At 55.9% G+C, this 57,671-nt stretch carries 44 protein-coding genes, 1 tRNA gene and 2 pseudogenes (2 of these 47 cut by a window edge); 20 read left to right on the top strand and 27 right to left on the bottom strand.

Annotation, left to right across the window (positions count from 1 at the left end; all coding sequences use genetic code 11):
- The 8 genes in view from brxL to ACMGGQ_RS00770 are tightly spaced (at most 48 nt apart) and all read right to left on the bottom strand, a layout consistent with a single transcriptional unit that may run on beyond the window.
- Positions 1-1,550, bottom strand: the 5' portion of a protein-coding gene (gene brxL, locus ACMGGQ_RS00805) for a protease Lon-related BREX system protein BrxL (RefSeq protein ID WP_058675371.1). The gene continues 526 nt to the left of window position 1, outside the view; only the first 1,550 of its 2,076 coding nucleotides appear in the window; the start codon lies at positions 1,548-1,550; its stop codon lies off the left edge, out of view.
- Positions 1,551-1,560: 10 nt separating this feature from the next.
- Positions 1,561-4,158, bottom strand: a complete 2,598-nt coding sequence (gene pglZ / locus ACMGGQ_RS00800; RefSeq protein WP_420289467.1) for a BREX-1 system phosphatase PglZ type A — start codon at positions 4,156-4,158, stop codon at positions 1,561-1,563.
- Between the two features lie 2 nt (positions 4,159-4,160).
- Positions 4,161-4,994 (bottom strand): hypothetical protein, encoded by an 834-nt coding sequence (locus ACMGGQ_RS00795; RefSeq protein WP_420289466.1) that lies wholly within the window; start codon positions 4,992-4,994, stop codon positions 4,161-4,163.
- A complete protein-coding gene (locus ACMGGQ_RS00790) occupies positions 4,991-6,034 on the bottom strand; it encodes an AAA family ATPase (RefSeq protein ID WP_420289465.1) in 1,044 nt (347 codons plus the stop codon). Before ACMGGQ_RS00790 ends, ACMGGQ_RS00795 begins: the two co-directional genes overlap by 4 nt.
- A complete protein-coding gene (gene pglX, locus ACMGGQ_RS00785) occupies positions 6,034-9,663 on the bottom strand; it encodes a BREX-1 system adenine-specific DNA-methyltransferase PglX (protein WP_420289464.1) in 3,630 nt (1,209 codons plus the stop codon). Before pglX ends, ACMGGQ_RS00790 begins: the two co-directional genes overlap by 1 nt.
- Positions 9,664-9,711: 48 nt before the next feature.
- Positions 9,712-13,326, bottom strand: coding sequence for a BREX system P-loop protein BrxC (gene brxC, locus ACMGGQ_RS00780; protein ID WP_420289463.1), 3,615 nt, complete (start codon positions 13,324-13,326; stop codon positions 9,712-9,714).
- 12 nt (positions 13,327-13,338) lie between these two features.
- Positions 13,339-13,941, bottom strand: coding sequence for a DUF1788 domain-containing protein (locus tag ACMGGQ_RS00775; RefSeq protein ID WP_058675377.1), 603 nt, complete (start codon positions 13,939-13,941; stop codon positions 13,339-13,341).
- Entirely contained in the window at positions 13,938-14,555 is a 618-nt protein-coding gene (locus ACMGGQ_RS00770) for a DUF1819 family protein (RefSeq protein ID WP_420290550.1), read from the bottom strand. Before ACMGGQ_RS00770 ends, ACMGGQ_RS00775 begins: the two co-directional genes overlap by 4 nt.
- A 216-nt stretch (positions 14,556-14,771) precedes the next feature.
- On the opposite strand from ACMGGQ_RS00770, the gene ACMGGQ_RS00765 reads away from it, so the two are divergent.
- Positions 14,772-15,173: a hypothetical protein gene (locus ACMGGQ_RS00765; protein WP_420289462.1), complete on the top strand. Its 402-nt coding sequence runs from the start codon at positions 14,772-14,774 to the stop codon at positions 15,171-15,173.
- Positions 15,174-15,386: 213 nt separating this feature from the next.
- Here ACMGGQ_RS00765 and ACMGGQ_RS00760 read toward each other — a convergent pair.
- The 4 genes from ACMGGQ_RS00760 to rraB all read right to left on the bottom strand — a co-directional run bounded on the left by ACMGGQ_RS00760 (position 15,387) and on the right by rraB (position 17,560).
- Positions 15,387-15,471: transfer RNA gene (locus tag ACMGGQ_RS00760), tRNA-Leu, on the bottom strand.
- A 105-nt stretch (positions 15,472-15,576) separates the two neighbouring features.
- On the bottom strand, positions 15,577-16,299 hold the full coding sequence (locus ACMGGQ_RS00755) for a topoisomerase II (RefSeq protein WP_420289461.1): 723 nt from the start codon (positions 16,297-16,299) through the stop codon (positions 15,577-15,579).
- A gap of 30 nt (positions 16,300-16,329) precedes the next feature.
- Complete coding sequence (miaE, locus tag ACMGGQ_RS00750) at positions 16,330-17,088, bottom strand: tRNA isopentenyl-2-thiomethyl-A-37 hydroxylase MiaE (protein WP_003862942.1); 759 nt, start codon at positions 17,086-17,088, stop codon at positions 16,330-16,332.
- Between the two features lie 46 nt (positions 17,089-17,134).
- Positions 17,135-17,560, bottom strand: coding sequence for a ribonuclease E inhibitor RraB (rraB, locus tag ACMGGQ_RS00745; protein WP_023324077.1), 426 nt, complete (start codon positions 17,558-17,560; stop codon positions 17,135-17,137).
- Between the two features lie 99 nt (positions 17,561-17,659).
- On the opposite strand from rraB, the gene argL reads away from it, so the two are divergent.
- The 4 genes from argL to xynR all read left to right on the top strand — a co-directional run bounded on the left by argL (position 17,660) and on the right by xynR (position 20,815).
- Complete coding sequence (gene argL / locus ACMGGQ_RS00740) at positions 17,660-17,755, top strand: putative translational regulatory protein ArgL (RefSeq protein ID WP_213014347.1); 96 nt, start codon at positions 17,660-17,662, stop codon at positions 17,753-17,755.
- Positions 17,725-18,729 (top strand): ornithine carbamoyltransferase, encoded by a 1,005-nt coding sequence (gene argF, locus ACMGGQ_RS00735; protein ID WP_407859393.1) that lies wholly within the window; start codon positions 17,725-17,727, stop codon positions 18,727-18,729. The genes argL and argF (ACMGGQ_RS00735) overlap by 31 nt, the downstream gene beginning before the upstream one ends.
- Before the next feature lie 396 nt (positions 18,730-19,125).
- On the top strand, positions 19,126-19,824 hold the full coding sequence (locus ACMGGQ_RS00730) for a hypothetical protein (protein ID WP_420289460.1): 699 nt from the start codon (positions 19,126-19,128) through the stop codon (positions 19,822-19,824).
- A 232-nt stretch (positions 19,825-20,056) separates the two neighbouring features.
- Positions 20,057-20,815: a DNA-binding transcriptional repressor XynR gene (gene xynR / locus ACMGGQ_RS00725; RefSeq protein WP_420289459.1), complete on the top strand. Its 759-nt coding sequence runs from the start codon at positions 20,057-20,059 to the stop codon at positions 20,813-20,815.
- A gap of 4 nt (positions 20,816-20,819) precedes the next feature.
- Here the strand turns inward: xynR and ACMGGQ_RS00720 are convergent, their stop codons facing one another.
- The 5 genes and pseudogenes from ACMGGQ_RS00720 to ACMGGQ_RS00700 all read right to left on the bottom strand — a co-directional run bounded on the left by ACMGGQ_RS00720 (position 20,820) and on the right by ACMGGQ_RS00700 (position 27,638).
- Entirely contained in the window at positions 20,820-22,430 is a 1,611-nt protein-coding gene (locus tag ACMGGQ_RS00720; RefSeq protein ID WP_420289458.1) for a glycoside hydrolase family 43 protein, read from the bottom strand.
- Between the two features lie 11 nt (positions 22,431-22,441).
- Positions 22,442-23,823 (bottom strand): annotated as a pseudogene (locus ACMGGQ_RS00715) (MFS transporter).
- Between the two features lie 226 nt (positions 23,824-24,049).
- Complete coding sequence (yagF, locus tag ACMGGQ_RS00710; protein WP_420289457.1) at positions 24,050-26,017, bottom strand: xylonate dehydratase YagF; 1,968 nt, start codon at positions 26,015-26,017, stop codon at positions 24,050-24,052.
- Between the two features lie 14 nt (positions 26,018-26,031).
- Positions 26,032-26,940, bottom strand: coding sequence for a 2-keto-3-deoxygluconate aldolase (yagE, locus tag ACMGGQ_RS00705; RefSeq protein WP_048027964.1), 909 nt, complete (start codon positions 26,938-26,940; stop codon positions 26,032-26,034).
- A 245-nt stretch (positions 26,941-27,185) separates the two neighbouring features.
- Positions 27,186-27,638: a YhcH/YjgK/YiaL family protein gene (locus ACMGGQ_RS00700; RefSeq protein WP_420289456.1), complete on the bottom strand. Its 453-nt coding sequence runs from the start codon at positions 27,636-27,638 to the stop codon at positions 27,186-27,188.
- Between the two features lie 675 nt (positions 27,639-28,313).
- On the opposite strand from ACMGGQ_RS00700, the gene arcA reads away from it, so the two are divergent.
- From arcA to ACMGGQ_RS00675, 5 genes are all read left to right on the top strand, one after another.
- Positions 28,314-29,534, top strand: coding sequence for an arginine deiminase (gene arcA, locus ACMGGQ_RS00695; protein ID WP_420289455.1), 1,221 nt, complete (start codon positions 28,314-28,316; stop codon positions 29,532-29,534).
- Between the two features lie 10 nt (positions 29,535-29,544).
- Complete coding sequence (gene arcC, locus ACMGGQ_RS00690) at positions 29,545-30,456, top strand: carbamate kinase (RefSeq protein WP_229226647.1); 912 nt, start codon at positions 29,545-29,547, stop codon at positions 30,454-30,456.
- Positions 30,457-30,482: 26 nt separating this feature from the next.
- On the top strand, positions 30,483-31,487 hold the full coding sequence (gene argF / locus ACMGGQ_RS00685; protein ID WP_008501386.1) for an ornithine carbamoyltransferase: 1,005 nt from the start codon (positions 30,483-30,485) through the stop codon (positions 31,485-31,487).
- A 46-nt stretch (positions 31,488-31,533) separates the two neighbouring features.
- Positions 31,534-32,937, top strand: a complete 1,404-nt coding sequence (locus ACMGGQ_RS00680) for a YfcC family protein (RefSeq protein ID WP_045908063.1) — start codon at positions 31,534-31,536, stop codon at positions 32,935-32,937.
- A gap of 80 nt (positions 32,938-33,017) precedes the next feature.
- Complete coding sequence (locus tag ACMGGQ_RS00675) at positions 33,018-33,497, top strand: arginine repressor (protein WP_039024059.1); 480 nt, start codon at positions 33,018-33,020, stop codon at positions 33,495-33,497.
- A gap of 3 nt (positions 33,498-33,500) precedes the next feature.
- Here the strand turns inward: ACMGGQ_RS00675 and ACMGGQ_RS00670 are convergent.
- Positions 33,501-33,618: pseudogene (locus ACMGGQ_RS00670) on the bottom strand (hypothetical protein).
- Here ACMGGQ_RS00670 and ACMGGQ_RS00665 point away from each other — a divergent pair.
- The 5 genes from ACMGGQ_RS00665 (at position 33,598) to gbpA (ending at position 37,192) form a co-directional block, all read left to right on the top strand.
- Positions 33,598-33,702, top strand: a complete 105-nt coding sequence (locus ACMGGQ_RS00665; protein WP_022646880.1) for a pyrBI operon leader peptide — start codon at positions 33,598-33,600, stop codon at positions 33,700-33,702. The pseudogene ACMGGQ_RS00670 and the gene ACMGGQ_RS00665 sit on opposite strands and share 21 nt — an antisense overlap.
- A gap of 34 nt (positions 33,703-33,736) precedes the next feature.
- Entirely contained in the window at positions 33,737-34,669 is a 933-nt protein-coding gene (gene pyrB / locus ACMGGQ_RS00660) for an aspartate carbamoyltransferase (RefSeq protein WP_262805822.1), read from the top strand.
- A 12-nt stretch (positions 34,670-34,681) separates the two neighbouring features.
- Positions 34,682-35,143, top strand: a complete 462-nt coding sequence (gene pyrI / locus ACMGGQ_RS00655) for an aspartate carbamoyltransferase regulatory subunit (protein WP_045908062.1) — start codon at positions 34,682-34,684, stop codon at positions 35,141-35,143.
- Between the two features lie 73 nt (positions 35,144-35,216).
- Positions 35,217-35,603, top strand: a complete 387-nt coding sequence (ridA, locus tag ACMGGQ_RS00650; RefSeq protein WP_008501391.1) for a 2-iminobutanoate/2-iminopropanoate deaminase — start codon at positions 35,217-35,219, stop codon at positions 35,601-35,603.
- 137 nt (positions 35,604-35,740) lie between these two features.
- Entirely contained in the window at positions 35,741-37,192 is a 1,452-nt protein-coding gene (gene gbpA / locus ACMGGQ_RS00645; RefSeq protein WP_248222601.1) for an N-acetylglucosamine-binding protein GbpA, read from the top strand.
- A gap of 85 nt (positions 37,193-37,277) precedes the next feature.
- Here the strand turns inward: gbpA and ACMGGQ_RS00640 are convergent, their stop codons facing one another.
- Complete coding sequence (locus ACMGGQ_RS00640) at positions 37,278-39,662, bottom strand: beta-N-acetylhexosaminidase (protein ID WP_420289454.1); 2,385 nt, start codon at positions 39,660-39,662, stop codon at positions 37,278-37,280.
- Positions 39,663-39,861: 199 nt separating this feature from the next.
- Positions 39,862-42,570: a magnesium-translocating P-type ATPase gene (gene mgtA / locus ACMGGQ_RS00635; protein ID WP_063622673.1), complete on the bottom strand. Its 2,709-nt coding sequence runs from the start codon at positions 42,568-42,570 to the stop codon at positions 39,862-39,864.
- 391 nt (positions 42,571-42,961) lie between these two features.
- Here mgtA and treR point away from each other — a divergent pair, with 391 nt between their 5' ends.
- The 5 genes from treR to nrdG all read left to right on the top strand — a co-directional run bounded on the left by treR (position 42,962) and on the right by nrdG (position 50,234).
- Positions 42,962-43,909 (top strand): trehalose operon repressor TreR, encoded by a 948-nt coding sequence (gene treR / locus ACMGGQ_RS00630; protein WP_032651468.1) that lies wholly within the window; start codon positions 42,962-42,964, stop codon positions 43,907-43,909.
- Positions 43,910-44,037: 128 nt separating this feature from the next.
- Positions 44,038-45,456: a PTS trehalose transporter subunit IIBC gene (gene treB, locus ACMGGQ_RS00625; RefSeq protein ID WP_023310193.1), complete on the top strand. Its 1,419-nt coding sequence runs from the start codon at positions 44,038-44,040 to the stop codon at positions 45,454-45,456.
- 51 nt (positions 45,457-45,507) lie between these two features.
- Complete coding sequence (gene treC / locus ACMGGQ_RS00620) at positions 45,508-47,151, top strand: alpha,alpha-phosphotrehalase (protein WP_262765628.1); 1,644 nt, start codon at positions 45,508-45,510, stop codon at positions 47,149-47,151.
- A gap of 374 nt (positions 47,152-47,525) precedes the next feature.
- Positions 47,526-49,664: an anaerobic ribonucleoside-triphosphate reductase gene (gene nrdD, locus ACMGGQ_RS00615; RefSeq protein ID WP_420289453.1), complete on the top strand. Its 2,139-nt coding sequence runs from the start codon at positions 47,526-47,528 to the stop codon at positions 49,662-49,664.
- Between the two features lie 105 nt (positions 49,665-49,769).
- Positions 49,770-50,234, top strand: a complete 465-nt coding sequence (gene nrdG, locus ACMGGQ_RS00610; protein WP_420289452.1) for an anaerobic ribonucleoside-triphosphate reductase-activating protein — start codon at positions 49,770-49,772, stop codon at positions 50,232-50,234.
- Positions 50,235-50,266: 32 nt separating this feature from the next.
- On the opposite strand, the gene ACMGGQ_RS00605 is transcribed toward nrdG, so the two are convergent.
- The 7 genes in view from ACMGGQ_RS00605 to ACMGGQ_RS00575 are tightly spaced (at most 42 nt apart) and all read right to left on the bottom strand, a layout consistent with a single transcriptional unit that may run on beyond the window.
- Positions 50,267-52,177 (bottom strand): BglG family transcription antiterminator, encoded by a 1,911-nt coding sequence (locus ACMGGQ_RS00605; RefSeq protein WP_420289451.1) that lies wholly within the window; start codon positions 52,175-52,177, stop codon positions 50,267-50,269.
- 19 nt (positions 52,178-52,196) lie between these two features.
- A complete protein-coding gene (locus ACMGGQ_RS00600; RefSeq protein WP_420289450.1) occupies positions 52,197-53,333 on the bottom strand; it encodes a lactonase family protein in 1,137 nt (378 codons plus the stop codon).
- Positions 53,334-53,358: 25 nt separating this feature from the next.
- The gene (gene dagF / locus ACMGGQ_RS00595) at positions 53,359-54,099 is read right to left on the bottom strand and encodes a 2-dehydro-3-deoxy-phosphogluconate aldolase (protein ID WP_420289449.1); all 741 of its coding nucleotides are present in this window, start codon (positions 54,097-54,099) and stop codon (positions 53,359-53,361) included.
- A complete protein-coding gene (locus ACMGGQ_RS00590; RefSeq protein ID WP_420289448.1) occupies positions 54,096-55,214 on the bottom strand; it encodes a DgaE family pyridoxal phosphate-dependent ammonia lyase in 1,119 nt (372 codons plus the stop codon). Before ACMGGQ_RS00590 ends, dagF begins: the two co-directional genes overlap by 4 nt.
- Positions 55,198-56,331, bottom strand: a complete 1,134-nt coding sequence (locus ACMGGQ_RS00585; RefSeq protein WP_420289447.1) for an amidohydrolase/deacetylase family metallohydrolase — start codon at positions 56,329-56,331, stop codon at positions 55,198-55,200. Before ACMGGQ_RS00585 ends, ACMGGQ_RS00590 begins: the two co-directional genes overlap by 17 nt.
- A 42-nt stretch (positions 56,332-56,373) precedes the next feature.
- Positions 56,374-57,015, bottom strand: coding sequence for a DUF4310 family protein (locus ACMGGQ_RS00580; protein WP_003856081.1), 642 nt, complete (start codon positions 57,013-57,015; stop codon positions 56,374-56,376).
- A 13-nt stretch (positions 57,016-57,028) separates the two neighbouring features.
- Positions 57,029-57,671 carry the 3' portion of a DUF4311 domain-containing protein gene (locus tag ACMGGQ_RS00575; RefSeq protein WP_008501408.1) on the bottom strand. Its footprint extends 134 nt past the window's final position, so 643 of the gene's 777 nt are visible here — the last part of the coding sequence; the start codon falls outside the window, past its right edge; it ends in the stop codon at positions 57,029-57,031.

Genomic DNA, 57,671 nt, shown 5'->3' with positions numbered 1-57,671 from the left:
ACCAAATGCACTACGCCAGGTTTCGGCATACCGGCGGGAATCAATTCACTGCCACCCTGCTCCGGTACGCTTACAAAGAACTCCTCCAGACTTTCATTATCGATGTAGCTGAAGTTCACATCAAAGAACTCCAAGCCACCGAGTTTCTTAAGCTGCTCTTTAACGCGACGACGGACCTCCAGTGCATAAGTCAGGCAAACCCGGACATCTTCTTTGTCGTAAGCGCCATCCGGGTGCATTAGCTTCAACAGACCGGATACCGTGCGGCGTACGGCAATCACGTCACGCTGATTGAGGTTATTTCCCAGCTTGAAGAATTTATCAATTGCATCGGAGAAGCTACGTTTACGCATTTCTCGCATGTATTCAGCGAGGTAATCCGTAATCAAACCATAGCGATTAGTGAAAAACTCCGGACGCATCTTTGGAATTTCCCAACCAGGAATATAAGCATGGAAGCGGTCAAAAAATGCAGTATCAATCATCGCATCCGGGAACGGTGCAAGCAGATGACTGGTTTTGACCAGCGTGTCCACGCTCTGATTAATGTTGCCGACAAACACCATGGAGGCTTTACCTTCAATGGAGTCGCGACCACGAGAGAACGAACCTGATGCCATGTAGTCCTTCATGATCTGCACGCCATCTTTGTCTTTGAAAGTTATCCCTGCCACTTCGTCGAACGCAACGACGTCCCACATTCCCACGAGGCCAATCTGGCGGCTGGCCATGTTGTAAAAAAGATTCGCAACTGTGGTTTGCCCCCCAGAAACTAACAATGAGTTAGGAGAGCACTCTTTATAAACATGGCTCTTACCGGTACCGCGTGGCCCAAGCTCACAGACGTTATAGTTATTTTCCACAAAGGGAATCATGCGAGTAATCAGATGCCACTTGGTACGCTGTTCAATATTCGCAGGCTCCATCCCGACAGAACGTAACAGCACGTCAATCCACTGGTCACGATCAAACTGCTTGCGGGCCTCAAATACCTCGTCCATATCCATATTTGGCATCTGGATCGGCTTCAGTGTGAACAGCGAGAAAGGAGACGTTTTTTGCCCTTCTTCATAAAAGTAGTTCACGGTGATCATGCACCAGATGCCACCCGTCAACAGTTTCTCGTTGTCTTTCACCATCTGAGACGGCACCAAGGCATCTTTAATGCCGAGGTTAGAGAGCTGGGCTTCGTAAACGTCTTTCTTCTGATTTAGCTTTACCGTGACCTTATCGATAATCTTGTAAGAACCACGCTCGCGAATCAGTGATTTCACTTTTTCTGCTTCATCCGGACGGACGTAGTTATCAGAAAGAATACGCTTAACCGACTGTAGCCCCTGCTCAACAACCTCATCGTCATCAGAGGCACAGTACATGCCAAGTAAATATTCCAGAACATAGACCGGAACATTCGCCCCTTCTTTAAGTTGCTTAGTCAGATCCTTACGCACCACGCGACCACGAAAATGCTGATTCAACAATGAATCCAGGTCCTGAGCCAACGCAGAGGCCGCTTCCATGTTACTAGCTGAGTTATCCTGCTGTTGCATAACGCCTCACTTAAAAGAAGTCATCCTGGAATGCCAGGTCGATCGTGATCGGATAGCGACCATACTCTGTTGCACTGTCCGCATTCTCCAGGATCAGAACATACTTGTTTTTGCGATTGAATGCCGTCCCCATGAGTTTCATGGTTACATCGCGGGTGCGTTTACCCATATCTTCGTTATCACTGTCGAAGCATACTGTTTCCGTGCCGGAGACGACCTGGTTGTTTTCATCGACGATAAAGATATTCAGCGTGCGCGGCTCATTTAAATCATTCACTGCCGAAGTCTGAATAAAACCAACTTTATCAATGCTGTTAACCAGTTTGATCACCTGATCCCGCGCAACAACGGACACGGGCTGCCGCTGGGGTTGCTTCTCAGCCGCTTTCTTTTCAAGCGCGCGAATCTTCAACACAGGAACACACACCTCCTGCAGCATGGCTCCGCCATGAACGAAACGAGCACCACCTACGAAGTGGAAACGCTGTACCCCTTTGGGCAACAGGAATTCACTCTCATCGCTTGCGCCTGCCGTATCTGCCAGTTTACCGTGCCAGCAAAATTCACTTTCAGGCAGTTGATGACCTACAATAAAACGCTTATTCGCTTCAATCGTGTCTTTAGCTTTACTTTCCAGCTTCGTTTTATCCTGCTCCACCAGCGCTTGTTGTTGGAACAGGAACCCGTGATCGGCGGTAACAAAAATTCGGCTGGCATTAAATCGGCTACGTAAGCGTGAGACCAGATCTTTTAGCTCGGTAATAGCGCTTCGGCAAGCCTCGAATGTTTTATCTTCGGTTGCCGCCTTATCACCCATCGCATCTATAGTGTCGTGCCAGATGTAAACCACGGAAGCGTTGCGGATTTGTTCGTTCACTTCCTGATTATTGGCGTTCTGCAAGTCCTTTGCTTTCAGCGCTACACCATTCACCTTCGCAAGAATAGCGGCTCGTTTTTCAAACCCGGAAGTGGACATCCCATCGGCGTAGACTACACCAGAATTATCAGGAAGATAGCTCAACGACTCATGAGGTAACAGTGCAGCCATGCCCAGTTGGGTATAGCTTGGGAGCACTCCGGTCTGGGAGCGCAGCTCTGCGCTGAAGTGCTTCTCATGGTTAATATGCCTGCCCAGCTCTTCCGCCACTTCATAGCGCAGTGCATCCGAGATCACGACAAAAACGCGTTTCACCTGAGAGGTGTCAAACTGACGTTTAACATTCTCTTTATAGAAATTGCGCTGCAGGGGTATTCCGCTAAACTGCCAGGTCTGCATACGTTTTTCTGCTTCCAGCAGTTTGTTCCAGCCACGACTTAGTTCAGCCAGGTACCAATTGCTGTATAACTCTTCGATGAATTTATCCAGTTCATGCAGGATCATCGCCCCTTTGCTGTGCACCGGCGCGGCATATTCATTAAACAACCGATAGGTCTGATCGAAGCGATAAATTTCGTCGCAGTAGGCCTTCCAGAACGCGCCTGTATCGGGGAAATTAAACCCGTCAGTGTAGCGGTTACGCAAATTCAGCAAACGTTCCGCCTGACGAATAGCATTCCAGATAGAAAGATACTCTGGACGTGTCTGGCTCCAGTATTTCGCACTGCGCTCTGAAACCAACGCTTTAAACACATCTCTATCAAGAGTGGTGCTCTCTTCCTGCAACTGGGTCACCAGACCACGGATAATAAGTTGTTCAATGGCCTCGAAGGTTTCACATTTTGCCAGGGCGTACGGTGAGCTGTAGTTGTAGTGCTCTTTTGGCTGGAGCGTCTGCTGCAAATCCTCTGCACAATAATCATATTCTGCTTTATAGCGACGATCGTTGCGCCACGCCCCCATAAAGGCCAGTGAAGACGCCCGTCCAGCAGCGGTAACCAGCACATTTTTACTCAACCAGTCACGATGCGCTTCATCACCTTGAGCCCAGAGATCGGTACAGAACAGTTTCAGAAGCAGGTTTTCCAGTGATGGAGTTTCAGACTGATACCCCAACTCAAGGCGAAGAATTTCCCAGAGCACTCCATCAAGGCCAAGTTTCTTCAGTACGGCGAAGGTGTTTTCCAGCGCGCTATCATCTTGCTGCCGTGCCGCGACAAATTGCTGAACCAAAGCAAAAAGAATCTCTTTGGTTTCAAAGGTACTGGCCCCGACCACCACCGCCAGCATTTTTTTATCAAGAGAGTTTTCCGTTTCGCGCTCGGTGACCCATCCCTTCAGGGTCTGAGTTCGCTTGACGGTAAAGAAGGCTTTGCGCAGCTGAATATGTTCGCGTAAACCGAGTTGCGGGATACCCAGAGAATTCAGGGTGATCGCCGCATAATCAGCGTGGAATTCGGTGCTATAGAGGCGAATATCCAGCAACCAGTCCTGCTCGAGAGCGGGAACCTCACTGGTGAAATAGAGTAAAAATTTCTGCTCAGGCTCGTCGATTTCGAGTCGTTTTTTTGTTGCTAGCACAGAAATGCCGCGCATATTCAGCAGCACAACGTTGTCGAGATCCAACTCATTGAGCGAATCAGTGAAACGTTGTTCTGGGTCGTGCCAGAAGACGATACGGTTGTCGGTAAACTTCTGACGAAGCCCGGATTCCAGTTCTTTAAATTGCATAATTAATTATCTTCTGGGGTTAAATCCATGCGTTGCCAGACAAATGCCAGGTCTGCCGGGACTGGCATTTCTCGGAATAAATCTTCAACTGAAATTGCACTCTGAAAGGCAAATAGCCTTCTGAAAGCAGGAGTCACGACTGCTTTAAAAAATTTTTTTCCATGAACAATGGTGCGCAGATTTTCATCATTAGTCTGAGCTTGAATTGCAGTCAGTTTCTCTTGATATCTCTGCCATAATCTCTGAGGATCGAGATGGCTATGCCAGCTAGCGCACTGTGCTCGAAAACGTTGTTCATCAACAACCAGTTCAGGATCTAGAAGGTCTCGGTTAAAACCAAGTAATCGCAGTTCGTCCCAAAGCGGGTTTATTATTGCCCATAAAGCACCAAATTGAACCCACTGCCCAAGGTTTTCAGTAATAGGTACAGTAATAGATTGAATAGCCGCTTCTCGCCCTTCAGGGAGTTTTGCTTTTTGCTTCTGTGGCAAGCAATCCCAGAGCTCATCCGGGACAGTAAGATAGTTTTCAATACAGAACCTAGGCAAAACTAGCAGGTTTGGTAGTTGTAGTTGTCGTTGGCTCAGTTGAGCATTATCCCACTCATCGCGATCAACAATGCCCAACCAAGTCGGTTGTTTTGACAAAATTTCTACCACATTACGTTTCCCGCCAACTTCGGCAAGAACCCATTTGGTCTCCCATTGGGGAGCGACTTTTTTTAAGAGCTGGGTAAAAACGAGTTCATCCGTTTTACCTTCAACAATCAGCGCTCGTTTACCTTGGGTGATTTTTGTCTCAAGGATAGTCTTGATATGCCACTCAAACTCCTTCATTGCTTATTATCCTTTTCAACAGAAAGGGGATAACGCAGCCCTAACGTTTCGTAACGCTGCCAGACGTCAGTCGCATGGGAAGTCAAAATAAGCTGCCCCTGCTTTTTCTGGATAATGTTTTCCAGAGTCGCAAGCAGAGGGGAAACCAGAGAAGGATGAAGGTGTAGATCTGGCTCGTCGATTAATACAACGCCACCCGGCTGAAGCCAGCGTTGAACCATAAAGAGCATGATCAAGACCTGATGCTCACCGGAACTAAGTTCATCCAGTGTATGAGTATCGCCGTTAGCAAGTTTGACCTGCTGACGCTGCCCTGGCTGAATATCTTCTTCAATGACTTTGCCTGAGAAGAACTGATTCAGCGTTTTCATCATCTCTGGATACAGTTCAGGGAGCGTCGCTTTCATATTGAACAGCGAGGCTTCAAGCTGCCCTTTCCAGTCAGATGTTGGAGTATAGGTTGCCAGCCAGCGCTGACTAAGATCATCCTGTGCAAGTGAGGATATATTCTTTTTAGGCGCGAGCCATCTGCGCGCCTCAGCATCCAGATAAATGACATTGGGGGATGAAACTTTCTCAGTGGTGATAACCATTTTCTGGTAGTAGTGACCCCATTTCTGGAACCAGGCATCTTCAAAAATCCTTAGCGTCAATTTACGCCCAGCACGGCTTTCACCAATCCATTCAACATCTTTATAGGATTCAATTAATTCCTCAGACCATTCCTCGGAGCCAAAAAATAGCCCCAAGCGAGATGGCGTTGTTGATGTGAAGTCATCTATAACAATCGCGACACCGTTCCATCGTTCTAACCATTTCCGGGATTCGTGAGATGATGGAAGCGGCTTGGATTGCTCTAGCCAGAACCCAAAAGCCCCCCAAAGCATCGCAATAGTGCGAAGCAGCGTCGATTTACCGCAGCCATTCGGGCCGGTAAGGAGAACGTTTTCCTCCACCTCTCCCGTCCAGTCGTTTTTAAAGCTAATTTCCGCATTGCCCAATGGGCCAACACTCTGCGTATAAATCGCCGCTATTTTCATCAAATCTCCTCAGGTTCGCTACCGGTAATGGCTTTTACATCCGCCAGCAGATCGCCAAATTTGCCGTAGTTAACCTTAACGCCGTCATCCAGATCAATAGTGATACGTCTATCAGCATAGTGACGCAAGCGATCGTCAAAATTGCGTAGCTCGTTGAATTTTTTGGTCAACCCATCCAGTTCTTTTTTCAGACGCGTAGTGGCCGCACCGGACTCAGAATTCTTAAGCTGATCGTTAACCAGATCGATATTGCCCTGGTAGCGTGCCAGCAGCGGAACCACGTATTCGGTACGCATGCGCGACAGCGTGCCTTCATTATAACGGTGCAGATACACCAGGCACTCAAACGCTTTCTCTTTACCGGAGCTGAACAGCCAGTAAATCGGGCGTTTCTTGTACATTTTCATATGTTCTTTCCAGAACTGAGTGGAAAGATAGCGACGGATGGTATCCAGCGAAGACTCGCCTTTTTTCGGTTTGATTGCATACAAACAGAGACTTTCGGCGATGAAATCGAGGTTCTCCTGCAGATGTTCTTCACCCCAGACCGTGCACACGAACTCTTTCACGCGGGCTGTGACATCGTCATCGAACCAGTTGGAATCCATTAATGGCAGAATGCCATCTTCATCGGCGGGGAAGGTTTTGTATGCACCTTCGGCGACTAATTCGGCAAAACCTTTGTTGCCTTCATGGGCGTAAACCAAGCCTTCGCGATCGAGAGAATAGCGACCCATTTGGCAACCGATAGTAAAGCTTACCAATGAGCTTAAGGTATCAGAACAGAATCGTTGTTGGTTGTCGAAGTCGGAGTAACTCCCGCCATACAAGTAACTTGGGTTGCAATTTAAAGTAATATCTTTTTCTGCAATTGTTATATATTTACTTTTATCGAGTTGAAATTCCCTAGCAACCTTAGTGTTAAGTTCAATTTCTAGATTACTCATCAAATCAATATTTTTCTTCGATTCTTTTAAATATTCACCATATGCTTCAGAGACCAATTTCAAATTAGCCTTAAGCAACGGGTGATAAGTAAAATCAAAAGATAGCTCTGACGCATCCCAATCCCCACGTGATATATGAATAAGAGATTGAATTTCCTCCGTATAGTCGCATAATGGAATCGGTAGTTTTTTTATTACTTGTGGTGATGCATTTAGTGTAGGGTTGATAAATTCAAGCATTTCAGATGCCACATTAGAATTTAGAAATGCTAAGATCTGATTACTAACAGACATATCTTCGGAAAAAATTGCCAATCCAGCCGTGTTAAAAGAACATCCTTCAGGGTAATATCTAAAGCTATTTTTATAGGATGTTATCTTGCTCCAGCCGACAGAAGGAATATAAAAACAATCAATACCATCAGGGCGAAACCCAACACATTGTTTCATTTTAGAAAAATGTAAACTTCCATCCTTGAGAACATACTCAAGATTACCATACCATTTTCTAAACTCACCACCTTTATTATGAAGTGAATAACGAACAGGTTCATCACTAAAACTATAGCGGATAAGATTTGAATTTACCTCGCTCCATAACAATAAATACTTATCGTTATCTCCTGTTGTAATTCCAGATTTTACTGACGCACACTCTCCTATTGTTTGATTCAAACTAAATGAGCGAGTTAATTCTTTTGTTATCCAATAGGCAATTGGAGTCCCCGGGATTTTTTTGAAATCATCGGCAGCAGCAGTCTTCAAGCGTTCATTTTTAAAAGGGAATGTCTTTGGGTATCCATCATCATTAATATCGTCATTTTCAGCATAAGAAAATGTTCCCTGATAAGAAGGGATATGAACATTTCTAAACACGGTCGCATTGGTGCCAAAGGCAATTTTCATTACCCCATTCCCCATATGTACCATCGTTTCAATCGTGAATTTATCCAGTATATTTTTACGCATATTTTCATAGCTGGAAAGGAACATCCAGGATTGCATTGTCACCATCGAATTGAATGCACCATCTTTGAGCCAGCCAAAGCCTCGTTCAATAAACATTGCAAACAGATCCGACTTGCTGTCCGGGAATAGTTTTTTAGCAAACTCTTTCAGCTCGCCGTTCATTCCTTTCCCACCCATGTATGGCGGATTTGCCACCACAGCATCATAGCGTTGCGCCAGTATCCACGCCTGCAGGATATATGGGATCAGCTCTGCCGCCGCCTCTTTCTGCTGAATATCACCTTCAACAGCCAGACGATACAATCCATCCAGAAACGCTTTCAGCGCCGCTTCATCTTCATGTGAAACCTGAATCAGCGATCCCAACGTTTTTGCGCTGGTAAACAATGCCAGCGTTCGCATCAGCAGCTTATATTCCGCGCTGTCGGTATTGGTCAGTGCCGCCCCTTCTGCAAACATATCTCCCATGCTGCCGCGTTGCACCTGCTGATGGAAGTTCAGCTTGCTCCAAAGCTCAGCGATATCCAGCTTACTTTCCTGCAGGGAAACAATATTCAGACGTACACCACGGCCCAGAATACGACGATCGTCCTGGCGGGCGAGCATCAACATCGCAAAACCAGATAGCTGTGCGGCGCGGTCATCAATGTCCAGGCCGAAAATATTGTTTTCCAGAATCAGCTGCGGGATATCACGGGTGCGGTAGCCTCGCTCTTCGTAAATGGCCTTCAGCACGTTATAGGCTTCAGTCAGGATATGCCCGGAGCCGCAGGCCGGGTCCAGAACCTTGATGTTTTCTGGTTCAATGCTGGATGGGGTGATTGCAGCCAACTGTGCCTGAACTTCTGGAGTCTGTTCTGCAGGCTCAATGTAGTACGGCATTTTGTCTTTCAAGCTGGAATTCGGGTAGGTTTGCAGCCACTGGCGACCCACCGAGTTCTGCACCAGATACTGCACAATCCAGTTCGGAGTAAACAGCTGAGTGGCGGCGGGAATATCTTCGCTCTTCACCACCTTGCCGATCACATCATCTTTTTTCTCGGAGATGTAGAACTGATACAGCCAGCCAATCACTTCGATCTGGTCCCAGTCCTCTTTTGGTATCGCTTTCTCGTCCACCAGCCCACGCAGAATAGAGTCAGTGCGGGTCAGATTATCCGGCAGCACTAGCTCAATTTCATCATTAACTGCTTCGAACAGGAAAGGCATCGCGCCATGAAGAGCATGGCACTGTGCAAGCAATAGTTCACGGTATAGCTCTTCGTCACGATCGCCCGCCAGCTTCATCTCCACCAGGCGCGCTTTGTCCAGCCCCAGAGCGTCAGCCACTTCCGGCACATGATCCAGAACCTCAAAACCACCTTCCAGCGTCGGGTGAGACAGCATACGGAAACCGTGATCAAGATAGCCATGCAGCTCCATATAGCGAATAGCGCAAAAGCGGTTAAACCAGGTGTAAGCAATGTGCTCTACCAGCACGTCGTAGCCCTGCTTTTCTGCTCGCTTGACCAGACGCTCACGGCGTGACGCCAGTACTTTATCCAGCGAGAACTGACCATAACGCACGCTGTCGCCAAGATCGGTTGCTTGCGCAATTTGCAGGTTTCCCTTTTTATCGGCCTCAATACCCAGCGTGGTCAGTTTTTGCATGACCGCATCGCGGAACTGTTTACGTGCCACCGGGGCGTATTTTTTGATGTTTGACGTATTCATGTGGAGTCCTGAAATGGGCAGATAACGTCTGCCCTGAAAATAGGGAAATTACTGAAGCTGTACGCGTTCGCCTGCGTTAATGGCATCCATTAGCGTTTTACGGAGTTGCTCCAAGGCTTTGTCTACCTGTTCAGCGTTATCCAGCGTTGTCACACCCGCAGCTCGTTCCATCGTTTTACGCGTGTTCACGTAGATGGTCTTTTTCAGCTTGGGTTCAGGCTTAACTACGGGGTCGATAATCCCAGGCTGAGGGGCAGGTTTTGGATCAGGGACTTTCATGCGCTGTTCTTCAACCCAGCCGTTCAGTCGTTCGTTTGCTTTGAATTGTAGCGCCCGAACCTCAGCCTCCTCTTCCATAATTTGAGGGATCAGACCGTTCTGCTCAACTTTCTTACGCGATTGCTGCATCGGATGTAAAAGCGAGTGCTGCAAGTCAGCAGGAACGTGCATCTCCAGCATGCATTGCTTCAGTTCATTGATATGACCTTCGATCTGCAGCAGCGCTTGGCTTCGGTATTCTTCCACCAGACGCTGGTTGATGGTTTCAACGGTTTCAATCAGCGGAATAATCCGGTGTAGTTCTCCGTAAGGTCGTGCCTTGCTGTAGATACCTTCCAACTCCTGCAAAGCCTTTTGGGCCGTTTCGTCTTTATCCAGCGCGTTACGGTTAGCTTTGAAACTGCCATTCAACGCCATACTCAAGCGCTGCCATGTGGCGTATTGGTTTTTGTAGAAGCTGACCAAATCGTCCCAGTCTTCCGAGAAATCTTTAAGATCGTCAGCCGCTGCGGTGATTTTTTCAATGACCGCGTATTCCTCTTTCTCGTTGAGGATCCCGTTCAGCAGTACCAGCCCTTCTTCTATCTCTTTACGGCCAGGGTTTTGTCCACTCTCTGCACGAGTTTTAAAAACGGTCAGTTCGCTCTTCCAGCGGCCAAAGAGTTCGCGAATATGAGAGACCAGCGGCTGCTCCTCACGCTCGTTAAACGGTTCTCCAGCAATATCAGCCATCAGCTGCGCAGCTTTAGTCAGCTGCGCTTCGTCATGGCGACGTACTTTATGCAAACGCAAGTCGCTGTAACGACGTGAATTATTAAACGCGTCCCATGCCTGCTTCAGTGCGATTTCACTGCCTTGCAGAGTGAAGCTGTATTTTCCGCTACGCGCCAGGCGCGCCACCAGCAGTTTGACTTCATCTTCCGGCCAGCCAAATGGGCGGCGACCAAAGGTAGTGAGGATGTCTCGCAAATAAACTGGCTTATGAGTCTCAATACTCATACTGATCCAGTTATCCACTTCACGCATCGCCTCTGGGTTGGACTCTTCCATTTCCCCGAGGTTGAGCTGGGTATCATTTTCTACTGTCAACAGCGCGTGAGTTTCACGATTTACGTCTCCGGTACTAAGACGCAGCAATTTTAGTTTGGAGAAACTGTTCTCGATAACGTAACCGCAGGCTGCATCAACGATAGCTAACGGCGAAGAGGATTTCTTATCCAGCCGTTCGCCTAGCGCCCAGACATCAGCCTGAGCCAGCAAGCCTTCGATCTGCGCCTTCAGCGTTTTTTCGCGCATGCCATTTTCACGGCCTTTTTCCGCCAACAGCGTTGCCTGTTCCGGGCGCTGGCCGCTTTGCTTACTAAGGAAGGCTTTGGTCTGTGCGTACATGGTCAGGTCTTGCCAGGTACGAGCCTCATCAGGCAGGCAAATTAAGATGCAATCTTTACTGTCCGTCATCAGCAGACTATTAGAATGCGCACCCTTATAGCTCTCGTAGTTCGAGTCCAGTGGCGTGAGCACCTTAACCACCAGATCGTTAAGATTTGCGCCATCTAGTGGGTGTCCGTTACAAAAACGACTAATATCAAAATCCTGCTTATTGGCCGGATAGCGATATCTTTTGTTCTTCAGGATCTCTTCGAAAATGATGGTTGAGAGTTGCTTATTGATGGTGGTGAATTCCACGTCAATATTGCGGATTTCATTTTCGATCTCTTTTTCTTCGTTAGTGAGGAAAACGAATTTGTCATCAATACGCGAGATCAGCATCTCAGCCTGCAGACGATTAAGGCTGGCTTCAATCTGTCGACGGAGTTCCACTTTGTCAGTATCAATACGCTCAATAGAGAGCGTGACGAGATTGTCTAGCGTACTTTTCAACACATCAACGTAGCGGATCAGGAACAGCGTCTTTAGTAGTTTGCCGTCAAATTCAGTCAGTGACGGAGACTGGCAGGCCTGAATGATAGTGCGGCTAACCGCAGGTTCCAGGAAGCTTTCGATCGCGGAGTAAAAGCGCCAGAACGGGACCAGACTATCCAGACCCTCTGCAGAGATTTGTACAGCTGCCGACTGGAAGGCATCCAGCAGAGAACGCTCCCCCATTGCCAGCTGCTTACCTGCGGCCCCTTTGGTTCGGATTGATTCAAAGACCTTTTGCAGGATCTGGTAATGCCACGGTACAAACGGATAGTTATCCACGAACTCGCGACTGTTGGTGTAGGCACGCAGCGTAGCCGTGGTTGTCGTGTCAAACGCCAACTGGTTGCGCAGAATATCGCCTTTTTCCTGCCAGACAGCTTCCAGCGCCGGTATTGCCGCTTCTGTTTTCACCAGCAGACGTTTCTGGATAACTTCTGAAGTATTCGAGCTGGAGAGTTGTAAACGCGTTGAGAAACGCCCCTGGATCTTGGAGAAGTCACGACCATCTCCACTGCTCATACCGCCGATCGCAGCATTAATGTCTGCCTGGGATGTAACAATTACCCACGCGCGGCCACCGCAAATAACGCCCAGATCTTCTGTGATGGTTTGCAACTTCAGCATCATCTGCCCATCTTTGCCAATGAATTGACCTACTTCATCGACCATAAACAGAATGTTGCGGTTGCCTTGACTATCCAGCCAATCTTTAACCCACGTACAGAAATTTTTGATATCCAGAGGGAAGTTCTTATCAAGTTGCTCGATCCACTGGCGAGAAGACTCTTCACTCTGGCCTGTAGCAACACTCAGCGCCTGCGCCATCTGATCGTTTATCATCAGATAAACATCACGCTCATCTTCCCAACGAGAGCCGGTGATGTCCGCAAAAGCGGCTTTAAAGGTATCAAACTGTCCACGCTTATCGAGCTCACGTTCCAGGTGTGCAATATGCGGGAAGTCCCCACAATAACCAGCTAGTTCGTTAAAAACTTTCAGAAAGACTTTGAGAATGGCATCAACGCCATCTTCGACATTAGCTCGTGAGTCAATATTGAATAGTACGACATCAGTCGGATGCTGAACCGATTTCCGAATATCGGCCAACAGCAGTGCATCATCAATTTTCTCTTCAAAGAAGGAGAGCGCATTACGCGTGACGCCATTGTGGCTAACTTCGCGGTTCGCCAGCAGATAGGAAAGGATCTTAATGAAGTGTGATTTACCGGACCCAAAGAAGCCTGAAACCCAGACGCCCATTTTATCGGCAAGCTGTAATCTGCCGGGTCCAGTAGCTGGGGCATAGACTTCAAAGAACTGACGCAGGTGGCCATCGAGCTCCCGAGTGATGACGTACTCATCCAGTTCTATCCAGGCGCTTTCGTCGTCGGTCTGCTCGGCTTTAACCACGCCGTTAATATTACGTTTTAGCGGTTTCTCAAAAATTTTTTCTATATTCATTGCTGTCGTCTTTTAACGAGGAGTCAAAGTCGCCGCAGGTCCGGTTTCTGGTACCAGTCTGAAGGCGCGGTAATAGTTACGCGAGTTAATGCCTGAGAGTGGAGAAAGATCATATCCACTGTAGGTGCCTGGATAGAACATCAGCAGTGGTGTAAACCCCATCACGTCCTGAAGTGCGCTCATTAGCTCATGACCACGAACCAACGGCCAGGCGTTTCCGAGGCCCGTCAGAATGACAAATTGCTGTGCCGGAAGATCGACCGTACGCGCAATATATTCCGCGATTTTTTTTTGGCTCAGCGGGGCTGCCAGATGCTTTTTCAGTGTTTCCAGGCCAAGCTCAGGCTCTCGCTGGCAGATACGGTCAAAGAGCTTACGTTCTTCAAGCATATCGATGATGACCTGGAAGATATTAAGTGTTTTATAGGTGTATTTTTTATCCAGTTTTTTGAATAAAAAGTGTAAATACTCGCGGACCTGAAGCTCCTGCTTCGCCGGATAGTCAAAGATCCAGAAGCCAATCTCGTTGCCGGAGCCTTGGTTTTTCAAAAAACGGTCGTCGCCGATTCGTTCTTCTAACTGTTTTAAACGATATTCAAGGATCGGATCATTCATGCGTTACCCTCCAGAATAGGAAGCAATTCGGCTTTGTTTAAACGATGCAAGGCCGTTGCAACCTCCGGTAGAAGGAAAACGTTTTGTAAGTTTCGGCGGCGTGGGCTGTCCAGGTAACCTGCTTCTGCAAGCGCCTTAATCAGATTGTTACCCATTTTTTGGATAGATGAATCAGAAAAAGCAGCCAGCTCCGGGTGCAATCGCAGATTCTCATCCACAAATTCACTCCAGCAGTTCATACCAAGTTTTTCTTTAAACTGTTGACGAGCCGGATTTACAACCTCAGCGATAAACTCCGCAACAATTGGAGACTGGATCATCAATGCAACCAATAGCATTTGTAGACGTTCGCTTTCACTGCCATCAGCAATCAGTTTCCAGCACACCCGATCCAGGGTCATCAATCGCAGCCTTAAGGTTCGGGCATAACGATTTGCAGTGCTTGTGGAGGAAGCCTGAAGAATATTTTCATTGATTATTTGCTGCTGCCAGGTTGTCTCATCTGGTTCAGAAAGCAACAGTTCAGCAATGGTTCGGCTCTCTCGGACCATCAACGAACCGCCCAGCAGATCGCCAATCCAGCGTTTGTCATTTTTTTTCATGGTGTTTGTCATCAAAAATCCGGAATGCTGCTCGCAAAAAATCAAGTAATGATTGTAATCGGCCCGCAGGTGATATGCCATGGTTAAGACCCGAACAATGATGTGATTTATTGATGCAGATTATCGACTGATCCTGATCATAGATTTAGAGCGTAATTTCCGGTTTGATGCCTTCACGAAAGTCTCGTATTGAGTGAGTTAATGGATCGTAACCAGAGGTAAACTACAATGTCGAAAGTAAATAATCCGGGATTTGTCTTGTCACCTTACTCGCAGAAGAAAATCCTCAAGGCACTAGGAAGTCGCCAAGAAAAGACGGACGCTACCGCTAAACGGCATGGAAAACCGACCCGCTATAATATTGCCACCAGCGATTATGATAATCTTGTCAGCGGTGAGCACGGTCCGCTGATCCTGAAGGTCAGAAGGGGGAAAATCGTTACAGAAAAACATTACTGTGCCGAATGCCACAGTTACATCAGCCCAATCAGGGCATATGCCGACAGCAACTATGGGAAAGTGCATCTTTGTACACCTTGCCATCTTGCAGCGTTCAACCGTAGCGTTGGACACGCGGATGCTATGCCGCTCAAGCTGGACCATGCTCATGCACATAGGGGAAAGTGGTAACGATAATATTGCCAGGGATTGTTAAGCGTCCTGTTTAACATTCTGCTTTTCAAACTCAGCCGGGAAAGAACCAGTTATATGCAGAATGTTCACGCAATATCTATTGTTATCTATCACCAATAAACTTGATTTTATTACATTTTGAGATGAGTAAATTCAGATGAATATGGACACAAAAAAAGCCGCCCTTAAGCGACTTTGATTTGCATCTTATGGTGCCGAAGGCCGGACTCGAACCGGCACGTATTTCTACGGTTGATTTTGAATCAACTGCGTCTACCGATTTCGCCACTTCGGCACTGAAGGGGATGCGGAAACGTTGTGGATTATACCTGTCGCGCGCCGCCATGCAAGCGACGACGCGCTAAACCCGCGCTAAGTGCCCAAAAAACCAGCGCTACCGTCAGTCCAGCTCAGACACCGCCAGCCGAATCACCCTCGCCGCCTTCTGCTCCGGCAGCGCCAGCACCTTCGCCCACATCTCCTGCACCATATCGCAGGAGAGCTTCTCTTTGCCCACTGCCTTCTCCGGCATCTGCAGCAGCTGGATGCCCTCGCCGTACTTATCGGCAAGTTGCTTCATAATCGGTCGCACATCCTCGACGGCCGCCTCGCGTTCGGCGGGTGTCACGATGTGGCGATTTTTGCCGTAGGCCGCGCGCATCATGTCGGCGTCGGCCTGCATGCGCCGCGTCATCAGGTCTTTATCCAGCATGCGCATCGGGTTCACGCCGCCCTTCACCATCGGGTAGAGGAAGCGGAAGCAGGCGTCGTCGCTCACCTTCTGGATGGCGGCGGTCTGCTCCATGTTGATGGTCATGTAGTTCACCACGTTGGCGTCCGGGGCGTTTTGCAGGCGCGACATCTGCAGATGCAGGATCTGCGGCTGGATGGTGTCGATAATCTGCTGCTCCGGCTCGCCCGCTTTTTGCAGGGCAGCCATCTGGTCGAGGATGCGCTGATGCAGCGCGGGCTCCTGCTCCTTAATCACCTGCCAGGCGGGCATCGCGTTGAGGGTGGTATCAATCTGGTGTTCGGGGGCACGCTGCTTATCGAAGAATACCCAGAACGCCACGGCGGCGGCCGCGACGACGACAATCACAATACGGGTCCACGTTTTATTCATCTCGCATCCTTATCCTTTCGCTATGCCGGTTTACACCGGCACGCCGCTGTGGAAGCGAAACTCGTTGTCCGGTGTCGAGATAAGTGTGGCTTCAATTTCGCCAAAAAGCTTTATACGCGGTGAGATATCGTCGTCGCTCACCTGCTGGGCCAGCGTCAGGTAGTCCTGATAATGGCGCGCTTCCGAGCGCAGCAGCGAGAGATAGAACTTCTGCAGGTCGTCGTCGAGGAACGGGGCCAGCGCGGCGAAACGTTCGCAGGAGCGGGCTTCGATGTAGGCGCCGCAGATGAGCTTGTCGATCAGCGTCAGCGGTTCGTGGGTGCGCACTTCCTTCAGCATCCCTTTGGCGTAGCGGCTGGCGGTGATTTTGACGTACGGAATGTCGCGGGCCAGCATCGCCTCTCGCACCTGCCAGAAGTGATGCAGCTCCTCTTTGATCAGCAGCACCATGCTGTCGATGAGCGCCTGTCCCCACGGGTCGTCGGTTTTGGGCATCACGCTTTTGCCAATCTGCCTGTGCAGGGCGATGAAGTCCGGCTCCGGGCCGTCGCGGAAGGTGAACTGTTCGTAGGGTTTGAGCCAGTCGAGCAGCGCGTCGGCACCGCTTTCGTCGGCGACGTATTTACGTACCAGCAGCAGCGCGGTCTGGGCGGCCTTGAGCTCGCACACCATGTGGTCGGTGAGCAGCAGCGGCAGGTTTGCCGGGTCGCGGGCTTTATCAATCCATGCTTGCGGGGTCGGGCACTGGAGGAAGTTGAGTACGGGGGCGAGTATCTGCGGGTAATCCATGGTTCTGCCTTGAAAAAGCGGTGGCGCGCGCCACCGCCTGAAACGCTTAGTGACGCACGCCGTCGTCGTCTTCGTCGATGTAATCTTCGTCGTCGCCTTCTTCGCCGTCTTCACCGTTCGGATCTTCGAAGTAGGTTCCCCAGCCGTCGTATTCCACGTCAAACTTCTCGGCCAGGTTCATCAGCTGTTCGACCTGCGCGTCGATCAGCTCCGCCTTCAGCGCGCCTTCGCTCAGGATGTCGCAGCAGATGACGGTGTCGCCCTCTTCCACTTCCAGCTCTTCCGGCTCGGTCACTTCGTAACCCAGCTTGAAGGCTTCCACGGCCATTTTTTCCAGCGCGTCGAAATCATCCGCAGAGAAATGGTGCTCGATGGTGTACAGCGCGTCCGGATCGCTACCGTCTTCCAGCAGCTCTTCAATAATCAGACGCGTCTCTTCGCGTTGCTCTTCCAGTAATTCCGGGTTTGCCATGGCTCAATCCTCTTTAAAGTGCGGCAGATACTTCTATTTTCACACACGGACGGGTTTGCCTCCACCTTTGTTGGAAAGATTTGTGAAACGGGGTTGCAAATGAATAATTACACATATAAAGTGAATTTTAATTCAATAAGTGGCGTTCGCCATGTGAGGATAAAATGTCTGATCTGTACAAGAAACACTTTCTGAAATTGCTCGACTTTACCCCTGCACAGTTCACTTCTCTGCTGACCCTTGCCGCACAGCTCAAAGCCGATAAAAAAAAGGGCAAGGAAGTACAAAAACTTACCGGTAAAAACATCGCGCTCATCTTCGAAAAAGACTCGACCCGTACCCGTTGCTCTTTCGAAGTTGCCGCATTTGACCAGGGCGCGCGCGTTACCTATTTAGGGCCGAGCGGCAGCCAGATTGGGCATAAAGAGTCAATTAAGGACACCGCGCGCGTGCTCGGGCGGATGTACGACGGCATTCAGTATCGCGGCCATGGCCAGGAAGTCGTCGAAACGCTGGCGCAGTATGCGGGCGTGCCGGTGTGGAACGGGCTGACCAACGAGTTCCACCCGACCCAGCTGCTGGCGGACCTGCTGACCATGCAGGAGCACCTGCCGGGCAAGGCGTTTAACGAGATGACGCTGGTCTACGCGGGCGATGCGCGCAATAACATGGGCAACTCGATGCTGGAAGCGGCGGCGCTGACCGGGCTGGATCTGCGCCTGGTGGCTCCGAAGGCCTGCTGGCCGGAAGAGAGCCTGGTAGCGGAGTGCAGCGCGCTGGCGGAGAAGCACGGCGGGAAGATCACCCTGACGGAAGACGTGGCGGCGGGCGTGAAGGGCGCGGACTTTATCTACACCGACGTGTGGGTGTCGATGGGCGAAGCCAAAGAGAAGTGGGCGGAGCGGATTGCGCTTCTGCGTGGGTATCAGGTCAACGCGCAGATGATGGCGCTGACAGGCAACCCGGACGTGAAGTTCCTGCACTGTCTGCCGGCGTTCCATGACGACCAGACCACGCTCGGCAAGCAGATGGCGAAGGAGTTCGATCTGCACGGCGGGATGGAGGTGACGGACGAGGTGTTTGAGTCGAGGGCGAGCATCGTGTTCGACCAGGCGGAAAACCGAATGCATACGATTAAGGCGGTGATGGTGGCGACGCTTGGGGAATGATTGACTCCTCTGCGGTCTGGTGCCCTCACCCCGGCCCTCTCCCGCGGGGAGAGGGAGAACAGCCTAAAAACGACAACAGCGTTATCGTCTGGCAGAGAAATACATTTTACTGACGCTTTCTCAGATAGGCATTAACCATAATAAGAATTTATGTTTTTATTAACCATTATTTACTGAGTAGATAATGGTTAATATCAGGTCATTATCAATTACAAAACACCGTATATTATCGGCGTAATATTTTCTTATTACTGCATTTCATTAATAAGGATGGTTGTATGTCATGGAATAAGCACGAGGCTGTGTCTTATGCTCGCAGCCACGCGCACCATTACAGCACGGGTTACTGCGCTCGCGCCGTAGCCGCGGCTATCCGCGCCGGAGGATTAGAAATTAATGGCGCTGATGCAAAAAACTTCTGGCGCTCTCTTGAGAAAGCAGGATTCAGCAAGGTGTACGGCACCCTCATTGAGGGTGATGTTGCAGTCATTGACGCATTGTCTGGTGCGCATCAGAACGGGCATGCATGCATCTATGACGGTTCGGGTACCTGGTATTCAGATTTTAAACAGAGTAGTCTTTATCCCGGCCAGAGATATCGGAAGATACAGCCAAAAATCACCTTTTACAGGCACTACTGATATGAAAAGCACCTTACTTCTTTGCTGCCTGTTTTCTTTCTCTGCTATGGCCGGCCATTCTGACCCGATTGAGCGTGCTGTAAAATTTAACAGCTGGTACGTAAATCAAATCAACAAAGACGTATTTCCCATTACTGATGGAAACGAAATAGATAAATATGTCACAGCATCAACAATGAAAAAACTCCGTCACGCGCAGGATCCTCGCTATGCAGACGAAGAGTTTTACGAGGCCGATATATTTTTAAAAGCGCAATACATCGGCGATGACTGGCCGCAGAATGTTACAGCCATAGCCGGGGATACCGATCCAGTCTGTGTCAACGTATACATTGCATTCGGTAAAAAGAAGGACCACATAGTCATAGACTGCATGGTTAAAGAAGACAACTTATGGAAGGTACAGTCAGTTTCTGCTGTTGAATTTTCAAGAAACCTGACTATACCGAACTGAGCCAAACGACGTACCGGCAATGATATTGATACTGCGCGCTCTTTTTGCCGGGTGGCGCTGCGCTTACCCGGCCTACACAACCCGTAGGCCCGTGCAAGCGCAGCGCCGCCGGGCGAATCAGGCGACGATGCGGACTGATGTCCTTTCTCCCACAACCCGCTCTACTCAATTGATTTTTCACCCCGAAAAAGGTACGTTTTCGCCTTAATTCCAGCGTGGACATACCAGCATTATGCCGATTATTCAGTCTGTTGAACGTGCGTTGCAGATCCTCGACCTGTTCAACGAGCAGGCCACCGAGCTTAAGATCACCGACATCAGCAAACTGATGGGGCTGAGCAAAAGTACTCTCCACTCGCTGCTGAAAACCCTGCAGCTTCACGGCTATATCGATCAGAACCCGGAGAACGGCAAATATCGCCTCGGCATGAAGCTGGTCGAGCGCGGCCATTTTGTCGTGGGCTCCATCGATATTCGCCAGAAGGCGAAAGGCTGGCTGACGGAGCTGTCCCAGCGGACCGGGCAGACCACCCATCTGGGGATCCTGGACGGGCGTGAAGGGGTCTATATCGAGAAGATTGAAGGCAAGCTGGCCGCCATCGCCTATTCACGCATCGGCCGCCGCCTGCCGGTTCACGCCACCGCCATCGGCAAGGTGTTGATTGCCTGGCTGGGCGAGGCCGAGCTGAACGCTCTGCTTGAGGGCTATCAGTACACCACCTATACCCCTTCCACCCTCGCCTCTCGTGAAGCACTAATGAGCGCCCTGACGCAGACCCGCGCGCAGGGCTACGCCCTGGATAGCGAAGAGAACGAGCAGGGCGTGCGCTGCGTGGCGGTGCCGGTGTGGAACCACGAATCCCGCGTCATCGCCGCCCTGAGCCTGTCGACGCTGACCTCCCGCGTGGACGACGCCGAGCTGGCTAACTTCCGCGAGCAGCTTCAGCAGGCCGGGCTCCAGCTTTCACGCGCGCTGGGCTACCCGGCCTGAGCCGTTAAACCGGCTCGTAGGTGAAGTAGTCAAAGTCTGCGTGGCAGCCATCCCCGCTGATGTCCTCGCAGTGCAGCCCCACAAACGCGCCGGTAAAGAAGCCGCGCCCGCCGATGTAGTCATCCGACAGTTTCCACGCCTCATACGTTACCGGCACGGTGTGCCACGTCTCGCCGTCAAACGAGTAGCTGTAGCGGTAGACCAGCGTATCCACGTCCACGCGCAGCCAGACGCTCTCCGCACTCTCCGGCACCGGAATCGGCTGCTCGTGCAGCGGCCACGACGGCACGTTGTGGTCGAGCTGGATCACCTTGATGGTTCTCCCCTGCCCCTCCTCGTAGTCCACAAAGCAGTAGCTCCAGTTTTTGCTGTTGTAGTAGCAGGTCAGCCCCGCGCTCTGCTGGAAGTGGACCGGCGAGAACTGCATCCGCGTCTCGGCCCGGAAGGTGAAGTGCTGCCAGCGGCGCGCCACGGTCGACTGGGTGAAGGTCGAGTTGAGCGAGTCGTTACCGTAGAGCCGTAAGTAGCCCGGGCGCGCGGTGAGCGAGCCGAGGGTGTCGTCGAACGGAATGCGCAGGGTCTGCAACTCCGGGTCGAGCGAACTGGCGTCGAAATCGTCCCGCCAGCTGCCCTGAACGGCTGCAGGCTGCTCCGCCACCTGCGGGCCTTTCACGGTCAGCTGCGCGTGCTTGCCGCCTTCCACGTACGGCCAGCCGTCGCGCCACTCAATACGGGCGATGCCGGTCTCGCGCCCCAGCGGGCAGTAGCCGCGCCCGCCGGAGGCCAGCAGCGGCACGCCGGGCAGGCGCAGCGGGCGGCTGGTGAGGTAGGCCATGAACCACTCCCCGGTGTGGGTCTGCAGCAGCGAGCCGTGGCCGCTCTTCTGCAGCGGGTTCTCCGGCAGGTGCCAACTGGTCATCATCGTCACGTCCGGGTGCAGCTCGTACGGCCCGTCGATGTTTTTGGAACGCAGCACCACGACGGCGTGCTCGTAGCTGGTGCCGCCTTCGGCCACCATCAGGTAGTACCATCCCGCGTGGCGATAAAGGTGCGCCCCCTCGGTGTAGCAGAGCGGCGTGCCGGTAAACAGGGTTTTGCGCCCGGGCGAGAGGGTGCCGGTCTGCGGGTCAAACTCCTGCATCACGATGGTGTTGTGCGGGTTGCTGTGGTGGCGCGGCCCCCACGGGCGGTAGAGGTAATATTTGCGGCCATCGTCGTCGTGGAACAGGGACGGATCGAACCCGCCGTTGCCCATCGGGATCGGCTCGCTCCACGGCCCCTCAATGGACGGCGCGGTGACGAGGAAGTTGCGGCCGTTTTTCCACGGCGAGTCGACAATCTTCACGTCGGTGTAGAGCAGCCAGAATTTGCCGTCGGCGTAGCTCAGGCACGGCGCCCAGATGCCGCCGGAGTCCGGGTTGCCCTTCATGTCCAGCATCGACACGCGGTCCAGCGGGGTGCTGACCAGCGACCAGTTTTTCAGGTCGCGGGAGTGGTAGATGCGCACGCCCGGGAACCACTCGAAGGTCGAAGTGGCGATGTAGTAGTCCTCGCCCTGACGGCAGAGGGACGGGTCCGGGTTGAAGCCGGTCAGAATAGGGTTAGTGATTTGCATAGTGCCTCCGGTTAATGGGATGCGGCTGTCGCGGCGTCGGGAAGGGCCTCGCCCTGCGCCGCGCGGTGCTTGATCAGCTGCTGGCTAATGGCCTCCACGCGGGCGTCGGTGAGCTTGTAGAACGACAGCATGATGAACATGCCCGCGTAGAGCACCACCGGCACCACGCAGAACAGAATTTTGATGGTGGTGAGCACCTCCACCGGCTGTACGCTGCTGCTGGCGGAGTAGTTGACGTACGCCAGGATCCAGCCCACCACCGCCCCGCCAATCGCCAGTCAATCTTCAGGCTGAACAGGTAGGTGGAGAACACCAGGCCGTCGAGGCGGCGCCCGCTGCGGCTCTCTTCGTAATCCACCACGTCAGAGGCCATCAGCCACTGCAGCGGCGTGGTAGTGTTAAAGACGAACAGGAACAGGATGTTGAGGGCGAAGATCAGCGCGATATGCTCGGCCGGGGTGACGAAAATCAGCAGGCTGATAAGCGAATAGGCGACGATGATCCACTTGAAGGCGGTGACGCGGTCGAAGCGCCCCAGCAGGCGGGAGGAGCAGAGTGAGCCAAACATGGTGGCGAGGCTGCCGTAGAGTAAAAACTGGGTCGCCATCTCAGGGTGATCCATCACGTATTTGACGAAGTAGAGCGTCGCCCCGCCGCGCACCACGTTGGAACAGGTCGCCATCATCTTGAACGCGCACATGATCCGCCACTGGCCGTTGCCGAGCAGCAGCTTGAGATCTTTCGCCACCGACGAGCCCGGCTGCACCTCAAAAGTGTAGCGCTCTTTGGTGGTGAAGAAGCAGACGTAGAGCAGCACCACGCCGGTCAGGCCCAGCACGCACATGGCGCCGAAATAGCCCACCTGCTCATCCCCCTTGCCGATGATGCTCACCAGCGGCAGGGCAATGCCGCTGATGGCGAGCGAGCCCGCCGCCGCCAGGAAGAAGCGCCAGGACTGCAGGGCGTGACGCTCTTTTGGGTCGGCGGTGATGACGCCGGGCATGGCGCAGTAGGGCACGTTAACGAAGGTGTAGACCAGGGTCAGAAGAATGTAGGTCACGCAGGCGTAGATGATTTTGCCCTGCGCGGAGAAGTCCGGCGTGTAAAAGGTCAGCACGCAGACGATGCCAAACGGGATGGCGCCCCACAGCAGGAACGGGCGGAACTGGCCGTGCCGCGTGCGGGTGCGGTCGACCAGCAGCCCCATCAGCGGGTCGGTCACGGCGTCGAGCACGCGGGAGATTAAAAACAGCGTCCCCATAATGCCCGCCGACAGGCCGAAGACGTCGGTGTAGAAATAGGCCAGCAGGAACATGGTAGCCTGCCAGACGAAGCCACAGGCGGTGTCACCCAGCCCGTAGCCAATTTTGTCTTTCATGGTTAATTGCGTCATCAGAATTACACCCTTATGTAGTGTGCTGAATTACAACATCGTGTTAATGGAGTGTAATGAGCTGTTCAATTAACCAGCAATGGTCATATCTTATTTCTGAATTACGTTATTTTGCTTTTGTGACGCCAACGATATATCACAACTTATTGATTAAATTGATAAAATAAAGACAAGCAAAAGCCGTCCACAGAATATATTCCGTAGACGACAATCGCGTGAAAAATAATTAAAGTCCGAGTGCTTTTTTACCGGCGTTAATTACCTCGATAATTTTATCGGTGTCATAAATACAGCCTTTCCAGGTGCCGCCGCTGACCGACTGTAATGCTGCCCACAGGCGGGTGTCGTCCGGCAAAAAGTCGTGGGCGTGCAGGTCCGGGTGCGTCTGCCGCATTGCCAGCTCGCGCGCGCCCTCCTCCGGCGTCAGCGGGTTGTCCGCGGTGCCGATAAAGTTCACGCTACCCGTTAATGTCAGTCGGTCGACAGCTATCTCGATGATGTCGTTATCGCGCAGCTTGCCAATCGGCCCGCCCGCCAGCGCCTCCGGCGACACATGGCCGAAGCAGGCGCCCGTCGACACGCCCGAGAAGCGCGCATCGGTGATTAACGACACCGTCTTGCCCCACGAGATATGCTTCAGCGCGGAGGTAAGCTGATAGGTCTCTTCCATGCCTGTGCCGGACGGCCCGCCGCCGATCACCACCATGATATCCCCCTGCGCAATTTCTTCCCGCTTGATGGCCTTGATCGCCTGCGCTTCCGAGACAAACACCCGAGCCCGGCCGGTGTGGCGGTAAACGCCATCTTCACCGACGACCGACGGGTCGATCGCCGTGGCCTTGATCACCGATCCTTCCGGCGCGATGTTGCCCGTCGGGAAGCAAACCGTTGAGGTCAGCCCTTTCGCTTTTGCCTTCTCCGGCGGCAGGATCACGTCATCCGGATCCACGCCATCCTGCTCGCGCAGGCACTGGCGGAAGCGCGCACGGCGCTCGGACGCCTGCCACCAGTCGAGGTTCTCGCCCACCGTCTGGCCGGTCACGGTCATGGCGTCCAGATGCAGCAGGCCAAGATCGCGCAGGTGAAGCATCACCTCCGGCACGCCGCCCGCGAGGAAGGCGCGCACGGTCGGGTGATAGTCCGGGCCGTTGGGCAGCACGCTGACCAGGCGCGGCACCTTAAGGTTGACGCGCGTCCAGTGCTCTACGTCCGGGATTGTGCAGCCCGCCGCGTGGGCGATGGCCGGAATGTGCAGCAGTAAATTGGTCGAGCCGCCGAACGCCGCATGGATCACCATGGCGTTTTCGATGGCTTTATCGGTGAGGATATCGTGCGTGGTGATGCCGCGGTTATCCAGCTCGCTCACCGCCCGCGCCGACTGGCGGGCAATCTCCAGCCACACCGCCTGCCCGGACGGGGCCAGCGCGGAGTGCGGCAGCGCCAGCCCCAGCGCTTCCGCGACCACCTGCGAGGTGCCCGCCGTGCCGAGGAACTGACATCCGCCGCCCGGCGAGGCGCAGGCGCGGCAGCCCAGCTCGGCGGCCTCCTGCAGGGAGAGTTCGTGGTTGGCAAAGCGCGCGCCGATGGTCTGCACCTTGCCCGCGTCTTCCCCCACGGTTGGCGGCAGCGTCGCCCCGCCCGGCACCAGAATGGTCGGCAGGTCGTGCATCGAGGCCAGGGCAATCATGGTGGCGGGCAGCCCTTTATCACAGGTGGCGACGCCAATCACCGCCCGGCGCGTCGGGAGGGAACGGATCAGGCGGCGAAACACGATCGCCGCGTCGTTACGGTACGGCAGGGAGTCGAACATGCCGTGCGTGCCCTGAGAGCGCCCGTCGCACGGATCGCTGACGAAGGCCGCAAACGGGATCCCGCCGTTGCGGGTGATCTCCTTCGCCGCCGCCTGCATCTGCATGCCGATCTCCCAGTGCCCGGTGTGGTAGCCCAGCGCGACCGGGCGTCCGTCCCCGGCGCGGATGCCGCCCTGGGTGCCGATAATCAGCACCTCTTTGCCGGTCAGCTTGTTGGCATCCCAGCCCATCCCGGCGTTCTGCGTCATGCCGAACAGGTTGCCGCTGGGGGATTCCATCAGCATCTGCGGGGTCAGCGGCAGCGCGCCCTGCGGCCCCGCCGCGTGGGTGATCACCGCATAAAACGCATCGTCCTGTGGGGTGAAAATCTTCTCGATGGTCATGGTTATCGTCCGGCTCAGCAGAGCTTGAGCTGTTGCAGCAGGGTTTTCAGCTGCGCCTTGCGCGGCGCGTCCAGGGGTGACGCGGGCGGCAGCACGTGCGTGGAGATCGGGCGGCCGCAGAGCACAATCGCCTCTTTAATCACGTTCACAAACGGCGTATCCAGCTGATACATCTGCGGGATTTGCAGCAGGGTCTGATGATACTCAGCCGCTTTCGCCACGTCTTTATCTCGCCAGGCTTTCAGAAGATTTACCGACACCTGTGGGGCAAAGTTGACGCTCGCCGAAATCGCCCCGTCGCCGCCGAGCAGCAGGGTATTGAACAGATGATCGTCGTAGCCGCAGAGCACGGTGAAATGCGGGTGAGCGGCTTTGACGGTATGGATCATGCTGCGCAGGTGGGCAACGGAGTCGATGGTGTCTTTGATGCCGACGATGTTACTGCGCGAATCGGCCAGGGTTTTCACCAGCGCCGGGGTCAGATCCTGCCCGGTCAGCGCCGGGAAGTTATAGAGCATCACCGGCAGCGTGACGCTGTCGGCCACCTGCTCGAAATAGCGGATCAGGTTCGCTTCCGACACCTTCCAGTAGTAAGGGTTGATCACCACGATGCCGTCCGCCCCCGCCTGCTGCGCGTGCTGGCTCAGCGCAATGGTTTCCCGGGCGTTGGTGCCGCCGGTGCCGATCAGGACCGGTACGCGACGATCGACATGATCGATAGCAAATTGGGCAATGGTTTTACGCTCTTCGGCGCTGAGCTGGGAAAACTCGCCGCCGCTGCCCAGGAAGAACAGGCCGTCAACGCCTGCCGCGATCAGATCGTCGATCAGCGCGGCGGTGCCCTGCTTATCGAGCTGGCCATCGGCGGTAAAAATAGTGGAGACAGGGGGAATGATTCCCGTAAACAACGCGGACTGCGGCATGAGATCTCCTTGCTGAATCATTTTGTTCTACATTATAGAACGGCGTTCGTTAAATTAACGATCATACTATGACGCAGGAAAAGCGCAGGTAAATGAGAGATGCAGAGGGAGTGCGGGAAATTTAAGCTGGATCACATATTGTCCCCCCTCACCCCGGCCCTCTCCCCAATGGGGCGAGGGGGAAAAGACGGCTCGGAGCAGTCCCCTCTCCCCTGTGGGGAGAGGGTTAGGGTGAGGGGTAAGAGTTACTCTACAAGCATCTTCACCACCACTTTCCTGACCTTAGCAGGCGCACCCACCGCGCACAGCGGCTTGTGCACCTCACCCGGCCAGAACATCACAAAATCCCCTTCGCTCAGCACCACGGTTTTCTCCTGCCCGCCTTCCGGCAGGAAGGCGATGTCTTTGTCCGCCAGCCAGTCGGTGTCCGGCGTGCCGGGCGGCAGGGTGCTGAAAGTCATCCCTTCCTGTCCCTTCATCACGATCTGAATATCCAGATAGCGCGCGTGGTACTCGGCGCGACGCTCGGCGAACGGCTGGGTTGTATCTTCAGAGACCAGATAAAACAGGCTGTTGCCGTTGATGTCGTGCTTGCCGAGCGGCGTCGCGTCGGTGACGTGGGCTTTAACATGCTCGATGGCCTGTCGCAGTTCGTCAGACAGCCAGGAGCGCAGATGGTGGATGTTGCCGATAATCATCAGAAAACCCTCGATATAAAACAACGTTTCATTTTCATCTTTTATACGAGAATTCTCACTGCCATACCACCGCTTTCTCGAGGGGTTTTGCGCCAGCGCATGTTTATCGGGAATGGTGTTAATTTGCTGTTAAGCCCTCGCAGGCATTTATGCAGCCATTATGCATATCTTCAGTTCTTCGTTATCACGGCCTTGCGCTAACTTACTGATCGTAATGCCTTAACAACAAAACTCGCTACAGCTTCACATTTTATCACTTTGATAATTTGCTATTAAATTCAATAAATATTTATTGATTTTCCTTAAGCCAAAAATAGTTAATTAGCAATATTGCATAGCCATTCCCCACCACCTTTAAACACAATTAAAATCAATGGCTTAATAAAATATTTCAAAGCATGAAATTCTACAAAACACTAACAACTACAAATAATGACAACGGATATTGCTTAGCTATTCACCTCGCCAGAATAGCCAATTAATCATTATCTGATGCGAATCATGCAAATGAAAACAAACCGCTTAATATCCATTTTCGCGTGAGCAACATCACAATACGAATTATTTAACTGCCTAGTATGAATTACGAAATCAATTGAGCTTAGCCGCCATGAAATTAAATGCATTACATGGCGCATGCCCTTTTTATTCTGAAAAACAGTTAAAGGAATAATTATGGAAAAGCATTACGTCGGTTCTGAAATTGGTCAATTACGTAGCGTTATGCTGCACCGCCCAAATTTAAGTCTGAAACGCTTAACGCCATCGAATTGCCAGGAGCTGCTTTTCGATGACGTGCTCTCGGTTGAGCGGGCGGGTGAGGAGCATGACATCTTCGCAAACACGCTGCGCGAGCAGGGTGTGGAAGTCCTGCTGTTGACCGACCTTCTGACACAAACCCTTGATATTGCAGAGGCGAAAGCCTGGCTGCTGGAGACGCAAATCTCTGATTATCGCCTCGGCCCTACCTTTGCCGGCGACGTTCGCGGCTGGCTGGCGGATATGCCGCACCGCGAACTGGCGCGCAGGCTGAGCGGCGGATTAACCTACGGTGAAATTCCGGCGGCCATTAAAAATATGGTGGTGGATACCCACACGGCGAATGATTTTATTATGAAGCCGCTGCCAAACCATTTATTTACCCGCGATACCTCCTGCTGGATCTATAACGGCGTCTCTATTAACCCGATGGCCAAACCGGCGCGTCAGCGTGAAACCAATAACCTGCGGGCAATATATCGATGGCACCCGGCGTTCGCCGACGGCGATTTTATTAAGTATTTCGGCGACGAGAATATTAATTACGACCACGCCACCTTAGAAGGCGGTGACGTATTAGTGATTGGCCGCGGCGCGGTATTGATCGGCATGTCCGAACGCACGACACCGCAGGGCGTGGAGTTTCTCGCCAACAGTCTGTTCAAACACCGTCAGGCCGAGCGCGTGATTGCCGTTGAGCTGCCAAAACACCGCTCCTGCATGCACCTCGACACCGTCATGACCCACATCGACGTGGATACCTTCTCCGTCTATCCGGAAGTGGTGCGCAAAGACGCCCAGTGCTGGACGCTCACACCGGACGGACGCGGCGGCCTGCTGCGCACGCAGGAAACCGACCTGCTGCACGCCATCGAGAAAGCGCTCGGCATTAACCAGGTACGTCTGATCACCACCGGCGGCGACGCCTTTGAGGCCGAACGCGAGCAGTGGAACGACGCCAATAACGTGCTGACCATCCGCCCCGGAGTGGTGATCGGCTACGAGCGCAACGTCTGGACCAACGAGAAGTACGACAAAGCGGGTATCACCGTGCTGCCCATCCAGGGCGACGAACTCGGACGCGGCCGCGGCGGCGCGCGCTGCATGAGCTGCCCGCTGGAACGCGACGGAATTTAAAGGAGCCATCATGGAACGAAAACCCACTCTGGTTGTGGCCCTGGGCGGCAACGCCCTGCTCAAGCGCGGCGAGCCGCTGGAAGCGGAGATCCAGCGCCAGAACATCGAGCAGGCCGCCCGCACCATCGCCGGGCTGACGGCACAGTGGCGCGTGGTGCTGGTACACGGCAACGGGCCGCAGGTCGGGCTGCTGGCGCTGCAGAACAGCGCCTACGACAAAGTCACGCCCTACCCGCTGGACGTTCTCGGCGCGGAAAGCCAGGGAATGATCGGCTACATGCTCCAGCAGGCGCTGAAAAACAATCTGCCGCAGCGCGAGGTGAGCGTCCTGCTCACCCAGGTAGAAGTGGACGCCGCCGACCCGGCCTTCAGCAACCCGACCAAGTACATCGGCCCGGTGTACAGCGAAGCCCAGGCAAAAACGCTGGCCGCGGAGAAAGGCTGGGTGTTTAAGGCCGACGGCAGCTACGTCCGCCGCGTGGTGCCCTCTCCGCAGCCGAAGCGCATCGTTGAGAGCGACGCCATCACGGCGCTGATCCAGCGCGACCACCTGGTGATCTGCAACGGCGGCGGCGGCGTACCGGTGGTGGAACACGCCAACGGCTATCACGGGATCGAAGCGGTGATCGACAAAGACCTCTCCGCCGCCCTGCTGGCGCGCCAGATCGAAGCCGATGCCCTGCTGATCCTCACCGATGCCGACGCGGTATACCTCGACTGGGGCAAACCGACCCAGCGTCCGCTGGCGCAGGTGACGCCGGAACTGCTCAGGGGCATGCAGTTCGACGCCGGATCGATGGGGCCGAAAGTGGCCGCCTGCCGCGAATTCGTTGAAGCCTGCAACGGCATTGCCGGGATCGGCGCGCTGGCCGACGGCGCGGAGATCCTCGCGGGCGAGAAAGGCACGTTGATTCGTAACTGAACACTCATTTTAAAAAGGATTTAGCCATGACCATCAACCTGAAAAACCGCAACTTCCTGAAACTGCTCGACTACACCCCGGCGGAGATCCAGTACCTGATTGACCTCGCCATTGAGCTCAAGGCCGCCAAAAAAGCCGGGCGCGAGAAGCAAACCCTGGTCGGGAAAAACATCGCCCTGATCTTTGAAAAAACCTCCACCCGTACCCGCTGCGCCTTCGAAGTGGGCGCGTTCGACCAGGGCGCGCAAGTGACCTACCTCGGCCCAAGCGGATCGCAGATTGGCCATAAAGAGTCGATGAAAGACACCGCCCGCGTGCTGGGCCGCATGTACGACGGCATCGAATACCGCGGCTATGGTCAGGCCATCGTCGAAGAGCTGGGCGAGTACGCAGGCGTGCCGGTGTGGAACGGCCTGACCGACGAGTTCCACCCAACGCAAATCCTCGCCGACCTGATGACCATGCTGGAGCACTCGCCGGGCAAAACCCTGCCGGAGCTGAGCTTTGCCTATCTCGGCGACGCGCGCAACAACATGGGCAACTCCCTGATGGTCGGCGCGGCCAAGATGGGGATGGATATCCGCCTCGTCGCGCCGAAATCCTTCTGGCCGGAAGCGGGGCTGGTTGAGCAGTGCCGCGCCATCGCGAAAGAGACGGGCGCGCGCATCACCCTCACCGACGACGTGGAAGAAGGCGTGCAGGGGACCGATTTCCTCTACACCGACGTGTGGGTCTCCATGGGCGAGCCGAAGGAAGCCTGGGCCGAGCGCGTCAGCCTGATGAAGCCGTATCAGATTAACGCCCAGGTGATGAAGGCCACCGGCAACCCGAACGTCAAGTTCATGCACTGCCTGCCGGCGTTCCACAACGAGCACACCAAAGTGGGCCGCGAGATCGAGATGGCGTACGGGCTGAAGGGACTGGAGGTGACGGAAGAGGTCTTCGAATCACCGAACTCCATCGTCTTCGACGAAGCAGAGAACCGCATGCACACCATTAAAGCGGTCATGGTGGCGACACTCGGCGACTAATCACCGCCCGGCGCGCCGCGGGTGCGCCGGGTTTAAGGAGAACATCATGGGCAAGTTTAAGTTTCCCTCCGCTTACACCATTCTCTTTTTTCTGATTGCCGTTGTGGCGGCGCTGAGCTGGGTCGTTCCCGCCGGTCAGTACCAGATGGCGATGAACGATACCCTCGGTAAAGAAGTCCCGATTGCCGGAACCTACGCGCACGTGGCGGCACATCCGCAGGGGCTGGTTTCCGTCCTGATGGCGCCCATCGCCGGGCTGTACGATCCGGTTTCCGGCCAGGCCGGGGCGATCGACGTGGCGCTGTTTATCCTGATCATCGGGGGATTTCTCGGGATCGTCACCAAAACCGGGGCGATTGACGCCGGGATCGAGCGCGTCACCACCCGGCTGCGCGGACGCGAGGAGTGGATGATCCCGATCCTGATGGCGCTGTTCGCCGCAGGCGGCACCATTTACGGCATGGCCGAAGAGTCGCTGCCGTTCTACACCCTGCTGGTGCCGGTGATGCTGGCCGCCCGGTTCGATCCGGTTGTCGCCGCCTCCACCGTGCTGCTCGGCGCGGGGATCGGCACGCTGGGTTCCACCATTAACCCGTTTGCCACGGTCATCGCCGCCAACGCCGCCGGGATCCCCTTTACTAACGGCATCGCCCTGCGCGTGGCGCTGCTGGTCATCGGCTGGATCATCTGCGTGGCGTGGGTGATGCGCTACGCCCGCAAGGTGCGCAAGGATCCCTCGCAGTCGATCGTTGCAGACAAGCAGGAAGAGAACCTCGCCCATTTCCTCGGCAACAAGGGTGAACAGTCGCTGGAATTCACCCCTGTGCGCAAAATCATCCTGGTGATTTTTGCCCTCGCCTTCGCGGTGATGATTTACGGCGTGGCGGTGCTGGGCTGGTGGATGGCGGAGATCTCCGCAGTATTTCTCGCCAGCGCGATTCTCGTCGGCCTGATCGCCCGCATGAGCGAAGAGGAGCTGACGTCGACGTTTATCAACGGCGCGCGAGATTTGCTGGGCGTCGCGCTGATTATCGGCATCGCGCGCGGTATCGTAGTCATCATGGATAAGGGCATGATTACCCACACCATTTTGCACAGCGCGGAAGGGCTGGTCAGCGGGTTGTCCACGGTGGCGTTCATCAACGTGATGTACTGGCTGGAGGTCGTGCTGTCGTTTCTTGTGCCTTCTTCATCCGGCCTGGCCGTTCTGACGATGCCGATCATGGCACCGCTTGCCGATTTCGCTAACGTCAACCGCGACCTGGTGGTCACGGCTTACCAGTCGGCCTCCGGCATCGTAAACCTCGTCACGCCGACCTCAGCGGTGGTCATGGGCGGGCTGGCTATCGCCCGGGTGCCCTACGTGCGCTATCTGAAATGGGTGGCGCCGCTGCTGGCGATCCTGACGGTGGTGATTATGGTGGCGTTAAGTCTGGGGGCGTTGTTGTAATTTGCCGGATGGCGCTGCGCTTATCCGGCCTACGGATCGGTGCGGTGTCACCGGTTATTTCGGGAACTGATATGGGAAACATGATGGATTACGAAGAGTACTCTCCCAAAGAACAACTGCAGCTCACGGTGTGCCAGCGTTTGATCGCCGAAAAGAGTTATCTTTCGCAGGAAGAGATTCGCCGCGACCTGCAGGAGAGAGGGTTTGACAGCATCAGCCAGTCGACCGTTTCGCGATTGCTGAAGTTGCTCGGAGTCATAAAAATTCGAAATGCCAAAGGGCTAAAGATTTATTCGTTGAATCCTCAACTGCGCCCTGCCCCTGATGCCGCGCGTACCGTTTCGGAAATGGTGGTGAGCGTCGAGCATAATAGCGAGTTTATCCTTGTCCATACCGTCGCCGGATATGGCCGCGCGGTGGCGCGTATTCTGGATTATCACCAGCTTCCGGAAATATTAGGCGTGGTGGCCGGCAGCAGTATTGTCTGGGTCGCCCCCCGGGTGGTGAAGCGCACCGCGCTGGTGCATAAGCAAATTAATTATTTACTCAGAACGAATTAATATTCATAAAGAACCGTTTGCATTGAGTAAAGCGTGCATTAAATCGCTTGATCCGAAAAGCGAGCTGCGTATAATGCCCGACAATTTGCCGGGAGGAAGCATGGTCAAGCGTGTACGACATAACGTCTTACCGCGTCTGAAATCAGACGCTGGCCTGCCGTTTTTCTTCCCGTTGCTAAACCTATTCCCAGAGCCCCTCATTTGAGGGGCTTTTTTTTGCCCGGCGTCAGGAGATAAACATGAATCCGCTTTATCAAAAACACATCATTTCCATAAACGACCTCAGCCGCGAAGAGCTGGAACTGGTTCTGGAAACCGCGGCAAAACTGAAGGCCAATCCGCAACCGGAGCTGCTGAAGCACAAGGTGATTGCGAGCTGCTTCTTTGAAGCGTCAACCCGCACCCGCCTCTCCTTTGAGACCTCCATGCACCGCCTGGGCGCGAGCGTGGTGGGCTTCTCGGACAGCAGCAACACGTCGCTGGGTAAAAAAGGCGAGACCCTGGCGGATACCATTTCAGTGATCGGCACCTACGTTGACGCGATTGTGATGCGTCATCCGCAGGAGGGCGCGGCGCGTCTGGCAACCGAGTTTTCCGGCGGCATTCCGGTACTGAACGCCGGTGACGGTGCCAACCAGCACCCGACGCAGACCCTGCTGGATCTGTTTACCATTCAGGAGACCCAGGGCAAGCTCGAGAACCTGAATATCGCCATGGTTGGCGACCTGAAATACGGCCGCACCGTACACTCCCTGACCCAGGCGCTGGCGAAATTTAACGGCAACCGCTTCTACTTCATCGCCCCGGACGCGCTGGCAATGCCGCAGTACATCCTCGACATGCTGGATGAGAAAGGCATTGCGTGGAGCCTGCATGCCAGCATCGAAGAGGTGATGAGCCACGTGGATATTCTGTACATGACCCGCGTGCAGAAAGAGCGTCTGGATCCGTCCGAATACGCCAACGTGAAGGCGCAGTTCGTGCTGCGCGCCAGCGACCTGGAAGGCGCGCGCGACAACATGAAGGTTCTGCACCCGCTGCCGCGCATCGATGAGATCACCACAGACGTGGATAAAACGCCGCACGCCTGGTACTTCCAGCAGGCCGGAAACGGCATCTTCGCCCGCCAGGCGTTACTGGCACTGGTTCTGAATCGCGAATTAGCTCTGTAAGGGGAGACGACCATGACACACGATAACAAACTCCAGGTTGAAGCCATCAAGCGTGGCACCGTGATTGACCACATCCCTGCGCAGGTGGGCTTTAAGCTGCTGACGCTGTTCAAACTGACCGAAACCGACCAGCGCATCACCATCGGCCTGAACCTGCCGTCGGGCGAGATGGGCCGCAAGGACCTGATTAAAATCGAGAACACCTTCCTGACCGACGAGCAGGTTAACCAGCTGTCGCTGTACGCGCCGGACGCTACCGTCAACCGCATCGACGAGTATGAAGTGGTCGGCAAATCCCGCCCGAGCCTGCCGGATCGCATCGAAAACGTGCTGGTCTGCCCGAACAGCAACTGCATCAGTCATGCTGAGCCGGTTTCCTCCAGCTTTGCAGTGAAAAAACGCGCCGATGACATCGCGCTCAAATGCAAATACTGCGAAAAAGAGTTTTCTCATTATGTGGTGCTGGCCAACTAATTGAGGTTGGTAATGAAATCCCGGCTGTTATAATGGCCGGGAACATTCTTAACGCTGTAATTCTGGAGAAAACATGAGCAAAGTACTCGCGACGGAAAATGCACCAGCCGCTATCGGCCCTTACGTTCAGGGCGTTGATCTGGGCAGCATGATCATCACTTCAGGTCAGATCCCCGTAAACCCAAAAACCGGCGCGGTGCCGGAAGATGTCGCGGCGCAGGCGCGTCAGTCGCTGGAAAACGTGCAGGCTATCGTTGAATCTGCCGGCCTGAAAGTGGGTGATATCGTGAAAACCACCGTGTTCGTGAAAGATCTGAACGATTTCGCGACCGTTAATGCCACCTACGAAGCGTTCTTCACCGAGCATAACGCCACCTTCCCGGCGCGCTCCTGCGTGGAAGTGGCGCGTCTGCCAAAAGACGTGAAAATTGAAATCGAAGCGATTGCCGTTCGTCGTTAATGCATTTCAATATTTAGAGGGCAGCTGAGGCTGCCTTTTTTATTTCGACCATTTTTACTCCCGTTACTGAATGACGTCCTGTGCTGTCCATTAATAGACTGACGCTGCCTTGTTATATTCTAATTAATGGACGAAAAATGAAGCTCTCTAAAATTGCGCTGGCCGTTGCCACATTAACGGTTGCGTCTTCAGCACTTGCACATGGATATATAGAATCCCCCGCCAGTCGCGCTTATATGTGTAAGCTCGGGCAGAATATTGACTGCGGCTCCGTTCAGTACGAACCACAAAGCGTAGAAAAAACCTCCGGTTTCCCGACAGGGGCTGAGCCCGCGGACGGGCACCTCGCCAGCGCCGGTATCTCGCAATATTCTCAGTTGGATAAGCAGAGCCTGAACGCGTGGACTAAAAACCCCATGACCCCCGGCCCGCATCAGTTTGTCTGGCACCATACCGCCCCGCATAAAACCACCAACTGGCGCTATTACATCACCAAACAAAACTGGGATCCCAATAAACCCCTGACCCGCGACCAGTTTGAATTAACGCCGTTCTGTACCATTAACGGAAATGGTCAGGCACCGGCCATGACAAAATCCATGACCTGTAATGTCCCCGAGCGTACGGGCTATCAGGTTATTTACGGCGTGTGGGAAATTGCGGATACCTCAAATAGCTTCTATCAGGCAATTGACGTTGATTTCGGAAATGGCGGCGACGTCACGCCGGACGAAACGCCTGCCATCGTATCCGAATGGAGCAAAACCCTGAGCGGCCAGATAGCCGGTAACAATCTGAACGCGGGCGATAAGGTGATTGCACGCTTCTTCGACGCCAGCGGTGAAGTGACCGCCATGCGTACCGAGATGACCATCGGCTCTGCTGAACAAGGCGATGCTAACCAGTGGTCTTACGATCTGGCGCAGAAGATCAACACCGCGCAGCACGACGTGCGCGTCGGCGTGAAAGACGAAGCGGGTGAAATCAGTCCGGTTCACGGCGCGAACAGCGTCTTCGTGAAAGACGGCAGCACGCTGCAGTCCGTTGCCATCTCTTATGAAGAGCAGAAGGCACAGGTGAGCGAGACCATCGCCGTTTCCGGTCTGCAATACAGCAAAATTGAACATGGCCATGCGACCGTGACCTTCCACGTGAATACCCACGGTAACGTGAATTTTGAAGCGCACGTGATGAACCACAGCGGTGCGGAAAAAGGTTATCTGAAGCAGGACATGAATAACGCCAGCCAGGACGTGACCATGACGCTGAATGACGTGACCGCGGGCCACCATATCCTGAAATACTACGCGACCAATAAAGACGGCACGCTGTTCGCCCAGGACGTCCTGAACCTGATGCTGGAGAGCGATGCCGCTGCGGATAGCACCGGGCAACACGACTTTATCTTCCCGGACAATATCGCCTCTTACCAGGCCGGTACCGTGGTGCTGCAGCCTAAAGACGGTAAGACCTACGAATGTAAGCCATTCCCGTACAGCGGCTACTGCGTGCAGTACAGCCCGTATGCCAACCAGTATGAGCCGGGCGTCGGCACACACTGGAAAGAGGCGTGGGTGTTGAAGAACTGAGTTGCCTTTACGCCCGGCGGCACTGCGTTTGCCGGGCCTACACGTCACGTAGGCCCGGTAAGCGTAGCGCCACCGGGCGTTTTTGCTACTGATTCCGCGTAGCGCGAAGCAGTGTCTCCAGCGGATAGACCGCCGCAATCACCACTTCGTCCTGCACCTTCGCCGCGTTATCCAGCTCGCTCTGAATCGAGGCGATCTCCTTGTCATCCAGCGTGCCCTGACGCGCCACCAGATCCGTCAGGCGCAGGCCAATGGAGGCGAGCTTATCCACCTCCTGGATCACCGGCTTCATTGCCTTCAGCTGATAGCTGTTTTCGCTTAAGGCCAGCGCGTCGCTGGTGTTGCTCTGCCAGCGGTTAAAGACGTGACGCAGGGCGTCGGCGCTTTCCGTGTCTTCCGCATCGCTCACCAGACGGTCCGCCCATTTGTGCATCTGGCGCACGGTGGCGCTTTCGGCGTTTAGCGCATCGGCGAAGCGGTTGAGCGGCTCGAACTGATGATAGTTTCCGGCCTGGAACTTCAGGTGCTGACGGGTGTAATACTGCGCCGGTTCAATGGCCTGAGCGAGGATCTGCAGCGGCAGGGTGTCGGCATTACCGGCGAGGCGCGTGAACTGCACCTGCTGCTGGGTGTGCTGCTGCAGCCCGACCGACACCGTCGACCAGCTGTCCATCGCCTGCAGGCGGGTGTACATGTTGTCGACATCGTTGACGTCCTGCGCGGACCACAGCCGCTCTGCCACCGCAAACGTACGCGGCCACAGGCGGATATCCAGCACTGGCGCCACCACGTTTTCCGCCCACAGCGCCGCTTCGCCACCGAGCAGGTTGGCCTGGTTCGCCACGTCTGGCACGACGGGCGGAACGCCTTTCGGCACGTCGTCCAGACGCGTGCCGCTAATCGGGTAGCGCGTATTCCCGACAAGGAAATAGCCGGAGAGTTTGTCGTTATCGACGGTGACGACCGGGCGCGTTTCGCCCATCCACGTATCGACGGTAAACGTAACCTGGCTGTCATCGCGCCACTCGATGTTCTGCACCGCACGGCGTGATTTCCCGGCAAAATCAATAAACCCGCGCCAGCCGGCATCCCCTTTCACCAGGGTGAAGCTCCCCTCCACCGGCTTGCCCTTCAGGCGCGGCATGGAGAAGGCCCAGCTCTGGACGCTGTCGGTGTCGGCTATCACATCCACGCCGTTTAACCCCTGCGGGACGATCTCGTTGCGGTAGTGATAGGCGGTGGACTGGGGCTGGTCGAGATAAAAGCCGGTCGACAGAATGCCCTTGTAGCCGTTCTGCGCCACCTGCCCCAGCGCGTCCTGCCCCTGCCAGGACTGGATCAGAATGCTTTTCGGCAGGTCAGGATGGTAGATCTCGTCCCAGCCGACCATCTGGCGGTGATGCTTCTCAAGGATCGTTTCCAGCTTGCGGTTGAAGTAAGCCTGCAGCGCGTGGCTGTCCGCCAGCCTGTTGTCGCGCATAAACTGCTGGATGGCCGGGTTCGCTTTCCACTGGCTGTCGTCCACTTCGTCGCCGCCGATGTGCAGATACGGATCGGGGAAGATCGCCGCCAGTTCGCTGACCATCGCGTCAGCAAAGGCGTAAGTCGCCTCTTTGGTGGGATCGAGAACCGGCTTCAGCACGCCCCAGTGGCGTTCCATGGCGTACGGCCCCGGGGCGCTCATCAGCTCCGGGTAGGCCACGGCAATCGCCGAGGCGTGGCCCGGCATGTCGATCTCCGGCACCACGCGAATGCCGCGCTCGGCGGCGTAACGCACCACCTCACGCATCTGTTCAGGCGTGTAGAACAGCCCGTCGCTGGCAAGCTGCGTCAGCTTAGGGTAGCGCTTCGAGCTGAAGCGCCAGCCCTGGTCGTCGGTCAAATGCCAGTGCAGCACGTTGAGCTTCGCCGCAGCCATGCCGTCGATCTGGCGTTTGATATCCGGCAGCGGGATAAAGTGACGTGCCGAATCGAGCAGCAGCCCGCGCCACGGGAAACGCGGCGAATCTTCAATGGTCACCCACGGCAGAGAGGTATTTTCCGCGCCGTTCTGCATCAGCTGGAGCAGGGTTTCCATGGCGCGCAAGGCACCGAAACGGGTGTTGGCAGAGATGTTCACGCCGTTGGCATCCACCGTGAGCTTATAGCTTTCGTCGCTGTCCGGCAGAGGCTGCGGCTTCACCTTTTTGGCAATCGCGATGCGGATGGTCGGTTTGTCTGGCTTTTCAGCCTGCGGCTGCAGCGTCCAGCCGGTTTGCAGGGCGATGCGCTGGCGCAGGCGGTTGACGGCGTCACCGAGATCGTCCCCGCTGACGCTAATGGATACGTTGTTGCTGAGCACCAGCGCGCCCTGTGTCGTCGGGCGTTCGACCTTCGCAGGCCAGGGCATTAAAGGGAGATCCCCTGCCGGGGCGGCAAAGGCAGAGGCGCCGAGCATCAGCCCGGCGGTTAAGAGACTGTACCGTAACATGAATGTTCCTTATCTGACGGGCCAAATAAAGGCAAAACATTCTGTTAACATGCGCTCAATTTGTCGTCAAGCGAATGCGCCGACGGAGATCACAGGTTGTTGAATTTGGGAGGAAAGCTAGTGCCGGGTGGCGGCTTCGCCTTACCCGGCCTACGTTCTGATCGTAGGCCCGGTAAGCGCAGCGCCACCGGGCTTGCCGTTACTGCCAGCCATACCGACGCGCATAGAACCCTTTCACCATCTGCGTCAGCACCATGTAACCCGCGAGGATCGCCACCAGCCACGGGAAGTAGCTCAGCGGCAACGCCTGCAGCTGCAGGTAGCTCGCCAGCGGTGAGAACGGCAGCGCGATGCCGAGCGCCATCACAATTCCCGTCATCACAATCAGCGGCCATGCGGCACGGCTCTGGATGAACGGAATGCGGCGCGTGCGGATCATATGCACAATCAGCGTCTGCGACAGCAGCCCGACCACGAACCAGCCGGACTGGAACAGCGTCTGGTGTTCCGGGGTGTTGGCGTGGAACACAAACCACATCAGGCAGAAGGTCAGAATGTCGAAGATAGAGCTGATCGGGCCAAAGAACAGCATAAAGCGCCCAAGATCTGCCGGGTTCCAGTGCTGCGGCTTCTGGATCTGCTCGTCGTCCACGTTATCAAACGGGATAGCCACCTGAGACACGTCGTACATCAGGTTCTGGATCAGCAGGTGCAGCGGCAGCATCGGCAGGAACGGCAGAAACGCGCTCGCCACCAGCACGCTAAAAACGTTACCGAAGTTGGAGCTGGCGGTCATCTTGATGTACTTGAGCATATTGGCAAAGGTACGGCGCCCTTCGATGACGCCCTCCTCCAGCACCATCAGGCTCTTTTCCAGCAGAATGATATCCGCCGCTTCACGGGCAATATCGACCGCTCCGTCTACGGAGATACCGATATCCGCCGCACGCAGAGCGGGCGCATCGTTGATGCCGTCGCCCATAAAGCCCACCACGTGCCCTTCGCGCTTAAGCAGGGTGACAATGCGCTCTTTGTGCATCGGCGTCAGGCGGGCAAACAGCGTGGTGCGCTGGGCAAGCTTCGCCAGCTCGTCATCGGAGAGATGTTCAATCTCGCTCCCGACCACCACATCGCCCGCGTCCAGCCCCACCTCGTGGCACACTTTGGCCGCCACCAGCTCGCTGTCGCCGGTGAGGATTTTCACGGTAATACCGCTCGCCTTCAGCGCTTTGAGCGCCGGTGCGGTGGTCTCTTTCGGTGGATCGAGGAAGGCGATGTAACCTTCGAGGATCAGATCGGATTCGTCGATACGCTGATAGTCCCCCTCGCGCGCCGGCAGGAACTTGCTCGCCACCGCCACCACGCGCAGCCCCTGACGGTTCAGGTTGTCGGTGACGCGCTTGATGCGGCGCAGCATGGTGTCGTCCAGCGGCACGATGTCGCCGTTATAGCGTACCTGCGTCGACACGTTCAGGATCTCCTGCAGCGCGCCTTTGCAGATCAGCTGATGCACATCCGTCTGCTCGCTCACCACCACCGACATGCGGCGGCGCTCGAAGTCGAACGGGATCTCATCCACCTTCTGCCAGCGGCCGGAGAGCGTGCGAGCGGACTCTTCATCCACCCCTTCCAGCACCGCAACGTCGAGCAGGTTTTTCAGCCCGGTCTGATAATGGCTGTTCAGCCACGCGCTGTGCAGCACGCGCTCGCTGGTTTTGCCGGAGATATCAGTGTGGTTCTCCAGCACGATTTTGTCCTGCGTCAGGGTGCCGGTTTTATCGGTGCAGAGAATGTCCATCGCGCCAAAGTTTTGAATGGCGTCGAGGTGTTTGACGATCACCTTCTGTTTAGAGAGCTTCACCGCCCCGCGCGCCAGCGTAGAGGTGACAATCATCGGCAGCATTTCCGGCGTTAAGCCGACGGCCACGGAGAGCGCAAACAGCGCCGCTTCCCACCAGTCGCCTTTGGTGTAGCCGTTGATCAGCAGCACGATCGGCGTCATCACCATCATAAAGCGGATCAGCAGCATGCTGACGCGGCCAATTCCCTTCTGGAAAGCATTCGGCTCGCTCTCCTGCTCGCTGACGCGCCCGGCAAGCTGACCAAACCAGGTGTTGCCCCCGGTGGCGGTGACTATCGCCTGCGCGGTGCCGCTGACGACCGTGGTGCCCATAAAGCACAGGGTGTCGCATTCGAGCGGGTTCATCTGCTGCGGGTCGCGGCTGCGCGCCACCTTTTCAACGGGCAGGGATTCGCCGGTCAGGGAAGCCTGCGCCACAAACAGATCGCGTGCCTGGATGATGCGTAAATCCGCCGGGATCATGTCCCCCGCGGCCAGCTTAACCAGATCCCCCGGCACCAGCTGGTCGATAGGCAATTCCACCCAGGCGTTTTCGCCGAGATCGTTGATCACGCGCGAGACGGTCGCGGTGTTGCTGACCATCGCCTTCAGGGCGTCCGCCGCTTTGGTGGAGCGGGCCTCCTGAATGAAGTTCAGCAGCGTGGAGATGCCCACCATCAGGGCAATCACCCCTGCGGCAAACAGATCTTCCGTCGCATAGGAGATGAGGCCAAGCACGGTCAGCAGCAGGTTGAACGGGTTGCGGTAGCAGAGCCACAGATGCACCCACCACGGAGACGGCTTTTGCGCCGGAATGAGGTTATCGCCATGCACGGCGCGGATTTTTTCCACTTCTGCCGCGTTCAGCCCTTCCGGGTGCCCGCCAAAGGCGCGCCAGACTTCGTTTTCATCCATCGCCGCCACGTTCAGGCAGCGTTCGGTCAGGGACGCGGGGATCGCCGCCCCCGCCATGTTTTTGGCATTGGGCAGCGGGTCGCGCTGAACAAGACGGTGTGGCAGGTGGCGGCTCAGCAGGGCCTGCAGCTGCCGGGTGATATTTTTAAACATAGTCATTCCTCCGCATCCGCAAACGCGGACGCAGCTTTTCCTTCAGGCGTGGCAAAGCCGTACCTGAGAGGCACTCAATTTTTCAAGCAGGAACGTTTGGGACGTTGCTGCCTCACATCACCGGTGAGTCAGCAACAGGCTGGCTTACCGGAAAGAACGCATTCTCCCGTTCAGGAGAGGTGTGGGATCGGGATCCATGAAGCCTCCGGTAAGTAAAAAGTAGGGTGTCGCCGCGCAGTATAAGGATTTAAGCGTACCCTTTGTGACGATTCGGGCGGTATTATACCCCCCTGCAAATAAACCGAACGTAAACCAGACTTTGCCCATAGCGAAATCGCGCTATAGCATTAGGCTCAATTGACCATTTTGTCGTTGTTACAGGGAATACAGCATGCAGAACCGCCTTACGATTAAAGACATCGCGCGTTTAAGCGGCGTGGGGAAATCAACCGTCTCACGCGTGCTGAACAACGAAAGCGGCGTCAGCGAACGCACCCGCGAGCGCGTTGAGGCGGTCATGAATCAGCACGGTTTTTCCCCTTCCCGCTCCGCGCGCGCCATGCGCGGACAGAGTGACAAAGTGGTCGCCATCATTGTCTCGCGCCTGGATTCTCTGTCTGAAAACCTTGCCGTGCAGACCATGCTGCCCGCCTTCTATGAGCAGGGATATGACCCGATCATGATGGAGAGCCAGTTCTCGCCACAGCTGGTGGAAGAACATCTGGGTATGCTCCAGCGGCGCAACATTGACGGCGTGGTGCTGTTCGGCTTTACCGGCATCAAAGACGAGATGCTAAAACCCTGGCAGCCGTCGCTGGTGCTGCTGGCGCGCGATGCCCACGGTTTTGCCTCCGTCTGCTATGACGACGAGGGTGCGATTATCACCCTGATGCAGCGCCTGTTTGACGAAGGCCATCGCCACATCAGCTTCCTCGGCGTACCGCACGCGGACGTCACCACCGGCAAGCGCCGCCATGAGGCCTATCTGGCCTTTTGCAAAAAGCACAACCTCTCCGCCGTGGCCTCCCTGCCGGGACTGGGCATGAAGCAGGGCTACGAGCAGGTCGCCAGCGTCCTGACGCCGCAAACCACCGCGCTGGTGTGCGCCACGGATACGCTGGCGCTGGGCGCGAGTAAATATCTGCAGGAGCAGCGTATCGATAACCTGCAGGTGGCGAGCGTCGGCAGCACGCCGCTGATGAAGTTTTTGCACCCGGAAATTATTACCGTCGACCCGGGTTATGCCGAGTCCGGCAGACAGGCCGCCGCGCAGCTGATCGAGCAGATCAACGGGCGCGCTGAGCCGCGTCAGATCGTTATTCCAGCCCACCTTTCTTAACCCCCGCTCAACGGTTTATTGTGATCTTCGCCTGATTTCGGGAACGTTCCCATTTCCGCCGTCACGCTGAAGGAGTAGGCTTGCGCTCAGGTCATTACACCCCTCACCATCTGTCATGAGGTTTCATGATGAGTAAAGTCAAACAAGCAGATATCGATCAGTTGATCGTCCTGGTCGGCGGCCGCGAAAACATCGCTACCGTCAGCCATTGCATTACCCGCCTGCGCTTCGTGCTGAACGATCCGGCCAAAGCTAACCCGAAGGCCATTGAAGAACTCTCCATGGTTAAAGGCTGCTTCACCAACGCCGGTCAGTTCCAGGTCGTGATTGGTACCGAAGTGGGCGATTACTATCAGGCTCTGCTGGCAACGACCGGGCACTCCTCCGCCGATAAAGAGCAGGCGAAGAAGGCCGCACGCCAGAACATGAAGTGGCACGAGCAGCTGATTTCCCACTTTGCGGAGATCTTCTTCCCGCTGCTGCCAGCGCTGATCAGCGGAGGCTTGATCTTAGGTTTCCGTAACGTCATCGGCGACGTGCCGATGAGCGACGGCAAAACCCTGGCGCAGATGTACCCGGCGCTGAAAACCGTGTACGACTTCCTGTGGCTGATTGGCGAGGCGATCTTCTTCTATCTGCCGGTCGGGATCTGCTGGTCCGCGGTGCGCAAGATGGGCGGTACGCCGATCCTCGGTATCGTACTCGGCGTCACGCTGGTCTCTCCGCAGTTAATGAACGCTTACTTACTTGGTCAGCAGGTGCCTGAGGTGTGGAACTTCGGCCTGTTTACCATCGCCAAAGTGGGCTATCAGGCGCAGGTCATTCCGGCCCTGCTGGCGGGGCTGGCGCTGGGCTTTATTGAAACCCGACTGAAGCGCATCGTGCCGGATTACCTTTATCTGGTGGTGGTGCCGGTGTGCTCGCTGATTCTGGCGGTCTTCCTGGCGCATGCCTTTATCGGTCCGTTTGGCCGCATGATTGGCGACGGCGTTGCCTTCGCGGTGCGTCACCTGATGACCGGTAGCTTCGCCCCGATTGGCGCTGCGCTGTTTGGCTTCCTGTACGCCCCGCTGGTGATCACCGGCGTGCACCAGACCACGCTGGCCATTGATATGCAGATGATCCAGAGCCTCGGCGGCACGCCGGTCTGGCCGATTATCGCCCTGTCTAACATTGCTCAGGCGTCCGCGGTGACCGGCATCATCATCGTCAGCCGCAAGCACAACGAACGCGAGATCTCCGTTCCGGCGGCCATCTCCGCCTACCTCGGCGTCACCGAACCGGCGATGTACGGTATCAACCTGAAATACCGCTTCCCGATGCTCTGCGCGATGATCGGTTCCGGTCTGGCGGGCCTGGTGTGCGGACTGAACGGCGTAATGGCAAACGGGATTGGCGTCGGCGGCCTGCCGGGCATCCTCTCCATCCAGCCCGCTTACTGGCAGGTGTTCGCCCTGGCAATGGCCATCGCGATTATCGTCCCAATGGCGCTGACTACCGTGGTTTATCAGCGTAAGTTCCGTCAGGGCTCGCTGCAGATTGTTTAACTTTCTCTTTCGGGGCGCAGTTGCGCCCCTTCGCATTTGCAGGAACACACTATGAATACCCTTCCTCACTGGTGGCAAAACGGCGTTATCTACCAGATTTACCCCAAGAGTTTCCAGGACACCACCGGCAGCGGCACCGGCGATTTACGCGGCGTGACGCAGCGTCTGGACTACCTGAAAACCCTCGGCATCGACGCCATCTGGCTGACGCCGTTTTATATCTCCCCGCAGGTGGATAATGGCTACGACGTGGCGAATTACACCGCCATCGACCCGGCGTACGGCACGCTGGATGATTTCGACGAACTGGTCGCCGAGGCGCACCAGCGCGGCATTCGCATCGTGCTGGATATGGTGTTCAACCACACCTCAACCCAGCACCCCTGGTTCCGGGAATCGCTGAACAAAGCGAGCCCGTACCGCCAGTTCTACATCTGGCGCGACGGCACGCCTGAGCAGTTGCCCAACAACTGGCGCTCCAAGTTTGGCGGCAACGCCTGGCGCTGGCACGCGGAGAGCGAGCAGTATTACCTGCACCTGTTCGCGCCGGAGCAGGCGGACCTCAACTGGGAAAATCCGGCGGTGCGCGCCGAGCTGAAAAAGGTGTGCGAGTTCTGGGCCGACCGCGGCGTCGACGGCTTGCGCCTCGATGTCATTAACCTGATTTCGAAAGATCAGGATTTCCCGAATGACGAGACGGGTGACGGTCGCCGCTTCTACACTGACGGGCCGCGCATCCATGAATATCTGCAGGAGATGAGCCGCGACGTCTTTACCCCGCGCAACCTGATGACGGTAGGCGAGATGTCCTCGACTTCGCTGGAAAACTGCCAGCAGTATGCTTCTCTCGATGGCCGCGAGCTGTCGATGACCTTTAACTTCCACCACCTGAAGGTGGACTATCCCGGCGGCGAAAAGTGGACGAAGGCGAAGCCGGACTTCGTGGCGCTGAAAACCCTCTTCCGCCACTGGCAGCAGGGGATGCATAACAAAGCCTGGAACGCCCTGTTCTGGTGTAACCACGACCAGCCGCGCATCGTGTCGCGCTTCGGTGACGAAGGAGAATACCGGGTTCACGCCGCGAAAATGCTCGGCATGGTGCTGCACGGTATGCAGGGCACGCCGTATATCTATCAGGGCGAAGAGCTGGGGATGACGAACCCGCACTTCAGCCGCATCACCGATTACCGCGACGTGGAAAGCCTGAACATGTTCGCCGAACTGCGCGCCTGTGGTCGCGATCCGGATGAATTACTGGCGATTCTGGCGAGTAAGTCCCGGGATAATGGCCGCACGCCAATGCAGTGGGACGCGTCGCACAATGCGGGCTTTAGCGAGGGTGAACCGTGGATTGGCGTCTGCGATAACTACGAAACCGTGAACGCCCGCGCGGCGCTCGACGATGCGGATTCCGTCTTCTATACCTATCAGTCGCTGATTAGCCTGCGCAAAACCCTGCCGGTGCTGACGTGGGGGGATTATGAGGATCTCCTGCCGGAACACCCTTCTCTGTGGTGCTACCGTCGCCAGTGGCAGGGACAGACCCTGATCGTTGCAGCGAACCTGAGTAATACGCCACAGGAATGGCAGACAGACCTTCTCAGCGGTAAGTTGCAGGTGTTGATGAGTAACTACCCGACACCGCAAACGACGTCGCTGCGTCCGTTTGAAGCCGTCTGGTGGTTGCAGCAGTAACCGTCCTGCCGGGTGCAGCCCTGCACCCGGCTTACTTTACTGTTTTTGTTGAATAATTAATCAGATTTTTCTCTTCCACCTTTACAATCTCTGAAGCGCCCGTCGTTTGTACTCTCGTCTTTTTACTTTGTTCTGAATCAAATAAATCGCAAACATGTTTGATGCAAATCACTATATGTAGCACTTAAAATGCACGCCGACCCAACATCTTGTATTTATCGTCTACTATTCCAACAACAAGACGGCGCTTACGCTGGCCGGAATTGTGGATAACACGAGCTGGGAACGCGGGAAGTCTTTGGCCTGGCGGGAAATGCGTCCGGTGAATACTTCTCCACCTCTGTGGATAACCTGTTTTTAAAAATGGAGTGATCATGACACCGCATGTGATGAAACGTGATGGCTGTAAAGTGCCGTTTAAATCAGAGCGCATCCAGGAAGCCATTCTGCGTGCAGCTAAAGCAGCGGGAGTCGATGACGCAGATTACTGCGCCACCGTCGCAGAAGTCGTTAGCAGCCAGATGAATGAACGCAGCCAGGTCGATATCAACGAAATCCAGACCGCGGTTGAGAACCAGCTGATGGCAGGACCTTACAAGCAGCTGGCGCGCGCCTATATTGAGTACCGCCACGATCGCGACGTGCAGCGCGAGAAGCGCGGTCGTCTGAACCAGGAGATCCGTGGTCTGGTGGAGCAGACCAACTCTGCGCTGCTCAATGAAAACGCCAACAAAGACAGTAAAGTAATCCCCACCCAGCGCGATCTGCTGGCCGGTATCGTCGCCAAACACTATGCCCGCCAGCATCTGCTGCCGCGCGACGTGGTTTCGGCGCACGAGCGCGGCGAAATTCACTACCACGATCTCGACTATTCGCCGTTCTTCCCGATGTTCAACTGCATGCTGATCGACCTGAAAGGCATGCTGACCCACGGTTTTAAAATGGGCAACGCCGAGATTGAACCGCCTAAGTCAATCTCCACGGCCACCGCGGTCACGGCGCAGATTATCGCCCAGGTCGCCAGCCATATTTATGGCGGCACCACCATTAACCGTATTGATGAAGTGCTGGCTCCGTTTGTCACGGCAAGCTTCAACAAGCACCGTAAAACGGCTGACGAGTGGCACATTCCGGACGCTGACGGCTACGCGCACTCCCGCACCGAAAAAGAGTGCTACGACGCCTTCCAGTCGCTGGAATATGAGGTAAACACGCTACACACCGCCAACGGCCAGACGCCGTTTGTGACCTTCGGCTTTGGCCTGGGCACCAGCTGGGAATCGCGTCTGATCCAGCAGTCCATTCTGCGCAACCGTATTTCCGGCCTTGGCAAAAACCGCAAAACCGCGGTGTTCCCGAAACTGGTGTTCGCGATCAGCGACGGCCTGAACCACAAGTTTGGCGATCCAAACTACGATATCAAACAGCTGGCGCTGGAGTGCGCGAGCAAGCGCATGTATCCGGACATCCTGAACTACGATCAGGTGGTGAAGGTCACCGGTTCGTTTAAAACGCCAATGGGCTGCCGCAGCTTCCTCGGCGTGTACGAGGATGAAAACGGCGAGCAGATCCACGACGGGCGCAACAACCTCGGCGTGATCAGCCTCAACCTGCCGCGCATCGCACTGGAAGCGAAAGGCAATGAAGACGCCTTCTGGGCGCTGTTGGACGAGCGCCTGCAGCTGGCGCGTAAGGCGCTGATGACCCGTATTGCCCGTCTGGAAGGGGTCAAAGCCCGCGTCGCGCCGATCCTCTATATGGAAGGGGCCTGCGGCGTGCGCCTGAAGGCGGACGATGACGTGTCTGAGATCTTCAAAAACGGTCGCGCGTCGATTTCGCTGGGCTACATCGGCATTCACGAAACCATCAACGCGCTGTTTGGCGATACACACATGTACGACAGCGAAGCCCTGCGTGAGAAAGGCATCGCCATCGTTCAGCGCCTGCGCGACGCGGTAGACCAGTGGAAAGAGGAAACCGGCTACGGGTTCAGCCTGTATAGCACCCCAAGCGAGAACCTGTGCGACCGCTTCTGCCGTCTGGACACCGCCGAGTTCGGGATTGTGGAAGGCGTGACCGACAAAGGGTACTACACCAACAGCTTCCACCTCGATGTCGAGAAGAAGGTCAACCCGTACGACAAGATCGACTTCGAAGCGGCGTATCCGCCGATCGCCAGCGGCGGCTTCATCTGTTACGGCGAGTATCCGAACATTCAGCACAACCTGAAGGCGCTGGAGGACGTGTGGGATTACAGCTACCAGCACGTGCCGTATTACGGGACCAACACGCCTATCGACGAGTGCTACGAATGCGGCTTTACCGGTGAGTTCGAGTGTACGAGCAAAGGCTTTACCTGCCCGAAATGCGGCAACCACGACGCGGCCCGCGTCTCCGTGACTCGTCGCGTATGCGGCTACCTCGGCAGCCCGGACGCACGTCCGTTTAACGCTGGCAAACAGGAAGAGGTGAAGCGCCGCGTGAAGCATCTGGGGAATGGACAGCTCGGTTAATCCGCTGCCACGTTAATGCCCGGTGGCGCTGCGCTTACCGGGCCTACGGACCGCTCTCTTTTGTAGGCCGGGTAAGCGCAGCGCCACCCGGCGTGGTTATTCGCGATGAACTATCACCAGTACTACCCCGTCGACATCGTCAACGGCCCCGGCACCCGCTGCACCCTGTTCGTCTCAGGCTGCGTCCACGAATGCCCCGGCTGCTACAACAAAAGCACCTGGCGCCTGAATTCCGGCATGCCGTTCACCGCGGAGATGGAAGATAAAATCATCAGCGACCTGAACGACACGCGCATTCACCGCCAGGGAATTTCGCTCTCCGGCGGCGATCCGCTGCATCCGCAAAACGTGCCGGATATTTTGAAGCTGGTGAAGCGCATTCGCCGCGAGTGCTCGGGAAAAGATATCTGGGTCTGGACAGGCTACAAGCTGGATGAGCTGAATGCGCAGCAGATGGAAGTCGTGGATCTGATTAACGTGCTGGTCGACGGCAAGTTCGTGCAGGATTTAAAAGACCCGGCGCTCATCTGGCGCGGCAGCAGCAACCAGGTTGTGCATCATTTGCGTTGATCAAAGGCGGATGTTATCCATCCGCCCTTATCTCAAAAACGACTCAAACTCTCCATCGCCACCGCCTTAAACCCGGCAAAATCCTCGCAGCTACAGAGCCGTGACATCGCCCGCTCGCGCAGGAAGGTGACGAAGATATCGTAAATCGCCATCGCCTCTTCGTATTCGCTTTTGCTGATGGCAAGCAGGAAGATGACGTGCGCGGTTTCGTCGCCCCACTGCACGCCGTGCGGGGCCAGCACGGTGTAGACCACCGTTTTCTGCGCCAGCAGGCCGAGGGAGTGCGGCAGCGCGATGCCGTCGCCGAGCATGGTACTGACGATAGCTTCACGCTCAACAACCGAATCCAGAAACTCCGCGCCAACAAAGCCTTCGGCCTCAAGCTGTTCACACAGCTCGCGGAACAGCGTCTGCTGATCGATCGGCTTGTCGATAATGCGGAAGTGGGCCGCGTCGAAGTATTTATCCAGCATCCACGGGCGGGTGCGGTCCACCAGCACCAGTTTGCCAATCTGTTCTAACTGATAGTCGGTCGGGAACGGGGCGATCATCACCACCGGTTTTGACTTTTCGCTGACGCGGGCGGTGGCGATCACAAAGTCTTCGCCAATCGATTCCGCCAACTCGTACTCGCGCAGGGTGAGCGTGCGCGTCACCTCAATCTGCGGGTATTTACGCTGCAGCACCGCCTCAATCATGCGCACCATCGCGTTACCGGCGTCGCATACCAGCAGCACGCGCGGCTGACGCTGGTAGCCAATGTTGTAGTGGCGCTCCAGCCCGACGCCAATATGCAGTACCAGGAAACCAATCTCGTTTTCGCTGATCACATACGGCGTGTATTTGCCCCAGCTCGACACCGCGGCCAGCGTCATGTCCCACGCCATCGGGTAGTGCTGCTTGATGTTATCCAGCAGCGGATTGGGGATCATGATTTGATACCGCACGCGGGTGATCATGGTTTTAATATGCGTCAGCAGATCCGCGTGCAGCTGCGCGTCACTAAGCAGGTTGTAGTTATAGTGGGTGTTGATGTAGCGCAGGATGTAGTTGACCAGCGCTTCATCGTCATCGGCATTAATCGCGCTGGGCGCGATCTCCTGGATCTGCCGCGCCGCAATGTGCACGCACAGCCAGCTCTCCTCCGACGGCGAAAGCGTTTTGCCCGCCAGCTGCTGGATGGTCACCGCGATATCCTTCGCCGCCTCGCGCACGTTCTCTTCCACGTCTTCGGCATGGAATTCCGGCAGCGGATAACCTTCGCTGATGCGACGTACCGACACCGCGCAGTACAGGCGCAGGAACAGCTCGCCTTCATCAGTCAGGCGAATGTGGTGACGCGTCAAGGCGTCGTGCAGCACCGGCACCATCCGCTCCGCCACGCCCGCATTCAGCGCCACGTCGGTCACCAGCGGGTTCAGGCTGTCCTGCTGCGCCAGCTCCCAGAGCAGATCGGTCAGGCACGCGCGGGTCGACATCTCGCTGCCAAACAGCTTCATCCCATGGCGCGGACGGGTTTCCAGCGTCAGATTGTAACGATGAAACCACTCGCGTACCTCCGCCATGTCGCTTTGCAGCGTGGCGCGGCTGACGAACCACTCGTCCGCCAGATCCTCGAGCTTAAGCGAAAACGCCGAGGTGAGAAAACGCACCACCAGATAGTGCACGCGCTCCGGCCCGGTCCGTGGGATACGCAGCGCGCGCGGGTGGGATGCCTGAAGCTGCTGATAGCGCTCGGCATCCTCAATTTTGAGCTGGTAGCCGTTGCCCCGGCTCAGGATAAACTGCGCGCCGTGGCTGGCCAGCAGCGCGTTCAGGGCGGTGATATCCGCACGGACGGTTCGCGTGGAGACCGACAGCCGCTGCGCCAGCTCGTCCTGCGGCAGCGTCTCGTTTTGCAACAGATCGAAAAGTTGCGCTAAACGTTGGTTCGGAAATCGCACGTCGTTGTCCTCTAACAGCTTAAGGTGAAATGACCATCTGGGATGGGCTGCCGACCGGGGTATAGTCCGGTTCGAAGCTCAATTTCCCGTCCTGCGCCACGCGGAAACGGGTAATGTTGTCGCTGCGCTGGTTCATGACGTACAGCCAGCGTCCCTGCTTATCGAGCGTCAGGGTGCGGGGATAATCACCACGCGTCCACACGTCATCCTGATGCGTCAGCGTGCCCTCTGCTGTTACGGTAAAGTGCCCGATGCTGTTATGCAAACGGTTAGCCACGTACAGCTGCCTGCCATCGGCGCTTAATGCGAGCCCGGCAGCAAAGCTGGTGCCTTTGTAACCTTCCGGCAGGGCAGAAACCGTTTTATCCTCTTTCAGGGTGCCGTTGGCGTTCACGGTATACCGGGTGAGCGTAGACGCCTCTTCGTTAATCAGCCACAGGGCATCGCCCTTCGGCGTAAAGACAAAGTGGCGCGGCCCGGCGCCTTTCGAGGAGGCGCTGATAAAGGGTGGATCGTTCGGCGTCAGCTTTCCTGTCCGATCGTCAAAACGGTACTGATAGATGCGATCCAGCCCAAGATCGGTGGAAAACACGTATTTCCCGCTCGGATCGGCGGCGATCATGTGCGCATGGGGGCCGTTATGATCGCTGATCGCGAAACTGCCCTCCGCAGCAGCTTCGGGCTTCACCGCGCCCGGTTCGCCTTGATCCTGATGTTTGTCCGTGGCTTCACCCAGGCTGCCGTCTGCGTTGACGGGTAAAACGGCAATTGAGCCGCTGACATAGTTCGCCACCAGCAGATGCTGGCCGTTCGGCGTCAGGGAGAGGTACACCGGCCCGGCACCGCCGGAGGCCACCTGATTGAGCTCGCTCAGCTCACCGTTATCGCCGACGCGCAGCGCCTGCACCACGCCCTGCTCCACTTCACTTGCCAGATACAGCGTTTTGCCGTCCTGTGAAAGGGTCAACTGCGCCGCATTCGGCAGTTTGCTCACCAGCGTTTTATCGTTCAGCGCGCCGGTTTGCGGGTTAACAGTAAAACGGTACAACCCTTCACCGTTCGGATTATAGGTACCCACCCAGGCATATTGCGTCTGGGCGACAGCGGCGGTGGCGAGCATCGAGAGTGAAGCGACAAGCAAGGTACGGGTGTGCATGGTGGCTCCTGTATAGATGTGAGTTCTACTTCACCAGCTTCTTCGTCATCGCCAGCAGGATACGCACATCTTCCGGACGCGTATCACCGCTGGCTTTGTCGATAATCGAGCTGTAGATATGCGGGATGATTTTGCTCACGCCCGCGTCGAGGGCGATCTGCAGGATCTCCTCATAGTTTTCCAGATCGATACCTCCGGTCGGCTCCAGCCAGAAGTCGTGACGGGCGCAGGCTTCCGCCACCGCTTTGTACTCGTCACGGCACTTCAGGCCGCCCATCGGGAAGTATTTGATAGAGCTGCCGCCGAAATCTTTCAGCAGGGCAATCGCCGTTTCAACCGGCACGATGCCGTCCGGCGCTGCGCTGCTCAGCGGGCCGGTGGAGATTTTAACCATCCCGACGGTGCCGGTCGGGGAGACCAGACCGTTGACCACGGACTCGTTCTGCCCCAGCAGCGCGCGGCTGGTAGCCACGCCGGTAAAGACCTGGTTGACGTGCTGCGGCTGCACCTGACGGGAGATCTCGCTCACCATCGCCGACTGGTTCGGGTCGCCCGCGCCCAGCCCAACGGAGAGCGCGTTATCAATCAGCGCCGCGTACTCGCGCATATCCGCTACCGCGCTGGCCACGTCCGGGTAATTTTTGGAGAGCACGCCCACCAGCACATGACCTTCCGCCGCCTCGTAGATGGCGCTGGCGTTGGCTTTCGACCCTGCCAGCACGTTCAGACAGACGCGGTCACGGTAAAAGTTGGGGGTCAGTTTCATGCGTTTTTCTCCTGTCCTAACACTTCGCTAATGCGGCGGTACACGATGTTCAGCTGATCAGCATTCACGCTGCGCACATCCGCTTCGATAATCCCTTCGTTGGCCTTGTAGCCACGGAAGTAAATGGCGTATTCGCCCTGCTTCAGCTTCGCCACCAGGTCACCCGTGCCGACGCCGGTGGTGGCTTCGTCAAATTTAATCTCGGTGCGGGCGATGTCGCGTCCGGCGCTGTCCCAGACCACGCGCGCGGTCACACCGTTCAGGGTGTTGAGCGCCTCGATAAACGGCGTCATTTTCGCCACCATCTCGGCGCCGCTCTCTTTGGTGGCCGTCAGATAGTGTTCGATGGCGCAGGTCAGGCCAAGAATGCCCTCTTTACCCACCTTCATGGCACGGCCAATGCCCGCCGTCTGGCGTTTGACCCACTCAACGTGCTGGGTTTTGCCGATCACCAGCCCGCTGGTTGGGCCTTCGATCGCCTTCGCGCCGCTGTAGATCACCAGGTCCGCGCCGGAGCGGTAGTAAACATGCAGATCTTCTTCCGCCGCGGCATCGACGATGAGCGGCAAGTCGTGTTTACGCGCAACAACGGCCGCCTGCTCGACGCTGAGCATGCTTTTCTGCACGCAGTGGTGAGATTTGATATAGAGGATCGCCGCCGTGCGCGGGGTGATCGCCGCCGCCAGCTGATCGGCGGAACATTCGTTGGCGTAGCCAGCCTCCACCAGCCTGCCGCCGCCCAGCGCGACCATGGTGCCCACCGGCGCGCCAAAGTTCACGTTGTGGCCTTTCGGCAGGACGATTTCGTTGTTCTCAATTGGGGTAACGTGCAGATTTTCCAGCAGCCAGTCGCTGTCTTTGACCAGCACCGCCGCCACGGACTGGGCAATGCCCGCCGACGCGCAGGAGACGACCGTCGCCCCTTCCACATTCAGCAGCTTCGCGATGTACTCCCCGGTTTTATTGACCAGATCCTTCATCTCGAAATAGTGATTCATGCCGTCCATCGCCGCCTGCACCACCTCCGGGCGCGGCGTAGAGACGCCCAGCGCCGTCATGCGGCCAGAGGTGTTGATAACCTGCTTTAAATGGTACTTCTCATAAATCGAAGGCATTTTCCGTGCTCCCTTGTTCGGTCATGTAGCCCTTGCCCGCGCGGATCGCGGCAAGCGGCACCAGAATGTGTTCAGCCTGCAGGCTGTCATTTTCGGCATCCGTCAGCACCGTCGGCTGACGTTTGAGGAGGAATAGCGTCAGGTCGGCGTCGAGACCCGGTTGAATGCGGCCCTTGCGCGTCAGGCGCAGGCCGTCGGCGGCGTTCGCCGTGACGCAGTCAATCACCTGCGGCAATGACATGCCGATGGCGAGAAACTTCGACATCACGCTTGCCAGCGAGCCCACCGGGCCGTTGATGCGGTTGCGGCAGTAGATATCTGAGCTGATGGTGTGCGGCAGAATGCCCATCGCGATAGCGCGTTTTGCCACCTCAAAGCTAAAGCTCGCCGTGCCGTGCCCCACATCCAGACGCACGCCGCGCTTCAGGGCAGAGGATATGGAGGCGCGCAGCTCGCCCGAGGGCGTCAGAATGCGGTTAGGCTTGCCGTTATAACAGTGGGTAATGATGTCGCCCGAACTCAGGAGTTCGGCGATTTCGTCGAGATTTGGCGGGTTGTTGCCGATGTGGACCATCAGCGGCAGGTCGCCGTTCTCTTTCTGAATCGCTTTCGCGCGCTCCAGCGGCGTGATGCCGTTGTCACCGACCACGCTGCTGCTCATGCGCGCCTTCAGGCCGACGATAAAATCAGGGTGGCGCTTCACCGCCTGCTTCACCGCGTCGGCATCAACATTGGCCATATTGGCCAGCTCGTTCTGGGCAATCAGCCCCACGCGGGAGATGTTCAGCAGAGCAAAAACCTCGGTGGAGGCCTTGCGGGTGATCTCATAGAAATCATCCACGTCGTCGGCGCCGGTGCTGCCCGCGTCCACTACGGTGGTGACGCCGGTGGCAACGCCCACGCTGTCGGGTTCGTCGTGGTAAATCGGGGAGTTCGGGTAGCAGTGTACGTGGGAGTCAATCCAGCCTGCGCTGACGAACACTTCACCGTTCAGCTCAACCGTTTTATGCGCGGGCGCGTTAATCTCGCCCAGCGCCGCGATTTTCCCGTCCTGAATGGCGATATCGGTCAGGGTATCGTCGGTGAGGCGCGCACGGCGCAGGAGTAAATCAAACATGAGGATCTCCTGATAAGGCGGGCGCCAGCGCGCCCGCGGGTATTAAAGGGCAACCGGGAACAGCCAGCCCAGAATCATCGCGCCGAGGATAGCGCCACCGGTAATCGGCTTCTGCCAGATGTAGAACAGCAGCGCGCCCACCAGCGAGCCGACGCCGATTGGAATGGAGGCGGTCATGGCGCTCAGGATAATCAACGGCCCGAGGAAGCGGCCGGAGGCGTTGCCCGCGCCCATCATCACGTCTGCGCCGTAGGTGGAGTTGCTCTGGTTGATGGTGAACTTACGCGCCAGGATGATGACGTAGCCAATCGCCAGACCAATCACCAGGCCGGTGATCAGCGAAGCAATGAAGTTGGTCACCGGGAACATGATCCCCGCGCCCAGCAGCAGCGCCGGTACGCCGAGGCCTACGCCGGTCTGGATCGCCCCGCCGATGTCGAGAATACCGACCAGCGACCCTTCGATAATACGGGCGAACAGGAAGCTCGCGCCAAACGCCGCCACCGCGCCGTAAACGCCGGTATCAATACCCGCTTTCAGCATCGCCACGAAGGCCACTTCGTTAAACGCGCCGATGCCGTAGAGGTAGTACATGTGCGTCCCGGCAAACACGCCGGAGGAGAGCAGGCCAACGAAGATCGGGAACGACCAGTCGGCATACCAAAAACCTTTATTCTGTTCCATTTAGAGGCTCCTGTTATTTACCGCTGAGCGAGTTGTGGATCATATCGAGCCAGTTCGGCACGGTCAGATGGAAGGATTCGATCATCTTCATGTCGAAACCGCGGAAGAAGCCGCTCAGCACGAAGAGCAGGACGATAGCCGCCATCATCACTTTGGTGACGTGGTTCCAGCCGCTCTCTTCCACGCCTTTCCCGATCAGGATCCCCAGCACCAGGCCCGGTACGGCGTTGCCCATAATCAGCTGCGCCGCGCCGCCGAAGATGGTGGCCCAGAAGCCCGATTTTTTACCCGCATCGATGGCCGCCAGCCAGAAGATCACCGGCATCACGGTGTTCACCAGCAGGTTTGCCGCCGGCACCAGCACCTTCACGGCGGTGACCTGAAGCGCTGCGGGAACGGAGGAGGCGGTCAGGTTAAGGAAGGTCACGACGATCATGCCGATCACGCCGCAGGCAATCGCCATTTTGCGCGGATCGTGCAGCGTTTCGCCGACGTTACGGTTTTTGATCATCAGCGCGGCAGCACCCCAGTTCGGGATGATGCGGTGGTCAACGTCCTGTGTGAAAGCCCCTGCGGCCACGGAAGAGGCCCAGGCGTTAAAGAAGAAGCCTAACCCAAAGGAGAAGTGGGACGCCGGATCCCCTTCACAGGAGTTC

This window comes from Enterobacter sp. BNK-13 (assembly GCF_048685015.1).
GTDB lineage: Bacteria > Pseudomonadota > Gammaproteobacteria > Enterobacterales > Enterobacteriaceae > Enterobacter > Enterobacter quasiroggenkampii.
The sequence above is the reverse complement of the archived record's forward strand: the minus strand, read 5'-3'. Positions and strand labels throughout refer to the sequence as shown.

What these genes read in the sequence shown, in the direction of transcription:
- pglZ (WP_420289467.1), bottom strand. Translation starts at nt 4,158, where the DNA reads ATGCAATTTAAAGAACTGGAATCCGGGCTTCGTCAGAAGTTTACCGAC.
- ACMGGQ_RS00795 (WP_420289466.1), bottom strand. Translation starts at nt 4,994, where the DNA reads ATGAAGGAGTTTGAGTGGCATATCAAGACTATCCTTGAGACAAAAATC.
- ACMGGQ_RS00790 (WP_420289465.1), bottom strand. Translation starts at nt 6,034, where the DNA reads ATGAAAATAGCGGCGATTTATACGCAGAGTGTTGGCCCATTGGGCAAT.
- pglX (WP_420289464.1), bottom strand. Translation starts at nt 9,663, where the DNA reads ATGAATACGTCAAACATCAAAAAATACGCCCCGGTGGCACGTAAACAG.
- brxC (WP_420289463.1), bottom strand. Translation starts at nt 13,326, where the DNA reads ATGAATATAGAAAAAATTTTTGAGAAACCGCTAAAACGTAATATTAAC.
- ACMGGQ_RS00775 (WP_058675377.1), bottom strand. Translation starts at nt 13,941, where the DNA reads ATGAATGATCCGATCCTTGAATATCGTTTAAAACAGTTAGAAGAACGA.
- ACMGGQ_RS00770 (WP_420290550.1), bottom strand. Translation starts at nt 14,555, where the DNA reads ATGACAAACACCATGAAAAAAAATGACAAACGCTGGATTGGCGATCTG.
- ACMGGQ_RS00765 (WP_420289462.1), top strand. Translation starts at nt 14,772, where the DNA reads ATGTCGAAAGTAAATAATCCGGGATTTGTCTTGTCACCTTACTCGCAG.
- ACMGGQ_RS00755 (WP_420289461.1), bottom strand. Translation starts at nt 16,299, where the DNA reads ATGAATAAAACGTGGACCCGTATTGTGATTGTCGTCGTCGCGGCCGCC.
- miaE (WP_003862942.1), bottom strand. Translation starts at nt 17,088, where the DNA reads ATGGATTACCCGCAGATACTCGCCCCCGTACTCAACTTCCTCCAGTGC.
- rraB (WP_023324077.1), bottom strand. Translation starts at nt 17,560, where the DNA reads ATGGCAAACCCGGAATTACTGGAAGAGCAACGCGAAGAGACGCGTCTG.
- argL (WP_213014347.1), top strand. Translation starts at nt 17,660, where the DNA reads ATGAATAATTACACATATAAAGTGAATTTTAATTCAATAAGTGGCGTT.
- argF (WP_407859393.1), top strand. Translation starts at nt 17,725, where the DNA reads ATGTCTGATCTGTACAAGAAACACTTTCTGAAATTGCTCGACTTTACC.
- ACMGGQ_RS00730 (WP_420289460.1), top strand. Translation starts at nt 19,126, where the DNA reads ATGGCGCTGATGCAAAAAACTTCTGGCGCTCTCTTGAGAAAGCAGGAT.
- xynR (WP_420289459.1), top strand. Translation starts at nt 20,057, where the DNA reads ATGCCGATTATTCAGTCTGTTGAACGTGCGTTGCAGATCCTCGACCTG.
- ACMGGQ_RS00720 (WP_420289458.1), bottom strand. Translation starts at nt 22,430, where the DNA reads ATGCAAATCACTAACCCTATTCTGACCGGCTTCAACCCGGACCCGTCC.
- yagF (WP_420289457.1), bottom strand. Translation starts at nt 26,017, where the DNA reads ATGACCATCGAGAAGATTTTCACCCCACAGGACGATGCGTTTTATGCG.
- yagE (WP_048027964.1), bottom strand. Translation starts at nt 26,940, where the DNA reads ATGCCGCAGTCCGCGTTGTTTACGGGAATCATTCCCCCTGTCTCCACT.
- ACMGGQ_RS00700 (WP_420289456.1), bottom strand. Translation starts at nt 27,638, where the DNA reads ATGATTATCGGCAACATCCACCATCTGCGCTCCTGGCTGTCTGACGAA.
- arcA (WP_420289455.1), top strand. Translation starts at nt 28,314, where the DNA reads ATGGAAAAGCATTACGTCGGTTCTGAAATTGGTCAATTACGTAGCGTT.
- arcC (WP_229226647.1), top strand. Translation starts at nt 29,545, where the DNA reads ATGGAACGAAAACCCACTCTGGTTGTGGCCCTGGGCGGCAACGCCCTG.
- argF (WP_008501386.1), top strand. Translation starts at nt 30,483, where the DNA reads ATGACCATCAACCTGAAAAACCGCAACTTCCTGAAACTGCTCGACTAC.
- ACMGGQ_RS00680 (WP_045908063.1), top strand. Translation starts at nt 31,534, where the DNA reads ATGGGCAAGTTTAAGTTTCCCTCCGCTTACACCATTCTCTTTTTTCTG.
- ACMGGQ_RS00675 (WP_039024059.1), top strand. Translation starts at nt 33,018, where the DNA reads ATGATGGATTACGAAGAGTACTCTCCCAAAGAACAACTGCAGCTCACG.
- ACMGGQ_RS00665 (WP_022646880.1), top strand. Translation starts at nt 33,598, where the DNA reads ATGGTCAAGCGTGTACGACATAACGTCTTACCGCGTCTGAAATCAGAC.
- pyrB (WP_262805822.1), top strand. Translation starts at nt 33,737, where the DNA reads ATGAATCCGCTTTATCAAAAACACATCATTTCCATAAACGACCTCAGC.
- pyrI (WP_045908062.1), top strand. Translation starts at nt 34,682, where the DNA reads ATGACACACGATAACAAACTCCAGGTTGAAGCCATCAAGCGTGGCACC.
- ridA (WP_008501391.1), top strand. Translation starts at nt 35,217, where the DNA reads ATGAGCAAAGTACTCGCGACGGAAAATGCACCAGCCGCTATCGGCCCT.
- gbpA (WP_248222601.1), top strand. Translation starts at nt 35,741, where the DNA reads ATGAAGCTCTCTAAAATTGCGCTGGCCGTTGCCACATTAACGGTTGCG.
- ACMGGQ_RS00640 (WP_420289454.1), bottom strand. Translation starts at nt 39,662, where the DNA reads ATGTTACGGTACAGTCTCTTAACCGCCGGGCTGATGCTCGGCGCCTCT.
- mgtA (WP_063622673.1), bottom strand. Translation starts at nt 42,570, where the DNA reads ATGTTTAAAAATATCACCCGGCAGCTGCAGGCCCTGCTGAGCCGCCAC.
- treR (WP_032651468.1), top strand. Translation starts at nt 42,962, where the DNA reads ATGCAGAACCGCCTTACGATTAAAGACATCGCGCGTTTAAGCGGCGTG.
- treB (WP_023310193.1), top strand. Translation starts at nt 44,038, where the DNA reads ATGAGTAAAGTCAAACAAGCAGATATCGATCAGTTGATCGTCCTGGTC.
- treC (WP_262765628.1), top strand. Translation starts at nt 45,508, where the DNA reads ATGAATACCCTTCCTCACTGGTGGCAAAACGGCGTTATCTACCAGATT.
- nrdD (WP_420289453.1), top strand. Translation starts at nt 47,526, where the DNA reads ATGACACCGCATGTGATGAAACGTGATGGCTGTAAAGTGCCGTTTAAA.
- nrdG (WP_420289452.1), top strand. Translation starts at nt 49,770, where the DNA reads ATGAACTATCACCAGTACTACCCCGTCGACATCGTCAACGGCCCCGGC.
- ACMGGQ_RS00600 (WP_420289450.1), bottom strand. Translation starts at nt 53,333, where the DNA reads ATGCACACCCGTACCTTGCTTGTCGCTTCACTCTCGATGCTCGCCACC.
- dagF (WP_420289449.1), bottom strand. Translation starts at nt 54,099, where the DNA reads ATGAAACTGACCCCCAACTTTTACCGTGACCGCGTCTGTCTGAACGTG.
- ACMGGQ_RS00590 (WP_420289448.1), bottom strand. Translation starts at nt 55,214, where the DNA reads ATGCCTTCGATTTATGAGAAGTACCATTTAAAGCAGGTTATCAACACC.
- ACMGGQ_RS00585 (WP_420289447.1), bottom strand. Translation starts at nt 56,331, where the DNA reads ATGTTTGATTTACTCCTGCGCCGTGCGCGCCTCACCGACGATACCCTG.
- ACMGGQ_RS00580 (WP_003856081.1), bottom strand. Translation starts at nt 57,015, where the DNA reads ATGGAACAGAATAAAGGTTTTTGGTATGCCGACTGGTCGTTCCCGATC.